The sequence below is a fragment of the Anabaena sp. CCY 9402-a genome (genome assembly GCF_963920945.1).
In the GTDB taxonomy this organism is placed as follows: Bacteria; Cyanobacteriota; Cyanobacteriia; order Cyanobacteriales; family Nostocaceae; genus Trichormus; species Trichormus minutissimus.
Genome location: NZ_CAWUDL010000008.1, coordinates 1 through 57671 on the forward strand (window position 1 = coordinate 1; position 57671 = coordinate 57671).

Sequence of the window (57671 nt, forward strand, 5' to 3'; positions counted from 1 at the left end):
GTGATTCGTGATTCGTGATTCGTGATTCGTGATTCGTGATTCGTGATTCGTGATTCGTGATTACGGAGACATCATTTATCACACATTATTTTTCCCAGTCCCCAATACTCTAGTTTCGCAACTCTTCAATACTATACTGATTCACACTCGCCAAGGGTGCATCATCGCCGGATTTGAGTTTTGTGGTGACTATTCCGGTTTGTTTAACGATGGCTGAGTATGTACCCCATTTGTTACCATCTTTACTGGTATAGCTAATTTCCAATTTCACCCAGGTTGCTTGCTCGTTCCAGCGTTCTACTAAAAGTTTGAATTTGGGACAGGGAAGACGCTTAAAGATACTTTTCAGAAGCTTTTTTTTCATCCCTCCTTCCTCTTGTACTAGGATGCGTCCAGTTTTTTCATAGTTCAACCAATCCCAACCCACCTGCATCCAAATTTCCCGTTCTGCTATTTGTTCAAATTTACTCAACCCTGTCCAACCGCGATAGAAAGGACGTAATTGGTCAACATCACCCTGGCGATAAATTAAACAATCTAAAATATCAATCTCCAAATGTCCCCAAACTTGTCCATTGGGAAAATCAATTAATGTCGGTGCAAATTGATGTCCGCCAAAATGATTGGTTTGCCACACGCGCAGATTTTCTGTAGCATATTGCTTGCGTAGTTGTTTGTAAAGAGGATAACCAAATCTTCCACAGGCTCGGTCATAGTTCGCGTGGGTACAGATGAGAATTTCTCGAATGTGTTCTGTGGGTTGCTGGTATTGCTGAAAGCGAATGAGTTGACGGGGTTGGAATAATAAAGCTTCTACAAGGGGTGCAACTTGCGCGAGGGGAAGTAAATATTCCTGTTTGGTGTATTGAGCAAATATCTTGGCGGGACGCTTGTAGTGAAAGACGCGGACGAGTTCTGGGTGAGTGTGGGTTTTATCAGGCGCGATCGCTAATAGTCTAGTTTTAAAGTATCGTATAGGCTGAGATGCCAACTTCTCCACAACTTGCAGCAGTGGTTGAAATTGTGGTTTTGCTTCCCAAAGATGGGTTTTCCAAGGTTGGGGTACTTCCACCAGCAACCATTCATCTACTGTACCGGCTGTTCCAATGGGGTCTTCTCGGTTAGCTTTAGAAACTACGGAACAGTAACGACAATCATCATCTACTTTTGTCATGTTACAGGTTGATTTTTGAACCAATACACGGAAATTCCGGCAGTCAGACTATATAAAGTAATTAAAATCAAGATAAAAAATTCATCAAAAGGAAATTCTAACCCCATACCTTCCCCTAACCAGAAAGTCCCCATCGCACTGAGCATAATTCCTGCACCCAGTTTGATTAGCACTTCTGGCAGTTTCACCAAATATGGATGCAAGAAAACTACCGATACTAATGATAATAACAAAGCTAACCCTGTAGCCGCGATCGCCTCATACCATGCACTCGTTGCTAAACCCAAGGTGATGACAATCACAAAGATTTCCAAGGCCTCCAGCGCAACGCTTTTAGTCATAATCAGGAAATTGAGCTTGCTAAATCCTGTGGATTCCTGATCTAAAACAATACCCTCTTTCTCTAATACTTGATCATCAATCCAACCTGCACGCCTTCCCGTCGCTAGTCGGCGTACAGACTTCTTCGCCCATCCCCAACCAAACCACAGCAACAACCCCCCAATCAAGATTTGTAATGGCTGTAGTGGTAAGAATTGTAACCCAGTGCCGAGAGCGATCGCCACTGATAATACTATCATCAAGCCAACAACTGAACCCCAAATGGCTTCTCTAACATAACCAGAGCTACCAATAGCATAGGCGATCGCTACCACTTCCAAAAATTCAATACTTGTACTGCCGAGTGCAGCCAAAAAAATACTCCAATTTATCATCATATCCTCACTGCATAACTTGAGATAATTTTGCGACTAAGTTAGCCATACTTGTGGTAGATTAGTAGAATCATTCCAATATAGCAAAATCCGTCTTTTCTACACAAAAAATAGGTTAATTCATCATGGAATGGATTGATGCTGTCTTCAGCTTTGTGAAATATATGCTGAAGGGGTTTCTGATGTATGGTGTGTTTATTTTATTAGAAAGGTTGCGTCCAGCCGAACCCAATCAACCATTTCGTCATATAATTTTTAACCTAAAATGGTATGTTGTCTATACTTTGTTGGCATTTGTAATGAATGCGGCTGGTATTGCTACATTGGTAGGAATAACCCGCACTTGGTTAGGTGGAGCTTATCTTAATTTACCAGCACCTCGCAATTGGATAGAAACAGTTATCGGGATAATTCTTTACTTTTTAATTGTTGATTTTTTCTATTATTGGTTTCACCGATTACAACATACCAATTCATTTTTATGGGGACAACATAAGTTTCATCATAGTGAAGTTTCCTTAAATGTCACCAGCACTAGACGAGTACATTGGTTAGAAGAACCATTAGTAATCTTCTTTATAGTCCTGCCGATGAATTTATTGTTTAATATTAAACCTATAGAAGCTGGGTTACTAGCCTTCATGGAAATTCTATGGCTGCAATTCATCCATATGAATTTACGTTTAGGATTCGGTTCTTTCTCACCAATAATTGCTAGTCCACAGTACCATAGAATTCACCACTCATTTCAACCCCAACATATTAATAAAAATTATGCCGTATTTTTCCCAGTTTGGGACATAGTTTTTGGCTCTTATTGTCATCCCCAAAAAGGTGAGTTTCCAGCTACTGGACTGACAACAAAAGAAACCTATAATCATCTGTGGCAAGCGTCCATTTTACCTTTTCGCGAGTGGTTTAAATTAATCAAATTAGGAAACAGTTGTAGGGTGCGTTAAAGCAACGCGTAACGCCATGTAATTTATACTCTCTCCAAACCTCAAATATTTACACTGTCATAACACCTGACTTTTCACGTCATGTGGAAAAGTCCACGGAAAATCTAACTTCCAAACCAGGATTTCAAAGTCTCTTTCCTCGCAGGAGAGAGATTTAGAGAGAGGTTTTCCAGATACCGTGAAAAGTTAGGTCATAAAACACCCTACTTCTCTTTACATCCATCGTGAACCATACCAAAATTAACAATCCTTGGCTCATTTTCCCTAAACCAAATCCCCAAGCCAAACTGAGATTATTTTGTTTCCCCTATGCTGGAGGTGGAGCAGGAATTTTTCGGGAATGGTACAAAGAATTAAACACCAAAATAGAAGTTTGTGCCGTGCAGTTACCAGGAAGAGAAAATCGGTTATCAGAACCAGCTTTTAATCGTCTTCAACCTTTAATAAATGCACTCAGTCAAGCAATTTTACCAAATTTAAATCAGCCCTTTGCTTTCTTTGGGCATAGTATGGGCGGGTTAATATGTTTTGAATTGGCGCGTTATTTACAGCAAGTTTATGGTTTAACACCAGTACATTTATTTGTTTCTGGTGCAAGTGCGCCCCATATCCCAGAGACAAAACCACCCATTAATAATTTACCAACATTGGAGTTTCTGCAAGAATTATGCCGATTTAATGGTACACCAGACGCCATCTTAGAAAATAGCGAATTAATGGAATTAATGTCACCAACTTTAAGATCAGATTTTGCAGTTTTAGAAACTTATATTTATACCAAATTTGCACCACTATCCTGTGCAATTACAGCCTTTGGAGGACTTGCAGATGTGGAAGTGTATCAAGCAGAACTAGTAGCATGGCAAGAACATACAATTAGTGATTTCTCGTTGCAAATGTTACCAGGAAACCATTTTTTCATTCATGAAAATCGCCTACAGTTGTTAGATTTATTGTCACAATATACGGCTTTGTATATCTAAAGAAATTAACGTTAATTAATACTATGCTCTCGAAAATCTTTCGCACAACTATTCTGACCTCAGCCCTATTGTTTGCTCCAGCGATCAGCTACACTGAGCGGAACGCGATCGCACAAGCGGCAACTTTGACGACTGAATCGAGTCAGTCCATTACCCTCACCAATCCTGTCAATAAAGACCTAGGATAACAGTTACAAACAGCCTTAGATCAAGCACGGGAAAACATTCCAGGAGCATCTTTAGCAATTATTAGCCCCAAAGGAACTTGGTTTGGGGCTAGTGGGGTAGCAAACCAAGCAACAGGTAGAGAATTACAGCCTAGCGATCGCTTTGAAATTGGTAGTATTACTAAAACCTTTGTCGCTACTACTACACTACAACTAGTCGAAGAAGACATCCTGAGTTTAGAAGATAAATTGATTGACCAACTACCAACATCTGTAACTGACTGGATTCCCAACGCTGATCAGATTACCCTACGCCAACTCTTGAACCATACAAGCGGCGTTCCTGATTATACAGATGTATTGTTTAGATGGGCTCCTGTTAACCCAGGCGTATTTCTCAATCGCTGGCAACCAATAGAATTAGTGAGATTCATTGATGGCTTGGAAGCGAGTTTTCAGGCGGGAGATTCTTGGCAATATTCCAACACCAACTATTTGCTGTTGGGTATGGTAGTAGAAGCAGCGACAAATAATAGTATTGCTGAAGAAATCCGCGATCGCATCCTCGACCCCTTAGCCCTGAGCAACACCTTCTTTGCGGAAGAAGAAGCCATTCCTGGCGGCTACGTCAGGGGTTATTGGGACTTCGATCAAGATGGCACACTCAACGATATTTCTGGGGCTAATCTCTCTTGGGCTTGGTCTACTGGGGCAATGGTTTCCAACACCAGCGATTTAGCCACCTTCATTCATGCCTTGATAGGTGGAAAGCTATTAGAACCCGACACCCTCCAACAAATGCTAACCACCATCAGCCCCATCACATCAGAGAATTATTCTGCTTATGGTCTGGGCATCGGTATTATGCAATCCCCCAATCGCTTTTGGTACATCCATCGGGGACAAACCCTAGGGTATCGCTCCAATATGTGGTATTCGCCGTTGGAAAACATCACTTATATTGAATTAATTAACGCTCGTTCTAGCCAAAACTTAGCAGGTGCAACACTAACTACCCTACGACGGTATCAATCCCCCATATCAGTCCCAGAACCAGGAATGATACTTGGTGTGCTGCTAACATTCGGTACATGGCTCACAGTCAGACCAAGAGTAAGAGAGAGGAGAGGCTGAGGATCTGGAGAAGTAAATTCTCCCTTCCCTTCCCCAGCCTTTCAATGAGTGGATTTGCAATGAGTGGATTTTAGATTATTCAATCCAAAATCTAAAATCTAAAATTCCTAGTCCCCAAACCTTCTTAATTCATGCAAATTTTGCACAAACTATTTCTCTCTACGAAAATATATTGAGTAAAACAGACTTTACGGAAATTTTATAATTCATATATCCGATTAATTACGGATGTGTTACTATTTATAGTATGATTCTAACTATCAAGAATAAATTGCAATAAAGAATCATCAATCTTATTCATTGTTGTACTCAGGGTGTCTAATACTGGTCTTGACACCCAGTAATTTTGTCACGATGAGAGCATCATTACTTGAATAATTTCATCATCCTAGATTAGACCTAGGGATGTCATATCTAGCTAGTTATTTAGCTGTCAATATCGTGCTTTCTAGCAAACTCATTTTGAGCCTGGCAAAGAGATGATAGTGAAGCTAGGTAGGATAGTGAGCTTAATAGCTTCAGTCCTCAGAAAAACTTGATGCTATTAGCTATATCTACTCTACATAACCTTTTTTGAATTCCCCGTAACACTTTGTGGTTCGCGACAGCGTTGCGTAGCAAAGCAAGCTAAACGAAGTGTCCCAGAGGGAAGGGGTTGACTAGTTTAAATTGTCCAATATTCAGTTGAATGGGACTGCTTTAAGTTTTTTAGATGACATGATGTGATCCTTTTTAAGACTTTGGAGGAATAGTAACGCAATTATTTCTGTCGATCAAATTTGAGATTGACCCATCTGTAGCGAACTATTTATGACAACAGTCAAGTTTACAACCAATACTACAACCCTCATAGAGACTCAAGATACTACACTTACCTTCAGATTTGAGCTAAGTGAGCCGCCACCACCAACAGGTGTGAGAGTTTATCTCAGAGGTAATGTACCACAGTCCTTAACGCAACTGGATTTGTTTGCTCTCACCTTCACAGGTGGTGGTGTTCCACAGGGAGACTTTGACTTTACAGGGTTCTACTTTAACATTACATCTCAAGTTGCAACTGTTAGTGCGCCCATTTTTCCAGATGGAATTCCAGAAACACCACAAAGCGTAGTTTACACTCTACAATCTGGTGCAGGATATACAGTTGATCCGAGTTTTAGCGCGGTCACTGTTAACTTCTACGATAATCCTAGTCAAGTTCCACCACCACCGCCACCACCCAACGACCCACCAGTAGCAGTCAACGACAGCTACAGCACAAACGCAGGTCAACAATTGGTAGTAAATGTCGCCAACGGTGTTTTAAGTAACGATACTGATGCTCAAGCCGACCCACTCACAGCCGCAGTGTTACAAGCACCAAGCAACGGTAGTCTGAGCTTAAATACTGATGGTTCGTTTGCGTATACACCCAATGTAGGGTTTTTCGGTACAGATAGTTTTATCTATCTAGCTAACGACAGCAAGGTAAATTCTGCCCCAGCGACAGTTAGCATCACAGTTAACGCACCACCGCCACCACCCAACGACCCGCCAGTAGCAGTCAACGACAGCTACAGCACAAACGCAGGTCAGCAATTGGTAGTAAATGTCGCCAACGGTGTTTTAAGTAACGATACTGATGCTCAAGCCGACCCACTCACAGCCGCAGTGTTACAAGCACCAAGCAACGGTAGTCTGAGCTTAAATACTGATGGTTCGTTTGCGTATACACCCAATGTAGGGTTTTTCGGTACAGATAGTTTTATCTATCTAGCTAACGACAGCAAGGTAAATTCTGCCTCAGCGACAGTTAGCATTAATGTAAACCCAGTTACACCTGTTCCTGGTAGCTATAACGAGGCAATTAATGGGGACATTTCTGGCGATCGCAATGCCCCCCTTGTACTACCATTGATAGAAGGAAAAAATTCCTTAACAGCCACTTCCGTCAGAAACGATCGCGAGTACATTACTTTTGAAGTCCCAGAAGGATATCAACTCGATTCTCTGGTACTAGCTGCCTACGAATCCACAGATGATGTCGCTTTTGCCGCAGTCCAGAGAGGTAGTGTCTTTACAGAGCCGCCCACAGGCACAAATGTGGCAAATCTTTTAGGCTATAGTCACTTTGGGACAGGTTTAGACCAACTAGGTACAGATATTTTAGATGACCTTGGTCGAGGCGAAGGTGCGATCGGGTTTAGTGGTGGATTGCCTAGTGGTGAATATACCTTCTGGTTACAACAAACTGGAGCAACAGCAACATACACCTTAGAATTTAATCTTGCTCCGGTTATTCTACCACCACCAAATGACCCGCCAGTAGCAGTCAACGACAACTACAGCACAGATGCAGGTCAATTGGTAGTGAATGTCGCCAACGGTGTTTTAAGTAACGATACTGATGCTCAAGCCGACCCACTCACAGCCGCAGTGTTACAAGCACCAAGCAACGGTAGTCTGAGCTTAAATACTGATGGTTCGTTTGCGTATACACCCAATGTAGGGTTTTTCGGTACAGATAGTTTTATCTATCTAGCTAACGACAGCAAGGTAAATTCTGCCCCAGCGACAGTTAGCATCACAGTTAACGCACCACCGCCACCACCCAACGACCCGCCAGTAGCAGTCAACGACAGCTACAGCACAAACGCAGGTCAGCAATTGGTAGTAAATGTCGCCAACGGTGTTTTAAGTAACGATACTGATGCTCAAGCCGACCCACTCACAGCCGCAGTGTTACAAGCACCAAGCAACGGTAGTCTGAGCTTAAATACTGATGGTTCGTTTGCGTATACACCCAATGTAGGGTTTTTCGGTACAGATAGTTTTATCTATCTAGCTAACGACAGCAAGGTAAATTCTGCCCCAGCGACAGTTAGCATCACAGTTAACCCACCAGCAACTATGCCAACACTTAGCTTTACCGCTAGTCCAACTAATTTAGTTGAAGCCAATAACGACAGTATTGTTTTAACCTTTCAACTAAGTGAACCACCCCCAGAAGGAGGGTTGGAAGTCACATTTGATAGTGGCGTAGAGCGATCGCTATCTGAATTTGATGTCTTCAGTGCATCATTCGATGGTGTCCGCTTTTTAAGAGCTAATGCTACATCCAGTGCTGTTACTGTCAGACTACTCCAGCAAACCGCAACCATTACTCTCCCCCTATTTAGAGATGAAGTTGTAGAAGGTGCAGAAACCTTTACCTACACCCTTAGCCCCGTACCAGGCTATGATTTTGTTTCTGGTGAGAATGCAGTTACCTTCACGATTAACGATGTTGTTGATGCCGCACCACTGCCAGTAGTCAGCTTCACAGCATCACCAGATGTAGTGAGCGAAGCAGAAGGAACAGTCTTAACATTAACCTTCAATACCACAGGCGATATTCCCCCCGAAGGCATCACTGTGCGTCTACAAGGTGATGTTGCCAACATCATGAGGCAGTTCACGGCGGCGCAAGTACGATTTGATGCCGAAGGTAATACTTTCTACCGCTTTGATCGTCCGTTGGTAGAGACTGGAGTTACTGGGGGAACATTGGATCTGTTTGCTCTAGAAACAGACCTGAGCAGTTTCACCTTTACCATCCTCGAACCGACGGCAACAATTAGCCTTCCCGTCTTAAACGACATCTTAGAAGAAAGCGACGCTACCTTTACCTACACCTTAGAAGCAGGAGAAGGTTACGCAGTAGACCCTGTAGCGAGTTCTGCCAGCTTCACCGTCACTGATGGAATACCTGGTGGAGTTGGGCCAGTAGTTAGTGTTTCTGCTACTCCCACCACCCTGTTTGAGTCAGAACAAACAGCCCTTACCATCACCTTTACTCTCGATAGCCCACCCCCAGAAGGAGGAGTTGTAGTCTACCTAGATAGTGGTGTACCACGCTCCATTGCTCAATTTAACGTGGCGGTGGATAACCCCCGTAATCCTGAAGATACTCTCAACCCTGTTGGTTTAACTACCACAGGCGGCGCGATCGCAGGCACAAATGAATTTGTCAGTGCCGTACTTTTCCGCATCACCGAGCAGACTGCAACTATTACAGTGCCGGTGTTTAATAACGGTGAAGTAGATGGGCCACGGACTTATACCTATACCCTCCGCGATGGTGAGCAGTATCAAGTTAATCCCGATGCCAGCCAAGTAACCATAACAATTGATGACAGTATGACAAATATTGAACTGCCAGTAGTAGGATTCACAGCCAGCCCAGTAGTGAGTGAAGCAGACGGACCAGGCTTAGTATTGGTATTCAATGCCCAAGGCATTATCCCCGAAGAAGGCATAGTCGTCAGCGTTGGTGGAGATTTCCGCACCTCGGCGGTAGAACAAGGGCTGCAATTCCGTCAAGTGGTGGAGTCAGAAGGCGTTGAATATCTACGCTTCAACCGTGACACCGCAGCTTATGAGTTCCGGTTGACCCAAGCAGATAGCACCGTGACAATTCCCGTCTTCGATGACATCGTAGAAGAACTAGATACCACCTACACCTATGAACTATTAGCCAGTGACATCTATAAAGTTGACCCAGCAGCAGCAACAGCCGCAGTCACCTATGTAGATGGTGTACCTGGTGGTGTCGGTCCAGTGGTGAGTATCTCCACGGAACAAACTGCACTCTATGAAGGTGATACCTTAACTGTTAACTTCAATGTTGCTGGAGACATTCCCGCCGAAGGTTTAACCTTGTATGTGCTGAGTCCCACCAGAGGAACATTAGGTGAGTTTGTCATCTTTAATGAAGATGGTTCACCTGCTGTCACCTTAGAAGGTATTGCCGGCTTCCCAGAACCAGATGGGACTGGTGGCGGTTTCTTTGTGACTTTAACTCAACCCACTGCTGCGTTGACCTTACAGGTGTTTGATGATGGTCCAAATGAAGGGGTAGAAAACTTAACCTTCAATTTGGTGGATGGGGAATTGTATGAAGTCAATCCTGATGCTAGTGGTATCTCTTTGACGATTAGTGAATACCCAGTAGTAGGATTCACAGCCAGCCCAGTAGTGAGTGAAGCAGACGGGCCAGGCTTAGTATTGGTGTTCAATGCCCAAGGCATCATCCCCGAAGAAGGCATAGTCGTCAGCGTTGGTGGAGATTTCCGCACCTCGGCGGTAGAACAAGGGCTGCAATTCCGTCAAGTGGTGGAGTCAGAAGGCGTTGAATATCTACGCTTCAACCGTGACACCGCAGCTTATGAGTTCCGGTTGACCCAAGCAGATAGCACCGTGACAATTCCCGTCTTCGATGACATCGTAGAAGAACTAGATACCACCTACACCTATGAACTATTAGCCAGTGACATCTATAAAGTTGACCCAGCAGCAGCAACAGCCGCAGTCACCTATGTAGATGGTGTACCTGGTGGTGTCGGTCCAGTGGTGAGTATCTCCACGGAACAAACTACACTCTATGAAGGTGATACCTTAACTGTTAACTTCAATGTTGCTGGAGACATTCCCGCCGAAGGTTTAACCTTATATGTGCTGAGTCCCACCAGAGGAGCATTAGGTGAGTTTGTCATCTTTAATGAAGATGGTTCACCTGCTGTCACCTTAGAAGGTATTGCCGGCTTCCCAGAACCAGATGGGACTGGTGGCGGTTTCTTTGTGACTTTAACTCAACCCACTGCTGCGTTGACCTTACAGGTGTTTGATGATGGTCCAAATGAAGGGGTAGAAAACTTAACCTTCAATTTGGTGGATGGGGAATTGTATGAAGTCAATCCTGATGCTAGTGGTATCTCTTTGACGATTAGTGATGCCCCCACTAGTCCCATTGGTGACGCTGGTGACAACATCTTGGTTGGCACTTTCGGAAACGACAGCCTATTTGCTAATGCTGGTAATGACCAATTATTAGGCGGTCTGGGTAATGACTACCTGTTTGGCGGTGCTGGCGATGACTACTTAGATGGTGGCGACGGTAACGACGCTCTGTTTGGTGGTGCTGGTAATAATACCTTATTGGGTGGTGCTGGTAATGACTACTTAACTGGCGGTGCTGGTGACAACCTATTAGATGGGGGTGACGGTAACGATATCCTGTATGGTGGTAACGGCAATAACACCCTACTAGGTGGTGCTGGTGATGACATCATCTACAGTGGCTCTAGTCAAAACTTGATTAACGGTGGTCTTGGTAATGACCTCATTTTCTTGAATGGTGGTCAAGATACCGTCGTTGTCGCTCAAGGGGCTGGTATTGACACTATCAACAACTTCCAAGTCAGCTTGGGTCAAAAGGTTGGGTTGAGTGGTGGTATCACCTTTGACCAATTGACTTTGAGTCAAAGCGGTTTAGATACGCTGATTCAAGTCGGTGATGAAACTCTGGCTGTGTTGAAGTTTGTTCAATCTAGTAGCGTGAGTTCTTCGGCGTTTACAACGATTTAATTAGTGTTTGCCTGATGGTGAATGGCTCTGAAAACATGAGCTATTCACTTTTCTTGAGGTGAAATTAAACGCAAAGAGGCTCGGAGTAGAGATGTAGCATTGCTATGTCTCTACGTACATTTTTTAGATAGGCTCTAGAATTATGGATTTTAGCTTATTTTATTTTGATGGTGATGGTTCTGTTGCTCGTCCCGATCAATACCAACTTTTGATAGAAAGTGCTAAGTTTGCTGATGCTAACGATTTTACGGCTGTTTGGACTCCAGAGAGGCATTTTCACTCTTTTGGTGGTCTGTACCCTAATCCAGCCCTGACAAGTGCGGCTTTGGCGATGATCACTGAAAGGGTGCAGCTACGTGCTGGGAGTTTTGTTCTACCTTTACATGACCCTGTACGAGCTACGGAAGAGTGGGCTGTAGTGGATAATTTATCACATGGTCGGGTGGCGATCGCTTTTGCTTCTGGTTGGACTGTGGATGATTTTGTCTTGGCTCGTGAACCCCATAACAACCGCAAAGCCATAATGTGGCGTGATTTGGAGGTGATGCGGAAGCTGTGGCGGGGTGAAGCTGTGGAACGTCAGGATGCGACAGGGAAAAATTTCACCATAAAAACACTACCTCGTCCTGTACAAAATGAACTTCCTGTCTGGATGACTTGTCAATCTTCAGAAACTTTTGTAGAAGCAGGTAAATTAGGAACTCATGTTTTGACTTCTTTATTAGGTGGTACTCTTAATGATATTGTGCCGAAAATTCAACTCTACCGGAAATCTTTAGCGAAACACGGACACGACCCCCAAGCGGGGAAAGTGGCGTTGATGATTCATACCTTTTTAGGGGATGATATCAATGATGTGAAGGCAAAAGTTACACAGCCTTTCTGCAATTATCTCAAAACTCACTACGACTTACTGGAAAATCTAGCTAAGGGTATGGGGTTAAATGTCAGTATCAAAAACTTCTCGGAAGATGATATTGATAGTTTACTGCAATTTGGCGTAGAAGGATTTATGAAAGGGCGATCGCTCATTGGAACTCCTGACAGTTGTCGTCCATTTGTCGAACAAATTCGCGCGGCTGGTGTAGATGAAATTGCTTGTTTAATTGATTTTGTCCAAGATTACGATTTGGTGATGGCAAGTTTACCATTTGTGAGTCAATTACAACAATTAATCAAACTTGTGCCTGAAAACAAAAAATCAATGGTTGGACAAGGTGTATAGAGGTGTAGAAAAGAAAAATGTCACTTACACCAGATTTAGATCCCCGACTTCTTGAAAAAGTCGAGGATCTGGAAAAAAACTGTTGCTTAACCCTCCGAAACTTGAATTTTGAATTGTCATGCTGTCCTTCATGAAAGAATGGTGTAAGTTAACGATTATTTTGGGCTTATTGAGTCTATCTACAGCTTGTACAACATCACAGGCAAATATTAATTCTCATGCTCAAATTGCAGTCAACCCTGCACCTGTGACTGCTGTAATTGCGCTGGGACAGATTGAACCAGAAGGAGAAGTGATCAAACTTTCTGTTCCTAATGCTCAAGATAGTCGAGTTAACCAAATTTTGGTGAAAGAAGGCGATTTAGTTAAGGTAAATCAAGTAATAGCAATTTTACAAGGAATTGACCAATTAGAAGCAGATTTGCGAGATGCTGAAGCTGATGTGCGTTTGCATGAGGCAGAACTTTTAAAGGTACAACAAGGTGAAGCTAAATACGCAGAAATTGCTGCACAAAAAGCTACGATTACTCGTCTAGAAGCTCAATTAAAAGCAGAAACTACTCAAAAGCAAGCAGCTATAAATAGCGCAGAAGCAACATTACAAGAGGCACAATTAACTTATCAACGTCGCCAAGATTTATCTACTGAAGGTGCTATTTCTATTGCAGATGCAGACACAGCACAACGAGAATTAACCACGGCTGAAGCTACGTTGATGGAACGTCAAGCAGAATTAGAGAAAACTATCACAACTTTACAAGCCCAAATTACTCAACAAGAAGCAATATTAGCGCAATTAAAGGAAATTCGTCCTGTAGATGTACAAATTTCTAAAGTGCGCTTAGAAAAAGCTCAAATTGCGGTTACTCAAAGAAAAGCTCGCTTAGAAAATGCCAAAGTCCGCGCTCCTTCTGCTGGTCAAATATTAAGAATCAATACTCGTATTGGTGAACAAGTCAACACTAGTCAAGGGATTGTGGAAATTGCTCAAACTGACCGAATGTTTGCTGTAGCTGAGGTAGCGGAAACTGATATTGATAAGGTGCGTCGCGGACAGCAAGCAACTATTACCAGCGAGTATGGCGGTTTTAGTGGTGAAATTCAAGGTACTGTCGAACAAATCGCTTTACAAATTGGTAAAAGAACTTTGCAAAATGCCGCTAATACAAGAGGTCCTACAACTGATGATAATTCACGGGTGATTGTTGTTAAGGTACGTATTGACCCTCAATATAATTCTAAAATTGCTGCTTTAACTTATATGTTGGTAAGAGTCAAGATTGATATTAGTGGCTAGTAGATTAAAAATTATCAATGTTAAAACCTATCTTTAAAAAAATCCGATTTCAGCGTTCACTTGCCTGGTCACAATTATCATATCAGAAACCGCGTCTTTTAGTGGCGATGGGAGGAATCGCATTCGCTAATATATTGATTTTTATGCAGTTGGGTTTTAGGCAATTATTTACTAGTGGAGCTACGCTGTTACCGGAAAGTCTCAAAGGTGATTTATTTTTATTACATCCAGATACTAGATTTTTAGGTTCAATTGAATTTGACCGATTACGACTTTATCAAGCAGCAGGTATTGAAGGTGTTGCTGATACTATTCCTCTCTATATTAATTCGGGTGTTTCTTGGGCTTATACACAAGAGTACCAATCTTATGAAGCACGAGTAATCGCGTTTAATCCTAACAAAATAGTTCTTGATATTCCTGAAGTTAATAATCAACGTTATAAGATAAGTGTACCTGATAGTTTCTTATTTGATCGGTTTGCTAAACAAGAGTTGGGAACTGTTGTACAAGATTTTAGAAATCAACAAAATAATAAACTGACAGTTTTAATTAATCGACGGAAGGCTGATATCGTTGGATTATTTAATCTGGGTAATTCATTCTTTCTTGGTACAGGTAACATGATTACAAGTGAGGCTAATTATGCCGAGATATTTGGGAAGGAGATTTTAAATAGAGTCAGCATTGGTATAGTTATCTTAAGCCCCGGTGTTAATCCAGAAGCTGTGAAGGCTGGGATTGAAAAGAATGTACCTGGTATTAGTGTCTATACTCATCAAGAATTGATAGCTAAAGAGTTGAAATACCAACAAGAAAATCCAGCCGGATTAATTTTTAGTTTTGGTGCAGTTATGGGGTTTATTATTGGGGTGGTAATTGTTTATCAGGTTTTGTATGCCGATGTGAGGGATCATTTAGCTGAATACGCTACTCTCAAAGCAATGGGTTATTCTGATATTTATCTTTTATTAGTGATTTTCCAAGAAGCGACCATTTTGACAATATTAGGTTTTATCCCAGGCTTTTTTGTGTCTGTGGGTATGTACAATTTTCTCGCAATTTCAACACGATTAGAATTGGCGATGACACCTGATCTAGCAATTGTGGTATTTATTTTAACATTGATTATGTGTCTCACCTCAGCTGCGATCGCCTCTAATAAACTCCGTTCTGCTGATCCCGCAGATGTTTTTCATTAAAATGCTTAGACAGTTTTGGCGCATAGGTAAACTTTATTGGCTTTCAGAAAAGAAGTGGCAAGCGATCGCACTTCTTTTTCTGTTACTATGTCTCTCACTCATCGGTACAGTAGTCACAGTTGTCTTAAGTATTTTTCTCGGTGAATTAGAATCATCTTTAGCCGCAGTAGATAGCAACCGATTTATCCAAGCGGTGGTGATTTTTCTGGGAATTTTACTCATCGGTGTACCAATTCTCGCTTTGAAAACCTATTTACAAACACAATTGAGTTTATCTTGGCGACAGTGGTTAACTACATATTTTCTGAATCAATATCTGCATCAACGGAACTTTTACCACCTGACAACAACATCTGATATTGATAACCCTGATCAGCGCATTGCTGAAGATATTCAAAATTTCACACAACAGTCGCTTTATTTTGCGGTTGTCCTATGTGACTCAATTTTGCTCCTGATTGGCTTCTCTGGAGTCCTGTGGCAGATTGCTCCTTCATTAATGGTGTTTTTGATCATTTATGCTGTAGTTGGCACAGTATTCACAACAATAGTTTTTGGCAAGACTTTAGTAGGTATTAACTTTGAACAACTCAAACGAGAAGCTGATTTTCGTTACGGCTTAATTCGGGTGCGGGATCATGCAGAGGCGATCGCATTTTATCAAGGAGAAGCGGTAGAATCTCAAGAACTATGGCAAAGGTTTCTACGTGTTTTCAGTAACTTTACACACCTAATTCGTTGGCAGTTAGGCTTAGACTTATTTCAAAACAGTTATCAATACATCACATTCTTACTACCAACATTTATATTAGCTCCCCGAATCTTAGCGGGTGAACTAGAAATAGGCGTATCAGCGCAAGCTGGAGTAGCTTTTCGTAGTATCTTACTTGCTTTAGGTTTAATTATTAGTCAATTTGAGCAACTGAGTAACTTAGCCGCAGCAGTCACTCGGTTAGATGAATTGCAAGACAGCATTAAGAAACTAGAAAACCCCTCTCCAAACCTCTCCCCTAAAAAGAGAGAGGCTTTCAACATTCCCCCTTCCCTACTAGGGAAGGGGGTTAGGGGGTTAGGTTCTACCAATAATCTGAAAAATCAGAAAGATGGAGAGGAGTATTTAATTAACTTAGTTGAAGATTCTTGCATCAGTTTCCACAACGTCACCCTACACACCCCCGACTATCAAAAGATTTTAGTCAAAGATTTATCCTTTACCGTATCCCCTGGAGAATCCCTATTAATCACCGGTAAAAGTGGCGTAGGTAAAACCTCTGTATTGCGTGCATTAGCAGGATTGTGGCAGGCGGGAACTGGAACGATTACTCACCCAAAATCGCACTTACTCTTTTTACCCCAACGTCCCTACATGATTCTCGGCAGCTTGCGAGAACAGTTACTATATCCCCAGGGTAACAAAAGCATATCGGAAGATGAACTCTGGCAAGTGTTGCAGCAAGTTAACTTAACAGACTTAATAGAACGCTTCAACGGCTTAGATAGCATTACCGACTGGGGAAGAGTCCTATCTATCGGAGAACAACAAAGACTAGCCTTTGCCCGCTTACTCTTGCAGTCTCCCCAATACGCCATTCTAGACGAAGCCACCAGTGCCTTAGACGAAACCAATCAAACCCTACTTTATCAACAACTCCAGAAAACAGACATCACCTACATTAGCGTGGGACATCGCTCCTCACTGCGTTCCTTCCATCACCACATACTCGAATTAAGCAATATTTACGCACACCAAAAACCCTCCCATTAAAACTCCGCATAAACTTCTGCGCCACTCTGCGTTTAATAACCCACTAGATTTATTAGCAAAAACTTGCAATAATAAAAACAAATAATCTCAAAAGATTCCAGTAATCATTACTTTACTAACTTACTCAGCAACCAGCACTGAGTAGGTGAATATTTATATGACATCCTCCAACATCCCCCACCAGCTAGAAAGCCGCATAGCCTCACTAACTCCCGAAAAACGAGCCTTATTTGAAAAACTACTCCGCCAGCAAACTAATTCCAGCAAATCCATACAATCTATTCCCCCTCGTAGCCAAAATACCGAATTACCGCTTTCCCTAGCACAAGAAAGACTGTGGTTTCTCCATCAACTTGACCCCAGTAATTCTGCCTATAATATTGCAATATCTTGGCAATTAGGAGGAAAACTCCAAATTCCGACATTATTAGCAAGTTTACAAACAATTGCCCAACGCCACGAAAGCTTACGTACTGCTTTTCCATCCCAAGCTGGTAAGCCTTATCAAGAAATTGCTTCAACGGTTAACTTACAATTACCAATTATTGACTTACAAGATTTACCCCCACACCAGCAAATACAAGCAGTTGAAAATTTAGCCAAAGAAGAAGCCAGTCAACCCTTCGATTTGACTCAAGCACCCCTGATGCGGGTCAAATTAATTCGTATCGCACCTCATCAAGCAACTCTCCTGCTAACATTACACCACATCATCGCTGATGGGTGGTCACGGGGAATTTTATTGCGGGAGTTAGCATCTTGTTACCGCGCATTCATCAAAGATGAAAAACCATCCTTACCCGCATTACCCATTCAGTACGCAGATTTTGCCTTATGGCAGAGAGAATGGCTAAACAAAGAGGAAATGAAAGTGCAATTGGCGTACTGGCGACAAAAGTTAGCCGAATTGCCAACCCTAGAACTACCAACAGACTATCCCCGCACTGCACTACAACAGTTTCAGGGAAAAACAGAGTCATATTTATTACCAAAAAATCTCCTAGAATCCCTGAAAAACTTGAGTAAACAGCAAGGTGTGACGCTGTTTATGTTATTGCTAGCAGCCTTTAAAGTGTTGCTACATCGCTATTGTCAGCAAGATGAGATTGTTTTAGGAGTACCGAGTGCGAACCGCAACAGCCAACAAGTACAAGGGTTAATTGGTTTTTTCGTCAACACGTTAGTATTACGCACAGACTTATCTGGAAATCCTAGCTTTCAAACAGTCCTCGAACGGATACGCACCACAGCCGCCGAAGCATTTGAACATCAAGAAATCCCCTTTGCCAAAGTGGTAGAAGCACTGCAAATAGAACGAGATTTGAGTCATAATCCCTTAGTGCAAGTGATGTTTCAGGTGCAGAATGAAGCTTATCAGTTGCAGAATGATTCCCAGTTAGATTTAGAAATACCAGACTTAGAAATTCAGCAAACTTGGGTAGAAACTGGCGCAACCAAGTTTGACTTAACCTGTCATATGGTGGAACGCTCCCAAGGTTTGCTAGTGGTGATGGAATATTGTACAGATTTATTTCGGCCGCAGACTATCACCCGCATGATTCAGCACTTGCAGGTGTTACTAGCAGCCGTGGTGGAAAATTCAAGCCTCACAATTTCCGAAATTCCCATTCTTACCCCCCAAGAACAACATCAAATCCTGGTGGAATGGAATCAAACCCAAGTTGATTATCCCCAAAAATGGTTACATCAACTATTTGAGGAACAAGTTCAACACACGCCTGATAATATTGCTGTTTGTTACCCTGAGCAAACCCTTACTTATGAAGAACTCAATACCAAAGCCAATCAACTGGCTCATCTCTTACGAACTTTGGGTATAGGTTGTGAGTCTTTAGTCGGGATTTATCTAGAGCGATCGCCTGAATTAATTATTGCATTACTAGCAGTCCTCAAAGCTGGAGGCGCATACATACCCCTAGATAGTAAACTCCCCCCCGAACGTTTAGCCTATATGCTTGGGGATGCTAAACCTGAAATTGTCTTAACAATGGCTGCATCGGTGACGGGATTACCAGACTATCAAGGGAATGTACTGTGTTTAGATCAAGATTGGCAAGCGATCGCTCAACACCCAAAAGACAATCTCAACAACGTTGTTATAGGTGAAAACCTAGCTTACATCATTTATACATCAGGTTCTACAGGTAAACCAAAGGGAGTGATGCTTACCCATCGGGGATTAGCAAATTATCTCCACTGGGCAATTCAAACCTATCCAGTAGCCGCAGGTGTGGGTGTACCTGTACAATCTGCCATTAGTTTTGATGCCACAATTACTAGTTTATATACTCCCCTGCTCGTGGGGAAAGCGATAATGTTGCTACCAGAAGCCGAGGAAATCGAAGCACTTCAAAACGCCCTCAGTTCCCCAAGCAATTTTAGTTTAGTTAAACTTACTCCCGCCCATTTGAGCATATTGTCTCAACTTCTACCTCAACCTAGCTTTGCACAGGATTTAGAAAACCCCTCTCCACACCTCTCCCCTGCAACGTCTCTACATATTCCCCCTTCCCTACTAGGGAAGGGGGATAGGGGGTTAGGTTTTCCATCTGACGTGAACAGTCAGCCATCCCCACAAGTGCAAGCTGGATACCCCCAAGCTTTGATTATTGGTGGTGAAGCACTAACCGAACAGCATTTAGAATTTTGGCGCAGTTATTTTCCCCAAACAAAGCTAATTAATGAATATGGGCCTACAGAAACCGTTGTTGGGTGCTGCGTTTATGATGCGACGTTGGGGACTGGGGATAGAGAAAATTTTAGTAATGTTCCTATCGGTCGTCCTATTGCTAATACTCAACTTTATATTTTAGACCGTTATTTACAACCCGTACCTGTAGGTGTTCCTGGTGAACTCTATATTGGTGGTGCAGGAGTCGCGAGGGGTTACTTAAATCGCCCTGATTTAACAGCAGAGAGGTTTATTAGGGACATAACAGGACTCAGCACTCTCTACAAAACAGGCGATCGCGCTCGTTACCTAAGAGATAGTACAATTGAATACTTGGGCAGACTAGATAATCAAGTAAAAATTCGTGGATTTCGGGTGGAATTGGGGGAAATTGAAGCAATTTTAAAATTTCATCCCTCAGTACAAGAAGCAGTAGTCATCTTGCGGAAAGATTATCCCCAGCAGTCTCAATTGGTGGCTTATCTTGTCGGAAATCAGGAAACAACAGATTTTCGGCAATATTTAGCTAAAAAATTACCAGCTTATATGCTACCTTTAGCGTTTGTCTGGCTGGAACAATTACCATTAACAACCAACGGAAAAGTTGACAAACAGCAACTTCCCACACCCGCAGCCAAACCACAGTCAGAACAAGTCGCGCCACGTAACGCCACAGAAGCCACCCTCATAAAAATCTGGACGGAAATTTTCGGTGCTAGTGTTGGTATTTATGATAATTTCTTTGAGCGTGGGGGAGATTCTATCCTGAGTATTCAGATGGTAGCGAAGGCGAATAATGCAGGGATAAAGTTAACACCCAAGCAATTATTCCAGCATCAAACTATCGCTGAACTAGCAACTGTTACTGAAATCGCGCCTACAACTCAAGTAGAACAAGGAATGGCGACGGGAATAGTCCCCTTAACGCCGATTCAACATTGGCTATTTGAGCAAAATTTGCACAAATGGGATCACTATAACCAAGCTGTGCTTTTGGAAGTAGCGGCAGATTTAGAGGTAGATTATTTAAGACAGGCAATTGAGGAGCTAGTAGTACATCATGATGTATTGCATTCGTGCTTTGCAAATTCCTCCTCAAATACTGCATGGGAGCAAAATATAATTCCCACCTTCGATAATAGGGATATCTTGACAGTTGTTGATTTAAATGGATTATTACCAAATCAGCAAACAGAGCAAATTGAATCACTCGCATCTCAACTGCAAGCTAGTTTAGATTTAGCTAATGGGATATTATTGAAAGTAGCCTTGTTTCAATTGGGAGATGGTGGAAGAAATCGCCTATTATTTATCATTCACCATTTAGTTGTTGATGGAGTTTCTTGGCGAATTTTGCTAGAAGATTTAGTCACAGTTTATCAACAGTTAAAAGCCAAGCAAACACCTGTAAAACTACCAGATTCTTCAATGGAAAACCCCTCTCCAAACCTCTCTCCTTTTAGGGGAGAGGCTTTAAATATTCCCCCTTCCCTAGTAGGGAAGGGGGTTAGGGGGTTAGGTTTAAATTTGACTTTTTCACAGAATTTTAAAAATCAGGTAAAACTACCACCAAAAACCACATCTTTCAGGGAATGGGCGCAAAATTTGGTTAATTACGCCGAATCCGATCAAGTTGTTGAACAATTCAAAACTTGGTTAGAAATTCTCCCCAAACAATTACCCCAATTACCTTTAGATAAGATTGGGAAAGGTGATAATAACATTGCATCTGAGGCTGAAATTCAGGTTAAGCTAGATATCACCCAAACTCGCGCCTTACTAGAATCATTACCCAAAGCCTATCATACACAAATCAATGATGTATTATTAACCGCCTTATCATTAACTTATAGTCAATGGACACAACAGCATTCTGTACTTATTGACTTAGAGACGCATGGACGAGAAGATTTATTTGCTAATATCAACATCACTCGTACAGTAGGTTGGTTTACAACAATTTTTCCAGTCTTCTTAGAATTAAGAAACACAAATGACTTGGGAGAAAACTTAAAATATGTAAAGGAACAGCTACGGCAAATTCCACAAAAAGGTATTAGTTATGGACTATTGCGATATTTAACTTTAAATCAACAGCTATCTCAAACTTTACAAGCACTGCCACAATCTGCTATTAGTTTTAATTACTTGGGACAACTAGATTTATTTGCCTCCCAAGCATGGATTCTGGGACTAGCAAAAGAATCAACAGGATTATCATCTCATCCTCTAAATTCCCGTAGGTATATATTAAATATCAATACTTGGGTAGCTCAATCTCAGTTACAAATTCAATGGCGATACAGTCGCAATTTACATGACACAGCCACAATCGAATATTTAGCCCAGCAATTCATTAAAACATTACAAGCACTAATTCAATATTGCCAAGCACCAAATAGTGGCGGTTACACACCGTCAGATTTTGCAGGTGCGCGTTTGAATCAGCAACAACTCGACAAATTTTTAAACAAGCTTCAGCCAAAGAAAAGGTAGTGAGAGTGGAAAGTAACATCATTGACATCTACGAACTTTCTCCCATGCAAGCGGGAATGTTATTTCATACCTTGTATGCTCCCAATTCGGGGGTATATTTTGAGCAGCGTAGTTGTCTGATTCGCGGTAATTTGAATAAAGCCGCTTTTCGTCAAGCTTGGCAGCGTGTAGTTGAGCGTCATCCCGTGCTGCGGACTGCTTTTCACTATTCAGAGTTAGAAAAACCGCTTCAAGTGGTGTATGACTGTGTAGAATTACCTTGGCAAGAATTCGATTGGTGTGGTGTAGAAACTACTGAACAACAAGCTAAATTAACTGAGTTTTTAGAATGTGACTGTAATTCTGGTTTCAATATACAGCAACCTCCCCTCATGCGTTGTGCTGTAATTCGCTTAGAAGCCAATAAACACCAATTTATCTGGAGTCACCATCATTTACTCATGGATGGTTGGTGTAATGGAATTTTATTAACAGAAGTTTTCACAATATATAAAGCATTTTGTCTAGGGCAAGATGTAATACTACCACCACCTATTCCCTACCGCAATTATATTCTGTGGTTACAGCAACAAAACCCAGAGCAAGCGGAAAGCTATTGGCGCAAGCATCTTCAAGATTTTACAGCCCCAACATTTTTGGGTATGCGATCAGATAATGTAGAGACGTTGTATGCAACGTCTCTACAAGGTATTGGTTACGAAGCGATGCAAAACTTTGTCCGTCAGCATCGTCTCACCCTCAATACTTTAGTACAAGGGGCTTGGGCTTTATTGTTAAGCCGTTATAGCGGTGAAAACGATGTATTATTTGGTACTACTGTTTCTGGTCGTCCTCCAGAATTACCGCAAGTAGAAAGGATAGTTGGTCTATTTATCAATACTTTGCCTGTGCGCGTTGATGTGGATGGGGAGATTCAAATAATACCTTGGCTGCAACAATTACAAGCTCAACAGGTAGAAAGAGAACAATATAGTTATAGTTCTTTGGTAGATATTCAAGGCTGGAGTTCAGTTCCCCGTGGTACGCCTTTATTTGAAAGTTTGCTGATATTTGAAAATTATCCAGTGTCGATAGAATCAGTCATCAAAAGTTTTGATCAGACTCTACAAATTGAGGATACTCAAGGATTTGAAAAAACAAATTATCCTCTTGCCTTAACAGTAATTCCTGGGCAGGAGTTGTTATTTAAAGTTAGTTATGACCTTTTTTATTTTGATACAGAAACGATTACACGGCTTTTAGGACATTTGGAAACTTTGCTGTTGTCAATGGTGAATGAGCCTGAGCAAAGGCTTTCACAAATATCAATTTTAACGCCCGAAGAACGGGAATTAATATTAAAAGATTGGAATCAAACTACACAAGCATATCCAAATCAGTGCATTCATCAGCTATTTGAGGCGCAGGTGGAAAGAACAGCTGATGCAATTGCGTTGGTTTTTGGTGAGGAATGTTTGACTTATAGAGAACTTAATAGCAAAGCTAATCAACTGGCTCATTATTTGCAGCAGTTGGGGGTAAAACCGGAAACTACTGTGGGAATTTGTTTGGAACGTTCCCCGGAAATGTTAATTGGGATTTTGGGGGTTCTCAAAGCGGGTGGGGTTTATTTACCTTTAGATCCAACTTACCCTGATGAGCGGGTGAGGTGGATTTTGGGGGATGCTCAGGTGAGGGTTCTTTTAGTTCACGCAGAGACGCAGAGACGCAGAGGGGAGTTTGAGAGGGTTGTTTGTTGGGAGGGAGATGGGCAAGCGATCGCTCTACAATCTATTGAGAATCCTATCAGTGATGTTACAGCAGAAAGTTTGGCTTATGTTATTTATACTTCTGGGTCTACGGGTAAACCGAAGGGGGTAATGATTGAACAGCGATCGCTCACTAATCTAATCACGGCTTTGCAGCAGCAGTTAGGAATCTGTTCTACAGACTATTGGTTAGCTATTACGACTATCGCCTTTGATATTGCCGCTTTAGAGTTGTTTTTGCCTTTAATTGTCGGTGCGCGAGTTATTTTAACACCGCAAACAGCTTTGGTTGACCCCTCGCAGATAGCAGCTATCATCGAACAGCAGCAAATCACGGTGATGCAAGCTACCCCGGCTACTTGGCGTTTACTTATCGCTCATGGTTGGGAAGGTAAAGCAGATTTAAAAATTCTCTGCGGTGGGGAAGCTTTGGATAAGTCCCTGGCGCAGCAGTTGTTATCATCTGCTCAAGAAGTCTGGAATCTTTACGGGCCGACGGAAACAACTATTTGGTCAGCAGCACAAAAACTCATTCCAGATGAACCCGTTACCATCGGTCATCCCATCGCCAACACCCAATTTTACATCCTTGATCAGCATTTACAACCCGTTCCCATCGGCGTACCAGGAGAACTATACATAGGTGGTGCGGGAGTCGCCAGAGGTTACTTAAATCGCCCCGAATTAACAGCAGAAAAATTTCTCCTCAAAACTCCTCCCCTTTGCCTCTTTGCGCCTACCCTGCGGGAACGCCAAGGGCGAATGCGTGAGAAAAAAATCATTCCTCTATACAAAACAGGCGATCGCGCCCGCTACCTCCCTGATGGCACAATTGAATACTTAGGAAGGTTAGACAACCAAGTAAAAATTCGGGGATTTCGTATCGAATTAGGTGAGATAGAAGCCTTACTCAGCCAATATCCGCAGGTACAAGCGGCTGTTGTAGTGGTGACAGAAGATACCACTGAGGATAAACGGTTAGTTGCTTATATTGTCTCACAAAATCCAGAAATAACAGATTTGCGGCAATATTTGGCAAAGCATCTGCCAGATTACATGATTCCTTCTCAATTTATCACCTTAGATGCACTACCGCTAACTCCTAACGGTAAAGTTGACCGTCGTGCATTACCAAAACCACAATTCCAAACATCATCACAGACAATTGCACCACGTACACCCACAGAGGAATTACTGCTGAATATTTGGCAGAATATATTAAATTTAAATTCAGTGGGAATTACCGATAATTTCTTTACTTTAGGTGGTCATTCCTTATTAGTAATTCGTCTGGTTTCCCAAATTCAGCAGGTGTTTGGGGTAGATATTTCGTTACGAAAAATATTTGAAAAACCGACAATTGCTGAATTAGCAACTTTAATTAATTCCTCTCGATTAAATACATCCCTATCTAACGCCATTCCTGTGAGGGAAAGTACAGATAAAATATTGCTTTCCTTCGCTCAACAACGTTTGTGGATGCTGGCGCAAATTGAACCTGAAAACCCATCCTATAACGTAGCTGCTGCTTTACGACTTACTGGTGATGTAAATGTCGATATCCTGACACAAAGTTTGCAAGAAATTATCCAGCGTCATGAAGTTTTGCGTGCCAGTTTTCTAAATGTAGACGGTCAATGGATAGCAGTTATCATACCGGAAATAAATATAAACATCCCAGTTGTATATTTAAATTTTCTTCCCCCATCTCAACAGCAAAAACTTGTCCAACAACTTGCACAAGAGGAAAGTCAACAACCTTTTAATTTAGAAATAATTCCACTTTTAAGAGCCAAATTATTATACTTAAATACTCACGAATACATTCTATTATTGACCATGCACCACATTATCACCGATGGTTGGTCAATTAATGTATTCGCGCAGGAAATGGCGAGTATATATCAAGCCTTTTCTCAAGGACAACCTTCTCCCCTCACACCATTAAAAATTCAGTATGCTGATTTTGCAGCTTGGCAGAGGTCGCAAAATGATAAATTTAACTATCAACTTGAATATTGGCGACAACAATTAGAGTCAACACCAGAACTATTAGAATTACCTACAGATTATCCGCGTCCAGCTATTCAAACATTTCGAGGTCAGCGTTATAGTTTTACAATATCTGGAGAATTAACAGAGAAAATTAAACATCTTGGACAGGAAACGCAAACTACATTATTTATGGTAATGTTTTCGGCGTTGAGTATCCTGTTGCATCGCTATAGTCAACAAGAAAAAATCGTCATTGGTAGTCCTGTAGCTAATCGCCATTATCCTGGTACAGAGGGATTAATTGGCTTTTTTGTGAATACCTTTGCGCTGTTGATTTCCCTAGAAGATAATCCCACCGTGGCGGAATTATTACCACGGGTGCGGGAAATGGTGTTATCTGCATATAGCCATCAAGATGTACCATTTGAGCAGGTGGTGGAAGAGTTGGAATTAGTGCGCTCTCTGAGTTACTCACCCTTATTTCAAGTTATGCTGGTAGTAGAAAATGCACCTACCCAGCCAATAGAAATTCCCGGTTTGCGTTGGAGTCCTCTAGAAATTGATGGCGGTACAGCAAAATTTGACATTACCTTGATGATTGCGGAAACAGACGCAGGTTTACAAGGTAAATGGGAATATAACTGTGATTTATTTACAGAAACAACGATTCAGCATTTTACAGAACATTTCCAGAATATTTTGCTAGGGATGACTTCTGAACCTAGTCAAAACATCTCTGATTTACCTTTGATGAGTGGGGGAGAACTTCAGCAAATCATTAGTTTTGGGACTTCCCCAACAAATCCCATCACTCATTGCATACAAGAATTATTTGAGCAGCAAGTCGCAAAATTTGGTGATGAAATTGCAGTTATTTGTAATCATCAAAAACTTACTTACTCAGAACTCAACACCAAAGCCAATCAACTTGCATATCATCTCAAATTATTAGGAATTCAGCCAGAAATAGCCGTAGGAATTTGCGTTCACCGTTCCCTAGATTTTATCATTTGTATTTTAGCAATCCTCAAAGCAGGTTGTTTCTATGTTCCCTTAGATCCAACTTATCCCCAAGAACGTCTAGCATTTTTAATTGAAGATGCTCAAATACAGGTACTACTCACCCAACAGCAGCACATCCCCCAATTACCCGATTTACCTATCTTCTGTTTTGATACAGACACAGCAAACCTAACACAGCACCCCACAACCAACCCAGTCAACCAAACCACACCGGAAAATCTCGCCTACGTCATGTACACCTCCGGTTCTACAGGAGTTCCCAAGGGTGTATGTATACCCCATCGTGGTGTAGTGCGACTTGTAAAAGACTGCAATTATATAAACTTAAGTGCTGATGAAACCTTACTCCAAGCCGCACCAATAGCTTTTGATGCTTCTACATTTGAAATTTGGGGCGCATTGCTAAATGGTAGTCACTTAGTAATTTTATCTAGTCAACAACCTACATTAGCAGACATCGGACAAGCTATTACACAACATCAAATTACTACACTTTGGTTAACAGCCGGCTTATTTCACCTGATGGTAGATGAACATCTTGAGAGTTTGAAACCAGTTAAACAATTAATCGCTGGTGGTGATATTTTATCTGCGGTTCATATTAACAAATTGCTGCAAGCCTATCCAGAATGTCGTGTAATTAACGGTTACGGCCCTACTGAAAATACTACCTTTACCTGTTGTCATAGTGTTACCGATATCTGTGAGGGTAATACTGTTCCCATCGGTCGCCCTATCAATAATACTCAAGTTTATATTCTCGATAAACACCTCAACCCCTTACCTGTAGGCGTTCCCGGTGAGTTATATATTGCTGGTGACGGACTTGCGCATGGTTACTTAAATCAACCAGATTTAACCACCGAAAGGTTTATTAATCAACAGTTGATCCTGAGCGAAGTCGTTCGCGGAGCGTCTCGAAGAGAAGGATCAACAGTCAGCACTTTATATAAAACAGGCGATCGCGCCCGCTACCTTCCTGATGGTACAATTGAATACTTAGGGAGATTAGACAATCAAGTAAAAATTCGGGGATTTCGCATTGAGTTAGGTGAGATTGAAGCTGTATTAAATCAGCATCCAGCAATAAAAGAATGTGTAGTTATTGCGCGTCAACAACAACTCATAGCTTACTTTATCCCTTCAGATACTACAGCAAATAATCTGAGAGAATTTTTACAACAGCGTCTTCCTGATTATTTAATTCCTCACTTTTTTGTTGCTTTAGAAACTCTACCTCTGACAGTTAACGGTAAGGTAGATAGACAGAAATTAACAGCACCGGAAATTACAAGTTTCCCAGATGGGACTGTAGCGCGTACTGATATAGAAGCGAAGTTAGTAGCAGTTTGGTTATCAGTTTTGAATGTGTCCCAAGTGGGTATTTATGATAATTTCTTTGCGCTTGGTGGCGATTCAATTCTGGCTATTCAGTTAATATCTAAGGCTAATCAAGCAGGATTACAATTAACGCCTAAGCAGCTTTTTCAATATCAAACTATTGCTGAACTTGCAGCAGTTGTTACTCCTGATAAATCTACTCTATCGCCGCAGGGTATGGTTACTGGTGCTGTGCGGTTGACTCCGATTCAATATTGGTTTTTTGAGCAGGAGTTGGTGAATCAGGATCATTTTAATCAGGCGGTATTTTTAGAGTCTTCTAAGAAGTTGCAACAGGAAGTTTTGGTTGAAGTTATTAATAAGTTATTGCTGCATCATGATATGTTGCGGTGTCAATTTGGATTTAGGAATTTATGCACGCAGAGGCGCAGAAGCGCAGAGAGAGAGTTAGGAGAAATTGTTGATTTTGGTGGGGATATTCCTCTGGTTTGTTGTGATTTGTCGGATTTTTCTGGGAGTGAGCAGGATAGAGTTATTCAAGAGGTTTCTGGTGAAGTACAGGCTAGTTTAAATATTGGTTATGCTCCTTTATTGAGGGTAGTTCATTTTGATTTGGGTGAGGTGTCTAGATTATTAATTGTTATTCATCATTTGGTTGTTGATGGGGTTTCTTGGCGGATTTTGTTGGCTGATTTTCAAACTGCTTATCAACAAGCTTTAGTGAAAAAAACAATTAATTTACCTGCTAAAACTACTTCTTTTTTAACTTGGGTGGAAAAGTTATATGATTATGCTCGGTCGGAAAGTTTAAAACAGGAACTAAAATATTGGTTATCAAGTAAATACGCAAAAGTGAAACCATTACCAATTGATTATCCTGATGGTGGTAATCAGGTGGCTGATGTTGAGACTGTGACTATAAGACTTTCTGTGAAAGATACTCAAGCTTTACTTACAGAAGTTCCTGTGGTTTACAATACACAAATTAATGATGTGTTATTAACGGCTTTAACGGCTACTATATCAACCTGGATAAATAATCCTTTGGTGTTGCTTGATTTAGAAGGTTATGGTCGTAATTTTCCAGGGGAAGATATAGATATATCTCGGACTGTGGGATGGTTTACAGCAATTTATCCCTGTTTGTTATCAAAAGAAACTGATGATTGGGGGGAAATGCTTAAAGGTATTAAAGAACAATTGCGAATAGTACCCAATCAAGGATTTGGTTATGGAATACTCCGCTACCTTGACGAAGGTGAAACAAGTCAAAGATTGCGGAATTTACCTCAAGCAGAAATTAGCTTTAATTATTTAGGACAATTAGATTTAGGTTTAGAACAGGGAAAATTCAAATGGCTACCCTTATCTGGAATTACAACCCAAAATAAACAACAAACTCGACGCTATGCTATAGAAATTATTGGATTTGTTCGCGAAGGTAAATTACAGTTTGATTGGATATATAGTCAGCAGCAGTATCAACAAGAGACTATTTCCCAATTAGCGAATAATTTCCAGCAAGGATTACAAGCAATTATCAATTACTGTCGTTTACCCAATGCGGGAGGTTACACACCTTCTGATTTTGAGTTAGCTAATTTAAATCAAGAAACTTTAGATTTGGTGATGGGGATGATTAGTTTTGCACCGGAGGGTTTGCAATGAATACAACTCTAAATCAAAAAATGATTGAGGATATTTATCCCCTCTCACCTTTGCAGCAGGGTATGTTATTTCATAGTCTGTACGCGCCTAACTCTGGTGCTTATGTGGTACAGGTAAGTTATGAGTTACATGGTAATTTAAATATTGCGGCTTTTGATGCTGCTTGGCAAGATTTAATCAATCGTCATCCTGTTTTACGCACAGCTTTTGTTTGGGATAATTTAGAAAAGCCTCTACAAGTAGTTGGTAAGCAAGTAAAATGTCACATTAATCATCTTGATTGGTGTGATTTTTCAGTTCAGCAACAACAGGAAGCTTTAAAAGTTCTGCTGCAAAAACAGCGAGAACAGGGGTTTAATTTATCCCAAGCACCTCTGATGCAAATGACACTCATTCAGTTAAAATCTGAAGTTTATCAGTTTGTTTGGAGTTATCACCATTTATTATTAGATGGTTGGTCTGTTCAGGTACTTTTAAAAGAATTTATTGTTATTTATCAAGCATATAGTCAACAACAAACACCTGTTTTACTCAACCCGCGTCGCTATCGAGATTATATTGGGTGGTTACAGCAACAAAATTTTGCTGAATCTGAAACATTTTGGAAACAGCAATTACAGGGTTTTGTGTCGCCAACGCGGTTAAATGTCGGTCAAAATATAGATATTCGTCCCGATAATTTACATAGTCATTATCACGAGGAAAAAATTCAGCTTTCAGTCGAATTAACTAGCAACCTACAAACCCTAGCTAAACAACAACAATTAACCATCAATACCCTTATTCAAGGTGCTTGGACGTTGTTGTTAAGTCGCTATAGTGGGGAAAAAGATGTTTTATTTGCTACCGTTAGTGCAGGTCGTCCCAGTGCGCTGAATGGTGCTGATGCAATGGTGGGATTGTTTATTAATACCTTACCATTCCGCGTGTTAGTTTCTCCTGAAGAGACACTATATCAATGGCTGCAAAAGCTACAAAATCAGCAAGTAGAAATACGGCAATATGAATATAGTTCCTTAGTACATATTCATCGTTGGACTGAAGTTTCACCATCTATACCACTATTTGAAACCTTGGTGGTATTTGAAAATTATCCCATTGAACCTGCTCTGAAACAGTCTTTAGAATCTTTGGAAATTCGCAATATTCAAGGGATGGAACAGACAAATTATCCTTTGACACTTTATGCAGTGGTGGATTCTCAGCTTTCTTTAAAGATTTTATATGATAGCGATCGCTTTCACCATACCACCATCACCCAAATCTTAGAACAGCTTGAAACCCTGTTGTTAGGAATGACGCAGGGAGATTGTACTTTAGCCGCACTACCATTTCTCAGTCCCACCCAACAACAGCAAATACTCATTGACTGGAACGCCACCACACAAGAAATTTCCCAGCAATGTGTTCATGAAATCATCAGCCAACAAGCAGAACAAACACCGGACGCGACAGCAGTTGTGTTTGGGGATAAAACCCTAACTTACGCCAAATTAAACGCAAAATCCAATCAAATCGCCCATTTTCTACTACAACTAGGAGTCAAACCAGAAGCCAGAATTGGAGTTTGTTTAGAACGTTCATCGCCATTATTAATCATAGCCCTACTCGCTATTCTCAAAGCTGGTGCAGCCTACGTACCACTAGACCCCACCTTCCCCCCAGAACGTCTGCGTTTCATGATGGCAGATGCAGAGTTAACATTATTACTCACACATACATCTTTAAGTAGTATTATTACTGATAAATTAGCAACGATTTACCTCGATGAATTGGAGGAAGATATTAGCCAGCAGCCAATTTCTGACCCACAAATTAAAGTAACACCAGAACAACTAACTTATTTAATTTATACATCTGGATCAACAGGGCAACCAAAAGGGGTGATGATTGAAGCGCGATCGCTTGTCAACATTTTAACTGACCTAAAACAAAGGTTATCAATTACCCCTAACGACAAACTATTAGCAGTCACCACCATCGCCTTTGACATCGCCGTCTTAGAATTATTCCTCCCCTTAATTGCAGGCGCACAAGTCGTATTACCCCCCCAAACCCTTGACCCCAAACAACTTGCAACCTGCATAGAACAACATCAAATCACCGTCATGCAAGCCACCCCCGCAACTTGGCGGTTACTTCTAGCCAGTGGTTGGGAAGGTAAGCAAGACTTAAAAATTCTCTGTGGTGGCGAAGCGTTAGATAATACCCTAGCGCAACAGTTATTATCTTGTAATCAAGAAGTCTGGAATCTATACGGCCCAACAGAAACAACAATTTGGTCAGCAGCCCAGAAACTCAGTATAGATGAACCCGTCACCATCGGTCATCCCATCGCCAACACCCAATTTTACGTCCTCGATGAACATTTACAACCCGTTCCCATCGGCGTACCAGGAGAACTATATATTGGTGGCGCGGGAGTCGCCAGAGGATATTGGAAACGTCCAGAATTAACCGCAGAAAGATTTATCAATCAACAGTCAACAGTCAACACTTTATATAAAACAGGCGATCGCGTCCGCTACTTAGAAGATAGTAAACTCGAATACCTAGGGAGACTAGATTATCAAATCAAAATTCGCGGATTTCGCATCGAACTAGGAGAAATAGAAGCGGTACTAGCACAACATCCCGCAGTAGAACAAGCAGTAGTCACCCTGCGAGAAGATGAACCAACAGAACCCCGCATAGTAGCCTATATAGTCTCCCACCCTGAAATTATCTCCACAGAACTACGCACATTTTTAGGTGAAAAATTACCTATATATATGATGCCATCGGCATTTATAGAATTAGAAAAATTCCCTCTCACACCCAACGGTAAAATAGACCGCAAAGCATTACCAAAACCCAACAATTTATTTTCAATAACCACTAATAATTTCACATCACCACAAACGCAAATAGAGCAAACCCTAGCCGATATTTGGCAACAATTATTAGGCAGAGAAAACATCAACATACATGATAACTTCTTCGAGTTAGGAGGACATTCATTATTAATAGTCAGAATGCAAGGACAACTAAACCTAAAACTCAATCAAAACATTTCCCTAGTAGACCTATTCCGTTATCCCACAATCAACTCCCTAGCAAAATACCTAACTCAAAACACCCCCACACCAGATAAACAAATAGAAAACAGAATATCCCAACAACAAACCGGAAAACAAAGACTCCTCCAACAAAGACAAACCAGACTTACGCAAATTCAAAATTCAAAATACCCTACGGGAAGCTAAAGCTACAAAATTCAAAATTAAGAAATACATACTGAACTTTAGAGACTTAAAATTAAAATCTCACCCTCCCATACCCTCAAAAAAAACTCTCCGCGCCCCTCCGCGTTTACCTCCGCGCCCCTCTGCGTTAAAAAAATATTCAAAAAAACTATATGAACAACCCCACAGAATTAGAAATAGCAATAATCGGCATAACCGGGAAATTCCCTGGTGCTAATAACCTAGAAGAATATTGGCAAAACCTCCGCAACGGAATCGAATCCGTCACCAACTTAACCGATGAACAAATCCAAAAAAACGGCGTAGACCCCGCACAATTAAAACATCCAAATTACGTCAAAAGACAAGCCATAATAGACAACATAGAATACTTTGACGCAGAATTTTTTGGCTTCAATCCCAGAGAAGCAGAAATTCTCGACCCCCAGCACAGACTATTTTTAGAATGTGCTTGGACAGCCTTAGAAGATGCAGGATATAACCCAGAAAACTACACCGGAGCAATAGGAGTTTATGCCGGTGCAGCCATGAATAACTATTTATTAAACTTAGTCACTAATCCACAAATTCAAAATCAAGTTAGCCGCTATCAATTATTTTTATCCAACGATAAAGACTTTCTCACCACCAGAGTTTCTTATAAATTAAATTTACGAGGACCAAGTTTAGATATTCAAACAGCTTGTTCCACATCTTTAGTAGCAGTTCATGTAGCTTGTCAGAGTTTATTAAGTGGAGAATGCGACATAGCCCTAGCCGGCGGTGTATCCTTAGCAAAAGCCACAGGTTACTTATACCAAGAAGGCGGAATTTATTCACCTGATGGCCATTGTCGCGCCTTTGATGCTAACGCTCAAGGAACAATTGCAGGTAGTGGTTTAGGTATCGTTGTCCTCAAAAGATTGCAAGAAGCTATTGAAGATAGAGATTATATTCATGCTGTAATTAAAGGTTCAGCCATTAACAACGATGGCGGTTTAAAAGTTAGCTACACAGCACCGAGAATTGATACCCAAGCAGCAGTAATTCGCGCCGCACAAGCATTAGCTGAAGTAGAACCAACAGAGATTAGTTATATTGAAACCCACGGAACAGGGACAGCATTAGGCGACCCCATTGAAATAGCCGCCTTAACTCAAGCCTTCCACGCCGGAACAGATAAAACTGGATTTTGTGCCATATCATCCGTAAAAACCAACATCGGACACTTAGATGCAGCTGCGGGAATTGCGAGTTTAATTAAAACAGTTTTAGCACTCAAACATCAACAAATTCCCCCCAATTTACATTTTCAACAACCAAATCCTCAAATAGATTTTTCCCAAACACCCTTTTATGTCAACACCAATTTAGTTGACTGGAAAACCGATAAAAACCCCCGCCGTGCTGGTGTCAGTTCCTTTGGTATTGGGGGGACAAATGCTCATGTAATTTTAGAAGAAGCACCTGTTTTTGAGCAGGGGAGCAGGGGAGCAGGGGAGCAGGGGAGAGATTATCAAGTGTTGGTACTTTCAGCTAAAAGTGAAAAAGCACTTGAGCAAGCAACAATTAATCTGGCTACACATTTACAACAGCATCCACAATTAAACCTTGCAGATATTGCTTATACCCTCCATATAGGACGACAACATTTCGCATATCGTCGGATGGTGTTGTGTCAAACTACACAAGAAGCAGCACAAATTTTAGAGAGAGAAACTAAATACACTCATACAAACTCCGAAAAAAGCCCAAGTATCGCCTTCATGTTTCCCGGACAAGGTAGTCAGTACCTCAACATGGGTAAAGAATTATATGATACAGAAGCTATATTTCGAGAGCAAATAGATCATTGCTGTGAATTATTACAGCATGATTTGGGGTTAGATTTGCGTTCACGAAGTGACTCCCCAGGAGTATCGCAAATTTATCAACAAGAGTCTGAACAAATCAACCAAACATCCATAGCACAACCAGCATTATTTATAATCGAATATGCCTTAGCAAAATTATGGATATCTTGGGGTATTCAACCACAAGCCATGATTGGTCATAGTATCGGCGAATACGTAGCAGCAACTTTAGCCGGTGTCTTTTCCCTCCCCGATGCTTTAAAATTAGTTGCCTTGCGTGGTCGTTTAATGCAGCAATGTCCAACTGGCGCAATGCTTTCTGTAGGAATGTCAACAGCTAAACTACAACCTCTGTTGACAGATAATCTAGTGATAGCTGCCTACAATGCACCAGAATTATGTGTAGTATCTGGTACTGAAGCGGAAATCGCCCAATTAGAAACAAACTTAAATCAACAGGGAATTTCCACCCGTAGATTGCAGACATCCCACGCTTTCCATTCACCCTTAATGGAGTCCATGATTACTCCATTTATCGCCGCTTTCCAGCAAATCGAACTGCAAACACCCAAAATTCCCTTTATTTCTAACGTTACAGGGACTTGGATCACCCCAGAACAAGCAACTGATCCGCACTACTGGGCAAATCATGCGCGTCAACCTGTACAATTTGCCACAGGAATCAAAGAACTGTTGACAGAACCTCAGCAGATTTTACTAGAAGTAGGAGCAGGACGGACACTTTCTACCTTAGCCAAACAACAAACCAACACCCACACAATTTTATCTTCCTTACACCATCCCCAAGATACACAATCAGATGTAGCATTTTTACTGCAAACCTTGGGGCAATTGTGGTTAGTAGGTATATCAATTGATTGGGAAAATTTCTACATACACGAACAACTTCAACGTCTACCACTACCCACCTATCCTTTTCAACGCCAGCGTTACTGGATTGATTTGAAAGCAGTGGATACCCAATTCCCAATCCCCAATCCCCAGTTTCCAGTCCCCAGTCCCCAATTTTATCTGTCTACTTGGGAACGTAGTTTACCTCATTCCCAAGTAGACATAGCTGAAAAAAGCTTGTGTTGGCTGTTATTTACGGATAACTACGGCGTTAGTCAAGAAATAATTAATACACTGCAAGGGGCTGGACATCATGTAATTATTGTGAGGCAAGGTGAAGAATACGACCAACCCGCATATCGTACTTTTACAGTTAATCCCCAAAACGCACAGAATTTTGTCGAGTTGTGGTCAGATTTAGAACTGCGAGAGCTAATTCCTCATCATATTTTATATTTATGGGATTTAACTGATTCACAACAGCAACCCCTCAGTTTGTTATATCTAGCACAAGCCATTTATTCCCAGTCAATTGAGCAAGAAATAACATTAACATTGGTAACAAATGATGGGCAATTGGTGTTAGGAAATGAAAATTTTCACTCAATGAAAGCGACAATTTGGGGTATAGGTAAGGTAATTTCTCAAGAAATCTCACAATTAACTTGTCGTTGTGTTGATATTTCATTATCCACCGCAGTTAAAACAAATGAACAAATTGCCCAACAATTAATTACAGAGTGTTTAAATAGTAGTCATCAGATCCCAAAGAAGTCGGGGATCTGGACACAGCAAGTTGCTTATCGGGGTAATTATCGCTGGCATCAAACTTTTAAAACATTATTAATAGATGATGCACAATCCAAAATATCTGTACGAAAAGGAGGAATTTATGTAATTTTGGGAGACTTGAAAACGGGTTTAGGAACAGTATTTGCTGAATTTTTGATAAAAATGTCAGCGCGGTTAGTGGTACTTAGCGATATCATTCCCGCAACTCTCAAACAAAGTTTAGATAATGCTGGTATTGATTACTTATCACTCAATATAGATATTACCCAGCAACCAGAATTAGAAAATGCTATAGCTCAAGCCGAGACAAAATTAGGACAAATAAATGGGGTATTTTACTCCACACCGATGAGTAATGAGCATTCAATGGCATTTTTACCCCAATTAACTCTACAACACTGGGAATATAACTACCGTACCAAAATCCAGGGTTTATCTGTTTTAGCTGAAGTTTTGCGCGATCGCACCCTAGATTTTTGCGTATTGCAATCTTCCCTGTCTACGGTTTTAGGTGGGTTAGGTTTAGCTGTGTACGCTGCGGCGAATGCAGTAATTGATATGCTTGCTGTCCAACAAAATCAAAATAGCAAATTTCCCTGGATTAGCATTAACTGGGATGCTTGTCGAAGTGACTTAGAAACAGAAATTAATCATAGTTTCGCCGCTAATTTAGCAACATTAGCACTCACTCCGGCAGAAGTATGGCAAGCAACCCAACACATTATCAAATTGGGTTTGCCAGAATCAGTTGTAGTTACAAAAGCCGACTTACACAAACGCTTAGAACAGTTGGTAACAAACACCCCAACCAAAACCAACACAGAAACCTATCGCACCCACACCCGTCCCCAACTCACAAATGAATATGTTGAACCCCGTAACGAAATTGAAACAGCGATCGCCCAAATTTGGCAAGACTTATTAGGAATTTCCCCCATTGGGATTAACGATAGCTTCTTCGACTTAGGCGGACACTCCTTACTAGCCATTCAAGCCATTTCTCGATTACGCGATCGCTTTGGTGTCGAACTCTCAATGCGAAACCTCCTCTACGAAGCACCCACCATCGCCGCAATCGCCACAATCATCACCACCCAAAACCAAAACCTAGAACAAATCACAGCCCTACTCACAGAAATCCAAACCCTCACCCCAGAACAAATCCTTCAACAACTCAACACCCCCTCTTAAACAATTCAAAAATCAAAAATCAAAAATAATTTTTGCGTTCTTCTTCCTTTGCGCCTTTGCGCCTTTGCGCGAACCTAAAAAAATGTCTAACTACTCACAAATCCTCTCAACCCTAACCCCAGAACAAAAAGCCTTATTTGAACGCCGCCTCAAAGAAAAAGGATTAACCCTCCCTCAATCCTCCACCATTCCCCCACGAACCCAAACAGAAAACATACCCCTATCTTTTGCTCAACAACGCCTCTGGTTCATCCAACAACTAGAACCAGATAGCTACGTTTATAACGTTCCCTGCATCCTAAAAATGCACGGAAATTTACAACTATCCGCATTAGAATCAGCTATCAACGAACTCAGAAAAAGACACGAAACCTTAAGAACATATTTCACAACCAATTCCGAAAATCATCCAATTCAAATTATCGAACCTTGGCAACCCATCTCATTACCAATTATAGACACAACCGAAGAAATCGAAAAAATAGCATTAACAGCCGCACAAACACCATTTAATTTAACTCAGCCTTTATTCAAAACTAGCCTCTTCCGGTTAGATGAAAACGAACATATATTATTAATCACAACCCATCATATTATTTCTGATCGTTGGTCAGTAGGTGTCTTCCTTAAAGAACTTTCTATATTATATTCTGCTGACGTGGGTGGAGAATCTGCACCATTACCAGAATTACCCATTCAATATGCTGATTGGGCATTGTGGCAAAGACAACAATTACAAGGCTCATTTCTAGAAGAACAAATTAATTATTGGCAACAAGAATTAGGCGGTGAGTTGCCTATTTTACAATTACCTACTCTGCGTAAAGATGTATCTACATACTCTGGTTCACAGTATGCGTTTGCGCTTTCTCCCTCTTTATCCCAAGCGGTGAAAACTTTGGCAGCCAAGCAGGGTGTCACCTTATTTATGCTACTGCTGGCGAGTTTTCAAGTATTACTATATCGCTACACAGGAGAAGAAGATTTATTAATTGGTACAGATATTGTTAACCGCGATCGCCAGGAAACAGAAAATCTCATCGGTTTATTGGTCAACACTGTAGTATTGCGTACAAATTTAGGCGAAAATCCCACAGTAGCGGAATTATTAAAACGAGTACGTGAGGTGACGCTTGGTGCTTTCGCTCATCAACATTTACCTTTTGAAAAATTGGTGGAAATGCTGAATCCCGAACGGCATCTTAATCAAATGATGCCTTTATTTCAGGTGAAATTTGATTTACAACTGGCAACAGTCCAATCACCTCAACTAGCAGGATTGACTTTAGAAAGGTTACAGATTCAGGAAGATACGGCAAAATATGAATTACGTCTGAATTTACAAGATACTCCCCAGGGAATTAAAGGACAATTTGAATATAGTTCGGAATTATTCGATGCTGCTACTATTGCTCAAATGGCAGAGCATTGGCAGATTATTTTAGAAAGTATAGTTACAAATATTGATACGAAAATTTCAGATTTATCTTTATTAACTACGAAGGAAGAAGAATTATTAATTAACTGGAATACGACTTCACGGGAATATCCTAGCCATGAGTGTATTCATGAATTATTTGCAGCGCAGGTTGAAAGAACTCCTGATGAAATTGCTTTGATTTTTGGTGAGGAAGTTTTTACTTATCGAGAGCTTAATATTAAAGTTAATCAACTGGCTCATTATTTACAAAGTTTGGGAGTTAAGCCAGAAACGCCTGTGGGAATTTGTCTGGAACGTTCCCCGGAAATGGTAATTGGGATGTTAGCTATTCTCAAGGCTGGGGGTTTTTATGTTCCTCTAGATCCGGCCTATCCTGAAGCTCGATTACAGTATATTTTGGATGATGCTGAAGTTAAGGTTTTTTTGGCTCACGCAGAGACGCGGAGACGCAGAGAGGAGTTTGGGAGGGTTGTTTGTTTAGATGGTGATTGGGAGAGTATTGGGGAATATCCTGTTACTAATCCTGTTACGGATGTTACACCGGGGAATTTGGCTTATTTGATTTATACTTCTGGTTCTACTGGTAAGCCTAAAGGGGTGATGATTGAGCATCGCAGTCCAGTTTGTTTATTGTACTGGGCGCGTGAGGTTTTTCGTGATGATGCGATTTCTGGGGTGTTGGCGGCTACTTCTATCTGTTTTGATTTATCGGTGTTTGAGATTTTTGTCCCTCTCTGTTGGGGGGGTAAGGTAATTTTGGCAGAAAATGCTCTGGAATTGCCGAATTTACCAGCTAAAAATCAGGTGACGTTAATTAATACTGTACCAAGTGCAGTAACTCAACTTCTCAACTTTAATGTTATTCCTAATTCTGTTAACACAGTTAATTTAGCGGGTGAACCTCTGACATGGAAATTAGTACAGCAACTTCAACAACTCCCCCATGTTCAGCACATCTTCAACCTTTATGGCCCTTCGGAAGATACTACTTATTCTACTTACATAGAACTGAAAGATATTACCCCAAATAGTCCTACTCCTCCTATTGGTCGTGCGATCGCCAATACTCAAGTTTACATTTTAGACAAACATTTACAACCATTACCCATTGGTGTACCTGGAGAAATATACATTGCAGGTGCTGGAGTCGCACGAGGATATTGGCAACGTCCAGAATTGACAGCAGAAAGATTTAAAACCCCTCCTCTCTGCGCCACCCTTCGGGAACGCTTTCAGCGAACTGCGTCTGTGCGAGAATCTACCCTCTACAAAACAGGCGATCGCGTTCGTTATCTTTCTGATGGCAATCTTGAATACTTGGGTAGATTAGATAATCAAGTAAAAATCCGGGGTTATCGCATTGAATTAGGCGAGATTGACGCTTTACTCAGTCAGTATCCAGAAATTCAAGAATCTGTAGTAATTGCTAGTGAAGCAGCATCAGGTGATAAAAGATTAGTTGCTTATATTGCTGCTAAAAGTATCAATATTCCAGATTTACGGCAATATTTAGCATCTAAATTGCCAGGATACATGATTCCTGCCCATTTCATGACTTTGGATACACTGCCACGTAATCTCAATGGTAAGATTGACCGTAAGGCGTTACCCGCAGTTGAAAATTTATCTTCGGAATTAGGAATTGGTTATGTCGCACCTCGCACAGTTACAGAGCAAGCTTTAGAGGTGATTTGGCGAGAAATACTTTTAGTTGAGCAAATCGGGATTTATGATAACTTTTTTACATTAGGTGGACATTCATTACTGGGGATGCAGTTAGTAACGAGAATCAACGAATCCTTACAGGTAGAATTACCCCTAAAGTATTTATTTCAGTTTCCCAGCATTGCCAGTTTAGCCGCACAGATTGACCTCTATCCTAGAAGGAGAGAGGCTTTGACATTCCCCCCTTCCCTGTCTTCGACACGCTGCGCGAATGTAGGGAAGGGGGCTAGGGGGTTAGGTTTCGGACTACCCAAAATCCAAACCCAACCGCAGGAACGCTATCAACCTTTTCTCTTGACAGATATTCAGCAAGCTTACCTCATCGGACGTAACGCCGCTTTTGAGTTGGGTAACATTGCTACTCACGGTTATCAAGAAATTGAGACGGTAGGGTTAACTGTTGCACAGGTAGAAATGGCAATGCAGCGATTGATTGAGCGTCATGATATGCTGCGGGTGATTGTCCAAGCTGATGGACAGCAAAGAGTTTTAGCAGAAGTACCGGATTTCAAAATTGCGGTGACAGATTTGCGTGGGGTAGATTCTGCACTCCAGGATATCCGCCAACACCTTTCCCATCAAATTCGCCCCACTGACACCTACCCCTTATTTGAAATTCAAGCAATTTTATTAGATGACAACAAAATCCGCTTCTGCATCAGCTTTGATGTTTTAATTGGTGATGCTTGGAGTTTTCGCTTATTAGGTAGAGAATTAGTCCAAATTCTGGAAAATCCAGATGTCGAGTTACCACCCATTAACTTAACTTTCCGAGATTACGTCCTCACAGAAAAAACATTACAAGACTCAGCAATTTATCACCGTTCTCAAGCCTACTGGCAAAATCGCCTTACCACCCTACCCCCTGCACCAGAATTACCTTTAACAAAACCACTCAGCAAAATTACAGAACCGCATTTCACCCGTCGCAGTGGGACTTTATCCCCAACCCAATGGCAAAAACTCAAACAGCAAGCCAGCGAAGCGGGAATTACGCCATCAGGCATACTTTTGGCTGCTTTTGCCAAAATTCTCTCCCGGTGGAGCAAAAAACCCGATTTCACCCTAAATCTGACCTTATTTAACCGTCTACCCCTACATCCCGAAGTTAATCAAATTGTCGGAGACTTCACCGCCTCTCTACTTCTAGAAATTGCCAGTGCAGGTTGTAATAACTTCCTCGAACTAGCTCACCGCATCCAAACCCAACTGTGGGATGATTTAGACCATCGTTATTACAGTGGTGTAGAGGTACTGCGTCAACTAGCGCGTCAGCAACAACGGGTGACAGAAGCCCTGATGCCTGTAGTTTTTACCAGCACCCTCACCCAAGATCATCAACAAGCAGAAGATAAACGTAGTTGGCAGGGTAACTTAATATACAGCCTCAGCCAAACTTCCCAAGTGTATTTTGACCATCAAGTAGGAGAAGTTGCCGGCGCATTAGTATTTAATTGGGACACAATTGATGAACTTTTCCCCGCCGGAATGTTAGATGAGATGTTCCACACCTACTGTAATTTCCTTAACCAGTTAGTAGAACCCGATACCAATAACATCCCCCTGCCCCCTGCCCCCTGCCCCCTGCCTCTTTCTCCCTGCCTCCAAACCCTATTTTTCGAGCAAGTAGCAAAACAACCTAACCAGCCGGCAATCGTAACTACAGAAAACACTTTAACCTATCAACAGGTTTGCGATCGCGTCTGTCATCTTGCCGAACATTTACAACAATTAAGTGTAATTCCCAACCAATTAGTAGCAATTGTCATGGATAAAGGTTGGGAACAAATAGTAGCAGCCTTAGCAATTCTAACTGCTGGTGCTGCCTACGTACCCATTGACCCCCAATTACCAGCCCAGCGTCGTCTGCACCTGTTGCAAGAAACCCAAGCACAAATTATACTCACCCAATCCTGGTTAGATACAACTTTAGAATGGGCTGATCATCTAACTCGGATATGTGTTGACCTCTCTCCAAACCTCTCTCCTACAAGTCCAGAGGCTTTAACCTCTCCCCCTTCCCTACAAGGGAAGGGGGCTGGGGGGTTAGGTCTTTCCACAGATTTAGCCTATGTAATTTACACCTCTGGCTCAACGGGAACACCTAAAGGTGTGATGATTGATCATCAAGGCGCAGTCAACACAATCTTAGACATTAATCAACGCTTTGGTGTAACAGCCAATGACCGAGTTTTAGCGGTGTCATCCCTGAGTTTTGATTTATCAGTGTATGACATCTTTGGCACTTTAGCGGCTGGGGGAACAATCGTCATCCCTGATAGCGGTAACGATCCCACCCACTGGATGCAGTTAATTAACCAACATCAGGTAACAATATGGAACTCAGTTCCCGCCTTGATGCAGCTTTTACTTGACACCTCACCCACCCAAAACCAGACACTCCGCCTAATTTTACTCAGTGGTGACTGGATTCCTCTCACATTACCCCCACGCATTCGCAGCCAGTTTAATCATCCGCAAATTATTAGCTTAGGTGGTGCAACAGAAGCTTCTATCTGGTCAATTTTCTATCCCATAGGCGAAATCGACCCCAATTGGAAAAGTATTCCCTACGGTTATTCATTGACTAATCAGCAGGTTTACGTCCTCAACCACTCCCTAGAACCTTGTCCCACCTGGGCTATAGGTGAAATCTACATCGGTGGTTTAGGAGTCGCTAAAGGATATTGGCAAAATCCAGAATTAACAACTGAAATATTTATTAGGGACTGGGGACTGGGAGAGAATTTCCCCCCTACACCCCTACACCCCCATACCCCTACACCCCTATATAAAACTGGCGACTTAGGACGCTACTTACCTGATGGAACAATAGAATTTTTAGGAAGAGAAGATTTTCAAGTTAAAGTTAATGGCTATCGGATTGAGTTAGGGGAAATTGAAGCAGCTTTACAACAACATCCAGCTATTACCCAAGCTGTTGTGACAATTGCGGGAACGGCACCATCTCAACAGCAGTTAGTCGCTTATCTGGTATTACAACCAGAGGTAATTTCCAGCCAAAACACCTTTAATTCTTCCTCACAACTGGATTTCAAACTGCAACAAAAGGGCGTAAGAAAGTTTGATGCTGGCGTGCGTTCAGTGGCTTTACCTGGGTTAGAATCTCCTCAAGTTAACCTGAGACGACAAAGTTATCGTCAGTTTTTAGAGGAAACTTTCCCCATAAATACTTTAAGTGAATTTTTGGAGTGTTTGCAAATCCAACATTTAGAAAATTCCCCATTACCAAAATATCGCTATGCTTCGGCTGGTAGTTTATATCCAGTCCAAACATATATCTATATAAAACCTCATAGAGTTGAAAATTTAGCGACTGGTTTTTACTACTATCATCCCCAAAAACATCAACTTATCCATTTAAGCGATGAAGCAAACATTGATAGTAGTATCTATGGCATCAACCAAGAAATTTTTACACAAGCAGCATTTGCCATATTTTTAATTGGTGACTTACAAGCAATTTCACCAGTTTATGGTGATAAATCTAGGGACTTCTGTTTATTAGAAGCGGGTTATATTGGTCAATTATTAATGGAAACCGCACCCAATCAAAATTTAGGTTTATGTCCCATAGGTGATTTAGAATTTGATGCTATCCGCGAAAATTTCATTTTACATGAGCAGCAAATATTCTTACATGGGTTTGTAGGCGGTACTATAGATCCCCTTTGGACAACCCGTTGGTTATCACCCGAAACTGCTCAAACCAAGATAACAAAAGCCGAATTAATCACCCAAAAATTAAGGCAATTCCTCCAACAAAGATTGCCAGAATATATGATTCCCAGCCTCTATATTCCCCTAGAAACGCTGCCATTAACACAAAATGGTAAAATTGACCGTCGCGCTTTACCTCAGCCAGAATATCAATTTAACCAATCTGAACAGCCTATTATACCTCCCTCTACAGAATTAGAAATAGCACTAGCTCAACTATGGCAATCTATTCTCAATGTAGAAGTTTCAAGTATTTACAATAACTTCTTTGAGTTAGGGGGTAATTCATTATCAGCCACTCAGATAATTACTCAAATGCGGCAAAATCTCCAACTTGATTTACCCATCCGTGAATTTTTCCTCAACCCTACCTTAACAGTACAAGTTGAATTACTTAAACAACAGTGGGAAGCAAAACAAGAAATTAAAATTGAACCTATTGAACGTATTAATCCACAAGAATTACTTGCGAATTTAGATGAACTTTCCGATGAAGAAGTAGAAAGATTGCTCGACCAAATGCAGTTAGAGGAGGATGATTTATCTCACGCAGAGACGCAGAGGCGTGGAGAATAAGAGGAGGGGAGATAATTTCTTAATCAAACTATATCTCCTTTCTCCTGTCTGCACCTCTGCGTGAGGCAAAAAAATATTATTTTACTTGAGTAAATTATGAATATTTCCCCATCCCAAAAACGCGAACTATTAGCAAAACTACTACAACAAAAAGCCACTAAACAACATTTCCCCCTTTCATTTGCTCAAAAAAGATTGTGGTTTCTCGATAAATTACAGCCAGTATTATCGGTTTATAATCTACCTGAGGCTTTGCGTTTGACGGGTAAACTCGATGTCACGCGCCTAGAGCAAAGTTTACATTCAATTGTATTGCGGCATGAGATTTTACGAACCAGTTTTGCTGTAGTTAATGATGAACCTGTGCAGAATATTGCTGCAAATGTCAAACTAAATCTACCTTTAGTTGATTTGCGGGAATTATCACCAGAAAATCAAGAATCACAAGTCATACAGCAAGCCAAATTACTCACAGAACAGCCGTTTCAACTTACAGAACTGCCTTTATTACGTGTTGCGTTACTACAACTGAATAATACTGAATTTGTCTTGATTTTGGTGATGCACCACATCATTACAGATTACTGGTCATTTCGTATTTTGGTGCGGGAATTAATATCAATTTATCAAGGACAAACCTTAACAAAATTACCAACTCAATTTGCAGATTTTGCAACTTGGCAACAAAAATGGTTACAGAGTGAAGCTAGGAACAATCAATTATCATACTGGCGGGAAAAACTGAAAAATTACCCCCGTGAATTGTCTCTCCCTACTGATTATCCACGAAAAGCCATACAAAGTTTTAAAGGTGCGCGGCTATTTTTTACTTTGTCGCCAGAATTATCTGAGCAATTGCGGCAATTGAGCCAAAAGCATAATGCTACGCTGTTCATGACTCTGCTGACAGCATTTAATATATTATTATATCGCTACAGTGGACAAGAAGATATATTAGTTGGTTCTACCGTTACTAGCCGCGATCGCCCAGAAATTGCTAACCTCATCGGGCTATTTGTTAATAATCTCATATTTCGCACTAATTTATCTGGTGAACCCAGTTTTTATAGACTCCTTAACCAAGTCAAAGAAACAGTTTTAGGCGCATTATCTCATCAAGATTTACCCTTTGAAGATTTAGTAGAACAACTTCAACCAGAACGAAATCTGAGTCGGAATCCATTATTCCAGGTAATGTTTGTTCTGCATAACACACCCCATCAAACTACAAACTTATCTGGATTAAAAATTGAACCTCTAGAAACAGAACATTCTACATCTCGGTTTGATATAAGCTTAGATATGTACGAAACTCCAAGCGGTTTAAGAGGAACTTGGGAATACAGTACAGAATTATTTGAAAAAGCTACTATTGAAAGGTTAGTTGCACATTTTCAAATTTTATTATCAACTATTGTTGCTAATCCAGAGCAATCTATTAATGAATTACCATTACTAACAGCAGAAGAACAAAATTTATTAACACAATGGAACGATACATATACAGAAATTACTGAATTAAGAGTTTATGAATTATTCAGTCAACAAGTAGCAAAAACTCCAGATAAAATAGCTGTTATTTTTGGTAATAAATCTCTAACTTATCAGCAACTAGAGCAAGAAGCCAATCAACTAGCCGCCTATTTACAAAACATAGGAGTACAAGCAGAAACAAGAGTAGGAATTTGCTGCGATCGCTCCCTAGAAATGGTAATTTCCTTATTAGCAGTCTACAAAGCCGGCGGTGCTTACGTTCCCCTCGACCCCAGCTATCCCCAAGAGCGTTTACAGTTTATAATTAACGATTCACAAATATCAATCTTATTAACTCAAACTTCCCTATTAAATAACTTACCAGAACACTCAGCAGCAATTATCTGTTTAGACAACAGTCAACAACTTCTTTCTTCCCACCCCTACACCCCTACACCCCCACACCCCTACACCCCTCCTCACTCAGAACAACTCGCCTACCTAATTTACACCTCCGGTTCAACCGGCACACCCAAAGGCGTGCAAATTTTGCACAGAAGCTTAAGCAACTTCTTAACCGCAATGTCCAAAGCACCAGGACTAACAGCAGCAGATAACCTCTTAGCCGTCACCACCCTAGCCTTTGATATCGCGGCGTTAGAGATTTTCCTACCCTTAATTGTCGGTGCTTGTTTAGTCTTAGTAGAAAGGGAAGTTACCCTGGATGGAGAGAGATTAGCACAAGCGATCGCGCAACATGAAATCACCGTCATGCAAGCCACCCCCGCAACTTGGCGGTTGCTTCTAGCCAGTGGTTGGGAAGGTAAACAAGACTTAAAAATTCTCTGTGGCGGCGAAGCATTAGATAACACCCTAGCCCAACAGCTATTATCCTGCACCCAAGAAGTCTGGAACTTATACGGGCCAACAGAAACCACAATTTGGTCAGCAGCCCAGAAACTCAGTATAGATGAACCCGTCACCATCGGTCATCCCATCGCCAACACCCAATTTTACGTCCTCGACCAGCATTTACAACCCGTTCCCATCGGCGTACCCGGAGAATTATATATTAGTGGTGCAGGAGTCGCCAGAGGCTATTGGCAACGCCCAGAATTGACAGCAGAGAGATTTATTAATTGGGGACTGGGGACTGGGGACTGGGGGCTGGGAATTAAAACACTCAGAACTCAGCACCGGCTAAACGCCGCGCTACCGCTAACAGCACGGGCTAAACGCCCCGCTTCCGCTAACAGCACTCTATATAAAACAGGCGATCGCGTCCGCTACCTAAGAGATGGTAAACTCGAATACTTAGGGCGATTAGATTATCAGGTCAAAATTCGCGGTTTTCGCATTGAATTAGGAGAAATTGAGGCGGTAATAACACAACATCCCCAAGTATCACAAGTAGTAGTACGCGTGCGAGAAGATGAACCAGGAGAACAGCGTTTAGTCGCTTACATCGTCCCCAATTCTCAAGATTTGGCGGTAAATGATTTACAGCAATTCCTCGCCAGCAAACTCCCCAAATATATGATTCCTGGGGTATTTGTTACATTAACAGCCTTACCCCTCACACCTAATGGTAAAGTTGACCGCAAAGCCTTACCTACTCCCAATACCCAATCACAGGTGAATGAAACCCCGCGCACACCAACAGAGGAAGTTTTGGCGAGTATTTGGGCGACGGTGTTGGGTGTGAAGTCGGTAGGTATTGAGGATAATTTCTTTGATTTGGGGGGACATTCCCTGCTGGCGACGCGGTTAATTTCTCAAGTGCGGCAGGTATTTGGTGTAGAGTTACCTTTGCGTCATTTGTTTGAAAGTCCGAGAATTGGGGATTTAGCAAGGGTAATTGCCCAAAGTCACAAGGAAATTAGCCCCATATTGCCGATTTCTCGCACTGGTAATTTACCTCTATCCTTTGCCCAGCAACGCTTTTGGATTTTGGCGCAGTTAGAGCCGGATAGCCCTTTTTATAATATTCCTTTAGCGGTGCAAATTCGGGGGAATATTGATTTGGATAGTTTGCAGCGCAGTTTTACAGAAGTGGTGCGGCGACAGGAAATTTTGCGATCGCATTTCTTGAATGTGGATGGACAGCCTGTTTTGAGGATTGCTGATGTTTGTGATGTGAAGATACCTGTGATTGATTTACAGGGATTACCGGAGTTTGAGCAACAGCAGCAGGTGAAGGAGTTGGCGCGTAATCAGGCGCAGCAGGCTTTTGATTTGGATGGTTTGTTGTGGCGGGTGCGTTTGGTAAAATTGGGGGAGGGGAATCAGGTTTTGTTGTTGACTTTGCATCATATTATTGCTGATGCTTGGTCTGTGGGGTTGTTGGTTCGGGAAATTTCTCACGCAGAGGCGCAGAGGCGCAAAGCTGAATTTTCACAGGATTTGGAAAACCCCTCTCCAAACCTCTCCCCTGCAAGGAGAGAGGCTTTAACTTTTCCCCCTTCCCTTGTAGGGAAGGGGGTTAGGGGGTTAGGTCATAACGAAGAGAAGAAGATTCAGTATGTGGATTTTGCTTTTTGGCAGAGGGAGTGGTTACAGGGGAGGGTTTTGGAGGAACATTTGCAGTATTGGCGGGGACAGTTGGAGTCTGCGCCGGTGATGTTGAAATTGCCGACTGATTACCCGCGTCCGGCTGTACAATCTTTTCGGGGGGCTGTATATGGGTTTGGTTTGTCGAGGGAATTGACTCAGGGTTTGCAAGGGTTGAGTCGGCGTTATCACAGCACTTTATTTATGACTTTGTTGGCTGTCTGGAATGTGCTGTTATATCGTTACAGTGGTGATGATGATATTGTGGTTGGGAGTCCTGTAGCTAATCGCAATCGTGTAGAGACGGAAGGGTTGATTGGTTGTTTTGCTAACACTCTGGCTTTACGCACTGATTTGAGTGGTAATCCGAGTTTTGCTGGTTTATTGTCACGGGTTCGGGCGATCGCTTTGGGTGCTTATGCTCATCAGGATTTGCCTTTTGAACAATTGGTAGATGTGCTGCAACCAGTGCGATCGCTTAGTCATTCGCCGATTTTTCAAGTGATGCTGGTGTTGCAAAATTTACCTTTGCCAGATTTGGATATGGGGGAAGTACAATGGCAAGTAATTGAGGCGGATAGTGGTACAGCTAAATTTGACTTGACTTGGTTTGTGAGCGAAACTGCTCAAGGCTTAAGTTGTAAGTTGGAATATAATACTGATTTATTCGCAGCCACAACAATTAAGCGTTTAGCTGGACATATAGAAACATTGTTAGAAGCAGTAGTTCTCAATCCGCAGCAGCATATTAACGAATTACCTTTATTAACCACTGCTGAACAGCAACAACTTGCACAATGGAACGCCACCGAACGCCAGTATACTCAGCAGTGTTTACATGAATTGTTTGAGACACAGGTAACACAAACCCCCGAACAAATAGCGGTGATTTGGGGTGAAGAACGGTTAACATATCAAGAATTAAACACCAAAGCCAATCAATTAGCCTGTCATCTGCAAAGTTTAGGTGTTCAGCCAGAAACGCCTGTGGGGATTTGCGTTGACCGTTCCCTAAATGTGATAATCGGCTTATTGGCTATCCTCAAAGCTGGGGGTGCTTATGTTCCCCTAGACCCCACCTATCCCGAAACCAGATTAGCATTTATTATTGAAGATGCTCAAATGCAGGTGTTACTCACCCAACAAAAACAATTAACCAAACTCCCCCAACTCCAAATCCCCATAATTTCCCTAGATTCACCACTCCTCACTCAGCACCGGCTAAACGCCGCACTACCGCTAACAGCATGGGCTAAACGCCCCGCTAACAGCACTCAGCACTCCCCACTCAACCTAGCCTACATCATCTACACCTCCGGCACTACAGGCATTCCCAAAGGAGTCGCCATCACTCATCAAAGTCCAGTTACACTCATGTATTGGGCGCGAGAAATTTACTCACAAGCAGAATTAACAGGTGTTTTAGCTTCCACTTCTATTTGTTTTGATCTTTCAGTATTTGAAATCTTCGTTCCTCTGAGTTGGGGAGGTTGCGTTATCCTCGCCGATAATGCCCTACAATTACCGGAATTACCAGCCGCCACCCAAGTAACGTTAATCAATACAGTCCCCTCCGCCGCCAGAGAAATACTACGTTTAAATGGTATTCCCGCATCAGTGCAGACGGTCAATTTAGCCGGCGAACCGTTACCGAAATCGCTGGTAGACGAACTCTATCAACAATCCACAATTGAGCGAGTATACAATCTTTACGGGCCTTCAGAAGATACCACCTACTCTACCTATGCGCTCATTCCCCGCAATAGTCAACAAGCCCCGACAATTGGTAAACCTATTGCCAACACTCAAGTTTATATCCTAGACCAAAACCTGCAACCCGTTCCCGTTGGTGTACCTGGTGAAATTTATCTCAGTGGTGCAGGGTTAGCCAGAAGTTACTGGAAGCGTCCAGAATTGACGGATGAGAGGTTTATTAAACAGTCAACAGTCAACACTCTCTATAAAACAGGCGATCGCGCCCGCTACCTCCCAAATGGTAATATTGAATATCTGGGACGTTTCGACCATCAGGTGAAATTGCGGGGTTTTCGCATTGAATTGGGGGAAATTGAGGCGTTACTCAACCAACATCCAGAGGTGAAGCAAGCTGTCGCTATTGTTCGCAACGATACCCCAGAACATAGTCGGCTAGTGGCTTATGTTGTTCCCAAATCTCACATTGAAGTAGCAGAATTAAGGCAATTTTTAGCGGCGAAACTTCCTGCTTATATGCTACCGACAGTGTTTGTCATCCTGGAAACTTTACCTTTAACAGCTAATGGTAAAGTAGACCGTCATGCTTTGCCCATACCTGATTTATCGCCAGTCACCACCACTACAACTGCACCCCGCACACCCATAGAAAAACAATTAATTAATATTTGGACTCAGGTGTTAGGGGTAGAATCACTTGGCATTCACGATAACTTCTTTAGCTTGGGTGGTGATTCAATTCTCGCAATTCAAGCAGTAGCCAAAGCAAATCAGCAAGGCTTGGGTTTGCGTCCCCGGCAGATGTTCCAATATCAAACAGTGGCAGAATTAGCAGCCATTGTGGACACTGATACCACATTATCTAGTGAGCAAACACCAGTAATAGGGGAAGTTCCTCTAACTCCTATCCAGCACTGGTTCTTTGAGCAAAATCTAGTAGATGCACATCATTGGAATCAAGGCATTCTTTTAGAAGTACACCAATCTCTTAACCCTGATTACTTACGGCAAGCAATAGATCAACTATTAGCACACCATGATGGCTTGCGATCATCCTTTCAACCAACCCCCGACGGTTGGCGACAGGAGATTTTGCCAATTGAGGAAATAAACCAAACCTCATACTTCTATCATGTTGATATCTCGAATAATGACGAAAAAATCCCTCTTTCCCCTACACCCCTAAACCCCTACACCCCTACACCCCACTTTCAAGCCAGTTTCCACCTAGAAACACCGCCATTACTACGTGTCGCCTATTTTGACAATGGTGAAACTCAAAATCATCGCTTATTAATCATCTTCCATCACTTAATTATTGATGGCATCTCCTGGCGGGTATTTTTAGAAGATTTGCAACTAGCCTACCAACAACTTAGCCAAGGACAGGAAATCCAACTCCCACCCAAAACCACATCCTATCAACAGTGGGCAAATAAACTACAAGAATATACCTGGAGTACCGATTTACAACCAGCCTTCAATTATTGGACATCTCCCACTTGGCAACAAATCCCACCTCTCCCCGTAGATTATGCCCCAGATTTTAACACAATGGCAAATGTAGACACCTATTCTACATTTCTCAGCGTCACAGATACCCAAAACCTCCTGCAAGAAGTTCCCCAAGCCTACCGCACCCAAATCAATGATGTTTTGTTAACAGCCTTAGCCTTAACCTTCCAAACATGGACGGGTGAAAGTCGTCTGCTAGTAGAACTAGAAGGACATGGTAGAGAAGATTTGTTTCCAAGTATTAATTTATCTCGGACAATGGGTTGGTTTACCAGCCTATTCCCAGTATTATTAGATATATATCCCTCTGCCGATCTAGGGATTTCCCTCAAAGCTATCAAAGAGCAACTACGGCAAATTCCCAACCGAGGAATTAGCTATGGATTATTGCGCTATTTAGCATCCCCAACAATTCGAGACACTCTCAAAGCAATACCCTTACCACAAGTCAGATTTAACTATTTAGGACAATCTGACCAAATCTTCTCGGAAAATTCGCTGTTTACCCCAGCGAGTGAATCTATCGGACACAGCCATAGTCCTAGAGGGAAGCGTAACACTCTGATTGAAATTAACAGTATCGTCACCGGAGGAAAACTGCGATGTGATTGGACGTACAGCAAACAACTGCATCATCGCCAAACCATCGTCACCTTAGCAGACAACTATCAAAAAATACTACTGTCCCTAATTCAACATTGTCTCACTCCTCAAGTTAGCGGCTTTACTCCCTCCGACTTCCCGCAAATGGATTTCACCCAAGATGAACTAGATAAGTTGTTGGGAGAGTTATGAGAGGAGTTTTTTTGAAACGCAAAGGTACGCGGAGGTAACGCAAAGGTACGCGGAGTTCTCTTACTCTCTGCGCCTCTGCGTGAAACAAATAACAACATCAAAACCAAAAATCATGCAACCTGTGGATAAACGCCAAAATATAGAAAATATCTATCCCCTATCACCAATGCAGCAGGGAATGCTGTTTCATACCTTGCTAACCCCGCAAGCAGGCGTATATGTACCACAGGTTTGCTTGTATCTGGAAGGAAAACTAGATATAAACGCCTTACAAACAGCATGGAATCAGGTTGTAATTAATCATCCAGCCTTACGCACAGCCTTTTATTGGGAACAGCGAGATAAACCCTTTCAAGTTGTATTTCGCCAAGTAGAAATTCCTTGGAAACTGTTAGATTGGCAGACAATATCCGAGGCAGAACAGACAGTAGAATTAGAGAAGTTTTTAGAGAGCGATGCCTGCGGCGGTAAACTACGCACTTCATCTTTCGACCTCAAACAGCCTCCATTAATGCGTTTAGCTCTCATTCAGTTATCAGCAGCTAAATATATTCTTATCTGGACACAACATCATTTAATTATCGATGGTTGGTCATCAGCATTAATAATAAGAGAAGTATTTCAAAATTATTATAATTCCCCATCTTACTATCCTAATTCCCGCCCCTACGGTGACTACATCGCCTGGTTACAACAACAAGATAAAATCGCCGCCAAAACATTCTGGCAAAAGCAACTCCAAGGATTCACCACACCTACTTCTTCTCTCCCATTGACAAGGGGAGGGTTAGGAAGGGGTAAAAGCGAGAACCTCACACCCCAAGAACAAACCCGCAGCCTTACGCCTAATCAAACAGCTTCTCTGCAGCAGTGGGCAAAACAGCAACAATTAACCCTGAATACTCTCTTACAGGGTGCTTTTGCTTTATTACTAAGTCGCTATTGCAACACCACAGATGTAGTATTTGGTGCAACCTCATCAGGACGACCCGCAACCCTAGCTGGTGTAGAGTCAATGGTGGGATTATTTATCAATACTTTGCCGGTGCGGGTGCAGGTGTCCCCCACAGATAATTTAGTTGAGTGGTTGCAAAAATTACAAGCACAACAAGCAGAAGCTCTAGACTATGAATATACATCCCTCTTAGAGATTCAAGAATGGAGTAAACTTGCGCCAGGGACTTCATTATTTGACAGTATTTTAGTCTTTGAAAACTATCCCGTTGATACATCGGGAATTTCAGGAAATCAAGATTTACATATTACTGATATTCAATCTTTAGAATGGACAAGTTTTCCCTTAACGATGTTGGTTTCTGTAGGAAATCAATTGTCATTAAAAGTAAAATATGACCGCAACAGATTTACAGATAATGCCATTACTCAATTATTAGAGCATTTCTGTAATTTGTTATTAGGAATGAGTCAGCCAGAACAAACTGTGGGGAACATACCCTTATTAACTCAGCAGGAGTATGAAACCATCCACAAATGGAATCAAACAGAAGCATATTATCCCATAGAATCTATTCATCAGCAATTTGAAACCCAGGTAGAACGGACACCAGATAGTATTGCTGTGGTGTTTGGAGAACAACAACTTACTTATAAAGAATTAAACACCAAAGCTAATCAATTAGCTCATTATTTACAAACCTGGGGAGTACAAGCGGAAACACCCGTCGGGATTTATATTGAGCGTTCCTTAGAAATGGTGATTGGGATATTAGGTATTATCAAAGCTGGGGGTTGTTATGTTCCTCTTGATCCCGCTTATCCTGAGTCTAGGTTGGGATATATTATTAATGAAACTCAACTGTCGGTGGTATTAACTCAGGAAAATTTGTTAGCAAAATTGCTAGGGTTTACCTCTCCCCAAGCCTCAACTAGTAAAGGTTTAAGTAAAACTCTGTGCTTATGTTTGGATACAGATTGGCAAGAAATAGCCCACCAACCTGACAATATTCTCACTACATCTGTTAATCCTGACAATGCAATTTATATCATCTATACTTCTGGTTCTACAGGAACACCCAAGGGAGTAATTAATACTCATCGCGGTGTGAGTAATCGATTGTATTGGATGCAGCAACAGTATGGTTTAAAAATAGGAGAAGCAGTTTTACAAAAAACCCCGTTTAGTTTTGATGTCTCGGTGTGGGAATTTTTCTGGACATTACTAAATGGTAGTTGTTTGGTGATGGCTAAACCAGGAGGACATCAAGATACAAATTATTTATTAGAAATTATTGAACAGCAGCAAATCACTACGTTACACTTTGTTCCGGCAATGTTGGGGGTGTTTTTAGCAGAACCAAATTTAACTGAACGTTGTCGCAGTGTTAAGCGGGTGATTTGTAGCGGCGAAGCATTATCAATAGAGATTCAAAATCGATTTTTTCAGCATTTGAATAATGCAGAATTACATAATTTATATGGGCCGACAGAAGCCGCAATTGATGTAACCTACTGGCAATGTCAACCTACAAATGATTTACATATAGTACCTATTGGTCGTCCGATTTCTAATACACAAATTTACCTTTTAAATGATTATCTAGAACCAGTCCCTTTAGGTGTCCCAGGTGAAATTTACATCGGTGGTGTAGGGGTTGCAAGGGGTTATTGGAAACGTCCAGATTTAACGGCTGAAAGGTTTATTAGCCAATTCAAAATTCAAAATACCCTATGGGAAGGCAAGCCTACAAAATTCAAAATTAAAACAGTCAACATTCTTTACAAAACAGGCGACCTTGCCCGCTACTTACCTGATGGTAGCTTGGAATACTTGGGGCGGTTAGATAATCAGGTGAAAATTAGAGGGTTGAGGATTGAATTAGGGGAGATTGAAGCGGTACTGAATCAACATCCTGATGTGCACCAAGCGGTGGTAATTTTAGACTCGAAACAATCTGATAATCAGCGTTTAGTGGCTTATGTGGTGAAGACATCGACTAGCCTGGAGTCACCAGATTTAACCAGTGAATTACAGAAATTTCTGATATCTCAATTACCAGAATATATGCTGCCATCTGTGTTTGTGGTGTTATCAGAATTACCTCTGTTACCTAACGGTAAAATCAATCGTCAAGCTTTACCTCAACCTGAAACTATACGCCATGCTAATCAAGCATATATTGCACCGCGTAATTCTACAGAAACGCTGATTGCCAACATTTTGGCGGATGTGTTGCGGTTAGAACGTGTGGGAGTAGATGAAAACTTCTTTGAATTGGGGGGAAATTCCCTCTCAGCAATTCGGGTGACATCGCGGTTGAGGGAAGCTTTTCAATTGGATTTACCGCTACATAGTGTCTTTGAAAAACCAACAATTGCTGGACTTGCAGAACTGATTGAAATTCTGCAACAGAGTATCCAACAAATGCAAACTACTCCATCTAGTCAACCAGGTCGTAAGGAGATTTCGCTATGAAGACAATAGAAAAGTTTCTGGCACACCTTTACAGCCTGGATGCCAAACTGTGGATAGAAGATGCTAATTTGCGGTGTAGCATTCCGGAAGATGTGCTGACAGATGAACTTAGTGTAGAATTGCGATCGCGCAAATCTGAAATTATCAACTTTTTACGTCAAGCTAAGTCATCTACAAATTATACACAAGCAATTACCCCAGCAGCACGCAACGGCAACCTACCTCTGTCTTTTGCTCAACAAAGATTGTGGTTTTTAGAACAACTACAACCCGATAATTATACTTATAATTTACCGACAGCAGTCAGATTGACTGGGATTTTGGATGTAGGATTGTTAGAGCGATCGCTAAATACCATTATCCAACGTCATGAGCTACTACGCACAAACTTCAAAACTGTAGATGGAAATCCTGTTTTAGATATTCAGCCGAGTGTCACCCTTCCCCTGGCTGTGATTGATTTACAAGCCTTTAATCTCCTCGAACAAGATGAAGAAGTCCGTCACCTGGCTTTAAAAGAAGCACAAACACCTTTTGATTTAGCCACGGATGTACTTTTGCGGGTGAAAATTCTCCAACTAGCTAAAGATGAAAACGTAGTTTTATTTACCATGCACCACATCGTTTCTGATGGTTGGTCAATGGAAATTTTAGTTAAGGAGTTCGCAACCCTTTATACTGCTTTTAGTGCCAATCAACCATCACCTTTACCAGAGTTAGCAATTCAGTATGTTGATTTTGCAGTTTGGCAGAGACAATGGTTACAAGGAGAAGTTTTAGAAACTCAACTAGACTATTGGCGACAACAGTTAGGCGGTATTCTCCCAG

General features: G+C 41.5%; 18 protein-coding genes and 2 pseudogenes (1 of these 20 running past the window's edge). 18 read left to right on the forward strand and 2 right to left on the reverse strand.

Annotated features, from left to right (window positions below; translation table 11 throughout):
- Positions 1 to 109 precede the first annotated feature (109 nt).
- Positions 110 to 1174 (reverse strand): sucrase ferredoxin, encoded by a 1065-nt coding sequence (locus ACM0OR_RS04760; RefSeq protein WP_414575205.1) that lies wholly within the window; start codon positions 1172 to 1174, stop codon positions 110 to 112.
- Positions 1171 to 1893, reverse strand: coding sequence for a COG4280 domain-containing protein (locus ACM0OR_RS04765; RefSeq protein WP_414575206.1), 723 nt, complete (start codon positions 1891 to 1893; stop codon positions 1171 to 1173). Before ACM0OR_RS04765 ends, ACM0OR_RS04760 begins: the two co-directional genes overlap by 4 nt.
- 122 nt (positions 1894 to 2015) lie before the next feature.
- On the opposite strand from ACM0OR_RS04765, the gene ACM0OR_RS04770 reads away from it, so the two are divergent.
- The 18 genes and pseudogenes from ACM0OR_RS04770 to ACM0OR_RS04855 all read left to right on the forward strand — a co-directional run.
- Positions 2016 to 2849: a sterol desaturase family protein gene (locus ACM0OR_RS04770; RefSeq protein ID WP_414575207.1), complete on the forward strand. Its 834-nt coding sequence runs from the start codon at positions 2016 to 2018 to the stop codon at positions 2847 to 2849.
- 224 nt (positions 2850 to 3073) lie between these two features.
- Positions 3074 to 3832, forward strand: coding sequence for a thioesterase II family protein (locus tag ACM0OR_RS04775; RefSeq protein WP_414575208.1), 759 nt, complete (start codon positions 3074 to 3076; stop codon positions 3830 to 3832).
- Positions 3833 to 3855: 23 nt separating this feature from the next.
- Positions 3856 to 4020: a hypothetical protein gene (locus tag ACM0OR_RS04780; protein WP_414575209.1), complete on the forward strand. Its 165-nt coding sequence runs from the start codon at positions 3856 to 3858 to the stop codon at positions 4018 to 4020.
- A 60-nt stretch (positions 4021 to 4080) separates the two neighbouring features.
- Positions 4081 to 5133, forward strand: a complete 1053-nt coding sequence (locus ACM0OR_RS04785) for a serine hydrolase domain-containing protein (protein ID WP_414575247.1) — start codon at positions 4081 to 4083, stop codon at positions 5131 to 5133.
- 810 nt (positions 5134 to 5943) lie between these two features.
- Positions 5944 to 11517 carry an Ig-like domain-containing protein gene (locus ACM0OR_RS04790; protein ID WP_414575210.1) on the forward strand — a complete coding sequence of 1858 codons (5574 nt, stop codon included), beginning with the start codon at positions 5944 to 5946 and terminating at the stop codon, positions 11515 to 11517.
- A gap of 142 nt (positions 11518 to 11659) precedes the next feature.
- Positions 11660 to 12742 carry an LLM class flavin-dependent oxidoreductase gene (locus ACM0OR_RS04795; protein WP_414575211.1) on the forward strand — a complete coding sequence of 361 codons (1083 nt, stop codon included), beginning with the start codon at positions 11660 to 11662 and terminating at the stop codon, positions 12740 to 12742.
- 118 nt (positions 12743 to 12860) lie between these two features.
- Positions 12861 to 14039 (forward strand): HlyD family efflux transporter periplasmic adaptor subunit, encoded by a 1179-nt coding sequence (locus tag ACM0OR_RS04800; protein WP_414575212.1) that lies wholly within the window; start codon positions 12861 to 12863, stop codon positions 14037 to 14039.
- 17 nt (positions 14040 to 14056) lie between these two features.
- Positions 14057 to 15241: an ABC transporter permease DevC gene (gene devC, locus ACM0OR_RS04805; RefSeq protein ID WP_414575213.1), complete on the forward strand. Its 1185-nt coding sequence runs from the start codon at positions 14057 to 14059 to the stop codon at positions 15239 to 15241.
- A 1-nt stretch (position 15242) separates the two neighbouring features.
- Complete coding sequence (locus ACM0OR_RS04810; RefSeq protein WP_414575214.1) at positions 15243 to 17006, forward strand: ABC transporter ATP-binding protein/permease; 1764 nt, start codon at positions 15243 to 15245, stop codon at positions 17004 to 17006.
- 157 nt (positions 17007 to 17163) lie between these two features.
- Positions 17164 to 19908, forward strand: a pseudogene (locus ACM0OR_RS04815) (non-ribosomal peptide synthetase); the annotation flags it as partial.
- A gap of 60 nt (positions 19909 to 19968) precedes the next feature.
- Positions 19969 to 22194, forward strand: a pseudogene (locus tag ACM0OR_RS04820) (condensation domain-containing protein); the annotation flags it as partial.
- Between the two features lie 44 nt (positions 22195 to 22238).
- Positions 22239 to 29969, forward strand: a complete 7731-nt coding sequence (locus tag ACM0OR_RS04825; RefSeq protein WP_414575248.1) for an amino acid adenylation domain-containing protein — start codon at positions 22239 to 22241, stop codon at positions 29967 to 29969.
- Positions 29966 to 33214, forward strand: a complete 3249-nt coding sequence (locus ACM0OR_RS04830; RefSeq protein WP_414575216.1) for a non-ribosomal peptide synthetase — start codon at positions 29966 to 29968, stop codon at positions 33212 to 33214. Before ACM0OR_RS04825 ends, ACM0OR_RS04830 begins: the two co-directional genes overlap by 4 nt.
- Positions 33215 to 33366: 152 nt before the next feature.
- The gene (locus ACM0OR_RS04835; protein ID WP_414575217.1) at positions 33367 to 37881 is read left to right on the forward strand and encodes an SDR family NAD(P)-dependent oxidoreductase; all 4515 of its coding nucleotides are present in this window, start codon (positions 33367 to 33369) and stop codon (positions 37879 to 37881) included.
- A gap of 82 nt (positions 37882 to 37963) precedes the next feature.
- Entirely contained in the window at positions 37964 to 45364 is a 7401-nt protein-coding gene (locus tag ACM0OR_RS04840; RefSeq protein ID WP_414575218.1) for an amino acid adenylation domain-containing protein, read from the forward strand.
- 96 nt (positions 45365 to 45460) lie between these two features.
- The gene (locus ACM0OR_RS04845) at positions 45461 to 53410 is read left to right on the forward strand and encodes an amino acid adenylation domain-containing protein (RefSeq protein WP_414575219.1); all 7950 of its coding nucleotides are present in this window, start codon (positions 45461 to 45463) and stop codon (positions 53408 to 53410) included.
- A 112-nt stretch (positions 53411 to 53522) separates the two neighbouring features.
- Positions 53523 to 56843, forward strand: coding sequence for an amino acid adenylation domain-containing protein (locus tag ACM0OR_RS04850; protein WP_414575220.1), 3321 nt, complete (start codon positions 53523 to 53525; stop codon positions 56841 to 56843).
- A protein-coding gene (locus ACM0OR_RS04855) for an amino acid adenylation domain-containing protein (RefSeq protein WP_414575221.1) crosses the window boundary here: on the forward strand, positions 56840 to 57671 show its 5' portion. 2612 nt of this gene lie beyond the right edge of the window; the window shows 832 of its 3444 coding nt (coding positions 1-832); its start codon is at positions 56840 to 56842; its stop codon lies off the right edge, out of view. The genes ACM0OR_RS04850 and ACM0OR_RS04855 overlap by 4 nt, the downstream gene beginning before the upstream one ends.

Coding starts and splice junctions, on each gene's coding strand:
- ACM0OR_RS04760 (WP_414575205.1), bottom strand. CDS start 1,174: ATGACAAAAGTAGATGATGATTGTCGTTACTGTTCCGTAGTTTCTAAA.
- ACM0OR_RS04765 (WP_414575206.1), bottom strand. CDS start 1,893: ATGATGATAAATTGGAGTATTTTTTTGGCTGCACTCGGCAGTACAAGT.
- ACM0OR_RS04770 (WP_414575207.1), top strand. CDS start 2,016: ATGGAATGGATTGATGCTGTCTTCAGCTTTGTGAAATATATGCTGAAG.
- ACM0OR_RS04780 (WP_414575209.1), top strand. CDS start 3,856: ATGCTCTCGAAAATCTTTCGCACAACTATTCTGACCTCAGCCCTATTG.
- ACM0OR_RS04790 (WP_414575210.1), top strand. CDS start 5,944: ATGACAACAGTCAAGTTTACAACCAATACTACAACCCTCATAGAGACT.
- ACM0OR_RS04795 (WP_414575211.1), top strand. CDS start 11,660: ATGGATTTTAGCTTATTTTATTTTGATGGTGATGGTTCTGTTGCTCGT.
- ACM0OR_RS04800 (WP_414575212.1), top strand. CDS start 12,861: ATGCTGTCCTTCATGAAAGAATGGTGTAAGTTAACGATTATTTTGGGC.
- devC (WP_414575213.1), top strand. CDS start 14,057: ATGTTAAAACCTATCTTTAAAAAAATCCGATTTCAGCGTTCACTTGCC.
- ACM0OR_RS04810 (WP_414575214.1), top strand. CDS start 15,243: ATGCTTAGACAGTTTTGGCGCATAGGTAAACTTTATTGGCTTTCAGAA.
- ACM0OR_RS04825 (WP_414575248.1), top strand. CDS start 22,239: ATGCAAGCGGGAATGTTATTTCATACCTTGTATGCTCCCAATTCGGGG.
- ACM0OR_RS04830 (WP_414575216.1), top strand. CDS start 29,966: ATGAATACAACTCTAAATCAAAAAATGATTGAGGATATTTATCCCCTC.
- ACM0OR_RS04835 (WP_414575217.1), top strand. CDS start 33,367: ATGAACAACCCCACAGAATTAGAAATAGCAATAATCGGCATAACCGGG.
- ACM0OR_RS04840 (WP_414575218.1), top strand. CDS start 37,964: ATGTCTAACTACTCACAAATCCTCTCAACCCTAACCCCAGAACAAAAA.
- ACM0OR_RS04845 (WP_414575219.1), top strand. CDS start 45,461: ATGAATATTTCCCCATCCCAAAAACGCGAACTATTAGCAAAACTACTA.
- ACM0OR_RS04850 (WP_414575220.1), top strand. CDS start 53,523: ATGCAACCTGTGGATAAACGCCAAAATATAGAAAATATCTATCCCCTA.